Annotated in this window: 43 protein-coding genes, 6 tRNA genes and 1 pseudogene (2 of these 50 running past the window's edge); 26 read left to right on the forward strand and 24 right to left on the reverse strand. The window is 73.4% G+C overall.

Annotated elements, in window-relative coordinates:
- Positions 1–223, reverse strand: partial view of an SLATT domain-containing protein gene (locus BLR33_RS05785; protein ID WP_093783144.1) — the beginning only. Its footprint begins 521 nt before the window's first position; the window shows 223 of its 744 coding nt (coding positions 1–223); the start codon lies at positions 221–223; its stop codon lies off the left edge, out of view.
- Between the two features lie 227 nt (positions 224–450).
- On the opposite strand from BLR33_RS05785, the gene purD reads away from it, so the two are divergent.
- The 4 genes from purD (at position 451) to BLR33_RS05805 (ending at position 6,716) form a co-directional block, all read left to right on the forward strand.
- Positions 451–1,719: a phosphoribosylamine--glycine ligase gene (gene purD / locus BLR33_RS05790; RefSeq protein ID WP_093783145.1), complete on the forward strand. Its 1,269-nt coding sequence runs from the start codon at positions 451–453 to the stop codon at positions 1,717–1,719.
- Between the two features lie 522 nt (positions 1,720–2,241).
- Entirely contained in the window at positions 2,242–3,942 is a 1,701-nt protein-coding gene (locus tag BLR33_RS05795; RefSeq protein WP_093783146.1) for a M48 family metalloprotease, read from the forward strand.
- Positions 3,943–4,183: 241 nt separating this feature from the next.
- Positions 4,184–5,674 carry a N,N-dimethylformamidase beta subunit family domain-containing protein gene (locus tag BLR33_RS05800; protein ID WP_093783290.1) on the forward strand — a complete coding sequence of 497 codons (1,491 nt, stop codon included), beginning with the start codon at positions 4,184–4,186 and terminating at the stop codon, positions 5,672–5,674.
- Positions 5,675–5,813: 139 nt separating this feature from the next.
- On the forward strand, positions 5,814–6,716 hold the full coding sequence (locus tag BLR33_RS05805; protein WP_093783147.1) for a phosphoribosylaminoimidazolesuccinocarboxamide synthase: 903 nt from the start codon (positions 5,814–5,816) through the stop codon (positions 6,714–6,716).
- A 72-nt stretch (positions 6,717–6,788) separates the two neighbouring features.
- Here BLR33_RS05805 and BLR33_RS05810 read toward each other — a convergent pair.
- The 4 genes from BLR33_RS05810 to BLR33_RS05825 all read right to left on the reverse strand — a co-directional run bounded on the left by BLR33_RS05810 (position 6,789) and on the right by BLR33_RS05825 (position 7,768).
- Positions 6,789–6,864 (reverse strand) — tRNA-Gly (locus tag BLR33_RS05810).
- Between the two features lie 135 nt (positions 6,865–6,999).
- Positions 7,000–7,075 (reverse strand) — tRNA-Gly (locus BLR33_RS05815).
- 58 nt (positions 7,076–7,133) lie between these two features.
- Positions 7,134–7,205: transfer RNA gene (locus BLR33_RS05820), tRNA-Gly, on the reverse strand.
- Between the two features lie 245 nt (positions 7,206–7,450).
- Positions 7,451–7,768 carry a histone-like nucleoid-structuring protein Lsr2 gene (locus tag BLR33_RS05825; RefSeq protein WP_093783148.1) on the reverse strand — a complete coding sequence of 106 codons (318 nt, stop codon included), beginning with the start codon at positions 7,766–7,768 and terminating at the stop codon, positions 7,451–7,453.
- A gap of 626 nt (positions 7,769–8,394) precedes the next feature.
- Between BLR33_RS05825 and purS the strand changes: the two genes are divergently transcribed.
- The 8 genes from purS (at position 8,395) to purM (ending at position 16,978) form a co-directional block, all read left to right on the forward strand.
- Positions 8,395–8,640: a phosphoribosylformylglycinamidine synthase subunit PurS gene (gene purS / locus BLR33_RS05830; protein ID WP_093783149.1), complete on the forward strand. Its 246-nt coding sequence runs from the start codon at positions 8,395–8,397 to the stop codon at positions 8,638–8,640.
- A complete protein-coding gene (purQ, locus tag BLR33_RS05835) occupies positions 8,637–9,341 on the forward strand; it encodes a phosphoribosylformylglycinamidine synthase subunit PurQ (protein WP_093783150.1) in 705 nt (234 codons plus the stop codon). The genes purS and purQ overlap by 4 nt, the downstream gene beginning before the upstream one ends.
- Complete coding sequence (gene purL / locus BLR33_RS05840; RefSeq protein WP_093783151.1) at positions 9,338–11,587, forward strand: phosphoribosylformylglycinamidine synthase subunit PurL; 2,250 nt, start codon at positions 9,338–9,340, stop codon at positions 11,585–11,587. The genes purQ and purL overlap by 4 nt, the downstream gene beginning before the upstream one ends.
- 179 nt (positions 11,588–11,766) lie before the next feature.
- Positions 11,767–12,516: a class I SAM-dependent methyltransferase gene (locus BLR33_RS05845; protein ID WP_093783152.1), complete on the forward strand. Its 750-nt coding sequence runs from the start codon at positions 11,767–11,769 to the stop codon at positions 12,514–12,516.
- Positions 12,517–12,649: 133 nt separating this feature from the next.
- Positions 12,650–12,853, forward strand: a complete 204-nt coding sequence (locus tag BLR33_RS05850; RefSeq protein ID WP_093783153.1) for a DUF4177 domain-containing protein — start codon at positions 12,650–12,652, stop codon at positions 12,851–12,853.
- Positions 12,854–12,934: 81 nt separating this feature from the next.
- Positions 12,935–13,741: a maleylpyruvate isomerase family mycothiol-dependent enzyme gene (locus BLR33_RS05855; protein WP_093783154.1), complete on the forward strand. Its 807-nt coding sequence runs from the start codon at positions 12,935–12,937 to the stop codon at positions 13,739–13,741.
- 514 nt (positions 13,742–14,255) lie between these two features.
- Positions 14,256–15,773 carry an amidophosphoribosyltransferase gene (gene purF, locus BLR33_RS05860; protein WP_093783155.1) on the forward strand — a complete coding sequence of 506 codons (1,518 nt, stop codon included), beginning with the start codon at positions 14,256–14,258 and terminating at the stop codon, positions 15,771–15,773.
- A gap of 131 nt (positions 15,774–15,904) precedes the next feature.
- Entirely contained in the window at positions 15,905–16,978 is a 1,074-nt protein-coding gene (gene purM, locus BLR33_RS05865) for a phosphoribosylformylglycinamidine cyclo-ligase (RefSeq protein WP_093783156.1), read from the forward strand.
- A 120-nt stretch (positions 16,979–17,098) separates the two neighbouring features.
- Here the strand turns inward: purM and BLR33_RS05870 are convergent, their stop codons facing one another.
- Positions 17,099–17,356, reverse strand: a complete 258-nt coding sequence (locus BLR33_RS05870) for a DUF3073 domain-containing protein (protein ID WP_093783157.1) — start codon at positions 17,354–17,356, stop codon at positions 17,099–17,101.
- A gap of 358 nt (positions 17,357–17,714) precedes the next feature.
- Positions 17,715–18,881 carry a Leu/Phe/Val dehydrogenase gene (locus BLR33_RS05875; RefSeq protein ID WP_093783291.1) on the reverse strand — a complete coding sequence of 389 codons (1,167 nt, stop codon included), beginning with the start codon at positions 18,879–18,881 and terminating at the stop codon, positions 17,715–17,717.
- 212 nt (positions 18,882–19,093) lie between these two features.
- Between BLR33_RS05875 and BLR33_RS05880 the strand changes: the two genes are divergently transcribed.
- Positions 19,094–19,936 carry a hypothetical protein gene (locus BLR33_RS05880; RefSeq protein ID WP_093783158.1) on the forward strand — a complete coding sequence of 281 codons (843 nt, stop codon included), beginning with the start codon at positions 19,094–19,096 and terminating at the stop codon, positions 19,934–19,936.
- Positions 19,937–20,536: 600 nt separating this feature from the next.
- On the forward strand, positions 20,537–20,743 hold the full coding sequence (bldC, locus tag BLR33_RS05885; RefSeq protein WP_003949541.1) for a developmental transcriptional regulator BldC: 207 nt from the start codon (positions 20,537–20,539) through the stop codon (positions 20,741–20,743).
- A 583-nt stretch (positions 20,744–21,326) separates the two neighbouring features.
- On the opposite strand, the gene BLR33_RS05890 is transcribed toward bldC, so the two are convergent.
- The 4 genes from BLR33_RS05890 to BLR33_RS05905 form a co-directional block, all read right to left on the reverse strand.
- A tRNA-Asp gene (locus BLR33_RS05890) sits at positions 21,327–21,401 on the reverse strand.
- 46 nt (positions 21,402–21,447) lie between these two features.
- The gene (gene hrpA / locus BLR33_RS05895; protein ID WP_093783159.1) at positions 21,448–25,413 is read right to left on the reverse strand and encodes an ATP-dependent RNA helicase HrpA; all 3,966 of its coding nucleotides are present in this window, start codon (positions 25,411–25,413) and stop codon (positions 21,448–21,450) included.
- Between the two features lie 279 nt (positions 25,414–25,692).
- Positions 25,693–25,766 (reverse strand) — tRNA-Phe (locus tag BLR33_RS05900).
- Positions 25,767–25,770: 4 nt separating this feature from the next.
- Positions 25,771–25,845, reverse strand: a tRNA-Asp gene (locus BLR33_RS05905).
- Between the two features lie 435 nt (positions 25,846–26,280).
- On the opposite strand from BLR33_RS05905, the gene BLR33_RS05910 reads away from it, so the two are divergent.
- Positions 26,281–27,120: a PhzF family phenazine biosynthesis protein gene (locus tag BLR33_RS05910; protein ID WP_093783160.1), complete on the forward strand. Its 840-nt coding sequence runs from the start codon at positions 26,281–26,283 to the stop codon at positions 27,118–27,120.
- Positions 27,121–27,256: 136 nt separating this feature from the next.
- On the opposite strand, the gene BLR33_RS05915 is transcribed toward BLR33_RS05910, so the two are convergent.
- Together BLR33_RS05915 and BLR33_RS05920 are read right to left on the reverse strand one after the other, a co-directional pair.
- Positions 27,257–28,987 carry a TIGR03767 family metallophosphoesterase gene (locus BLR33_RS05915; protein WP_093783161.1) on the reverse strand — a complete coding sequence of 577 codons (1,731 nt, stop codon included), beginning with the start codon at positions 28,985–28,987 and terminating at the stop codon, positions 27,257–27,259.
- 262 nt (positions 28,988–29,249) lie between these two features.
- Positions 29,250–29,750, reverse strand: a complete 501-nt coding sequence (locus BLR33_RS05920) for a MarR family winged helix-turn-helix transcriptional regulator (protein ID WP_245771179.1) — start codon at positions 29,748–29,750, stop codon at positions 29,250–29,252.
- Positions 29,751–29,844: 94 nt separating this feature from the next.
- Between BLR33_RS05920 and BLR33_RS05925 the strand changes: the two genes are divergently transcribed.
- Positions 29,845–32,103: an FUSC family protein gene (locus BLR33_RS05925; protein WP_143031637.1), complete on the forward strand. Its 2,259-nt coding sequence runs from the start codon at positions 29,845–29,847 to the stop codon at positions 32,101–32,103.
- A gap of 24 nt (positions 32,104–32,127) precedes the next feature.
- Here the strand turns inward: BLR33_RS05925 and BLR33_RS05930 are convergent, their stop codons facing one another.
- Entirely contained in the window at positions 32,128–33,387 is a 1,260-nt protein-coding gene (locus BLR33_RS05930; RefSeq protein WP_093783163.1) for an amidohydrolase, read from the reverse strand.
- Positions 33,388–33,432: 45 nt separating this feature from the next.
- Positions 33,433–34,239, reverse strand: coding sequence for an alpha/beta fold hydrolase (locus BLR33_RS05935; RefSeq protein ID WP_176930140.1), 807 nt, complete (start codon positions 34,237–34,239; stop codon positions 33,433–33,435).
- A 265-nt stretch (positions 34,240–34,504) separates the two neighbouring features.
- Here BLR33_RS05935 and BLR33_RS05940 point away from each other — a divergent pair, with 265 nt between their 5' ends.
- The 7 genes and pseudogenes from BLR33_RS05940 to BLR33_RS34675 all read left to right on the forward strand — a co-directional run bounded on the left by BLR33_RS05940 (position 34,505) and on the right by BLR33_RS34675 (position 42,237).
- Entirely contained in the window at positions 34,505–35,686 is a 1,182-nt protein-coding gene (locus BLR33_RS05940) for a histidine kinase (RefSeq protein ID WP_093783165.1), read from the forward strand.
- 5 nt (positions 35,687–35,691) lie between these two features.
- Positions 35,692–36,459: pseudogene (locus BLR33_RS05945) on the forward strand (LytR/AlgR family response regulator transcription factor); the annotation flags it as partial.
- 179 nt (positions 36,460–36,638) lie between these two features.
- The gene (locus BLR33_RS35050) at positions 36,639–37,109 is read left to right on the forward strand and encodes a hypothetical protein (protein WP_176930141.1); all 471 of its coding nucleotides are present in this window, start codon (positions 36,639–36,641) and stop codon (positions 37,107–37,109) included.
- Positions 37,106–38,908, forward strand: a complete 1,803-nt coding sequence (locus BLR33_RS05955) for a sodium/solute symporter (RefSeq protein ID WP_093783167.1) — start codon at positions 37,106–37,108, stop codon at positions 38,906–38,908. Before BLR33_RS35050 ends, BLR33_RS05955 begins: the two co-directional genes overlap by 4 nt.
- Positions 38,909–39,333: 425 nt before the next feature.
- Positions 39,334–39,966, forward strand: a complete 633-nt coding sequence (locus BLR33_RS05960; RefSeq protein WP_093783168.1) for an acetate uptake transporter — start codon at positions 39,334–39,336, stop codon at positions 39,964–39,966.
- Positions 39,963–41,951, forward strand: a complete 1,989-nt coding sequence (gene acs / locus BLR33_RS05965) for an acetate--CoA ligase (RefSeq protein ID WP_093783169.1) — start codon at positions 39,963–39,965, stop codon at positions 41,949–41,951. Before BLR33_RS05960 ends, acs begins: the two co-directional genes overlap by 4 nt.
- Before the next feature lie 94 nt (positions 41,952–42,045).
- Positions 42,046–42,237: a hypothetical protein gene (locus BLR33_RS34675; RefSeq protein WP_143031638.1), complete on the forward strand. Its 192-nt coding sequence runs from the start codon at positions 42,046–42,048 to the stop codon at positions 42,235–42,237.
- 160 nt (positions 42,238–42,397) lie between these two features.
- Here BLR33_RS34675 and BLR33_RS05970 read toward each other — a convergent pair whose 3' ends face one another.
- Positions 42,398–45,427, reverse strand: coding sequence for an AfsR/SARP family transcriptional regulator (locus BLR33_RS05970; protein ID WP_176930142.1), 3,030 nt, complete (start codon positions 45,425–45,427; stop codon positions 42,398–42,400).
- 393 nt (positions 45,428–45,820) lie between these two features.
- Here BLR33_RS05970 and BLR33_RS35875 point away from each other — a divergent pair, with 393 nt between their 5' ends.
- Together BLR33_RS35875 and BLR33_RS35060 are read left to right on the forward strand one after the other, a co-directional pair.
- Entirely contained in the window at positions 45,821–47,941 is a 2,121-nt protein-coding gene (locus BLR33_RS35875; RefSeq protein ID WP_245771180.1) for a tetratricopeptide repeat protein, read from the forward strand.
- Between the two features lie 388 nt (positions 47,942–48,329).
- Entirely contained in the window at positions 48,330–48,611 is a 282-nt protein-coding gene (locus BLR33_RS35060; protein ID WP_176930143.1) for a hypothetical protein, read from the forward strand.
- Positions 48,612–48,910: 299 nt separating this feature from the next.
- Here the strand turns inward: BLR33_RS35060 and BLR33_RS05980 are convergent, their stop codons facing one another.
- From BLR33_RS05980 to BLR33_RS05995, 4 genes are all read right to left on the reverse strand, one after another.
- Positions 48,911–50,152 carry a hypothetical protein gene (locus BLR33_RS05980; protein ID WP_245771181.1) on the reverse strand — a complete coding sequence of 414 codons (1,242 nt, stop codon included), beginning with the start codon at positions 50,150–50,152 and terminating at the stop codon, positions 48,911–48,913.
- A 207-nt stretch (positions 50,153–50,359) separates the two neighbouring features.
- Positions 50,360–51,601 (reverse strand): sialidase family protein, encoded by a 1,242-nt coding sequence (locus BLR33_RS05985; RefSeq protein WP_245771182.1) that lies wholly within the window; start codon positions 51,599–51,601, stop codon positions 50,360–50,362.
- A gap of 139 nt (positions 51,602–51,740) precedes the next feature.
- Positions 51,741–52,658: a dihydrodipicolinate synthase family protein gene (locus BLR33_RS05990; protein WP_093783171.1), complete on the reverse strand. Its 918-nt coding sequence runs from the start codon at positions 52,656–52,658 to the stop codon at positions 51,741–51,743.
- Positions 52,658–54,097, reverse strand: coding sequence for a sialate:H+ symport family MFS transporter (locus BLR33_RS05995; RefSeq protein WP_093783172.1), 1,440 nt, complete (start codon positions 54,095–54,097; stop codon positions 52,658–52,660). Before BLR33_RS05995 ends, BLR33_RS05990 begins: the two co-directional genes overlap by 1 nt.
- A gap of 94 nt (positions 54,098–54,191) precedes the next feature.
- On the opposite strand from BLR33_RS05995, the gene BLR33_RS06000 reads away from it, so the two are divergent.
- Entirely contained in the window at positions 54,192–54,974 is a 783-nt protein-coding gene (locus BLR33_RS06000) for a FadR/GntR family transcriptional regulator (RefSeq protein ID WP_245771183.1), read from the forward strand.
- A gap of 190 nt (positions 54,975–55,164) precedes the next feature.
- On the opposite strand, the gene BLR33_RS06005 is transcribed toward BLR33_RS06000, so the two are convergent.
- The 4 genes from BLR33_RS06005 to darG all read right to left on the reverse strand — a co-directional run.
- Complete coding sequence (locus BLR33_RS06005; RefSeq protein ID WP_093783173.1) at positions 55,165–55,785, reverse strand: SMI1/KNR4 family protein; 621 nt, start codon at positions 55,783–55,785, stop codon at positions 55,165–55,167.
- A 264-nt stretch (positions 55,786–56,049) separates the two neighbouring features.
- On the reverse strand, positions 56,050–56,700 hold the full coding sequence (locus tag BLR33_RS06010) for a TOPRIM nucleotidyl transferase/hydrolase domain-containing protein (RefSeq protein ID WP_093783174.1): 651 nt from the start codon (positions 56,698–56,700) through the stop codon (positions 56,050–56,052).
- Positions 56,701–56,768: 68 nt separating this feature from the next.
- Positions 56,769–56,978, reverse strand: a complete 210-nt coding sequence (locus BLR33_RS35585; RefSeq protein WP_218136613.1) for a hypothetical protein — start codon at positions 56,976–56,978, stop codon at positions 56,769–56,771.
- 548 nt (positions 56,979–57,526) lie between these two features.
- Positions 57,527–57,671: the end of a type II toxin-antitoxin system antitoxin DNA ADP-ribosyl glycohydrolase DarG gene (gene darG, locus BLR33_RS06020; protein WP_093783176.1), read on the reverse strand. Its footprint extends 923 nt past the window's final position; the window shows 145 of its 1,068 coding nt (coding positions 924–1,068); its start codon lies off the right edge, out of view — the gene reads right to left on this strand; the stop codon is at positions 57,527–57,529.

A 57,671-nucleotide genomic window follows, 5' to 3' on the forward strand; every position in this document is an offset into this window, starting at 1 on the left:
GGCGCTTCCACAGCCGGTCGCGCAGATACCACTCGGCGGTGCGCAGCCCGTGCTCCTCCGACCACCGGTACAGCTCCTCCAGCCGCTCCGCGGGCTCGCCCCAGTCGCCCATGGGGAAGGGTGGCGGCCGCAGGTCCTCGGGCCGGTGGTGCCGGTGGCGCAGCGCCCGCCGCGGGGGCTCCTGCGGGGCGCCCTCCTCGGGAAACATCTCCGGCTGGCTCACTGCGCGCTCCTCGACGACACCGACGACCCGTGGCGGCCCGGGCGGGCATGCCCCCGCGGCACACCGCCCGGATGAAGCCCCCTTCTTACCGCCGAACGGCTGAGCCGAGCGCCCGGAAGTTCGCCATTACCCTCAGATAAGCAGTGTGATCAGGTATAGGACGCTTGTCGGTATCCCCCGAAAGAGTGAGGACGGAGGGCGCCGGGACGGCCACTACCCTGGTCCCCGTGAAGGTCCTCGTCATCGGCGGCGGCGCCCGCGAACACGCCCTGTGCCGCTCCCTGTCCCTCGACCCCGACGTCACCTCCCTGCACTGCGCGCCGGGCAACGCCGGCATCGCCGAGCTGGCCGAGCTGCACGCGGTCGACGCCACCGATGGCGCCGCCGTCGCCGACCTCGCCGCCGCCCTGGGCGCGGACCTCGTGGTCGTCGGCCCCGAGGCGCCCCTGGTCGCAGGGGTCGCCGACGCGGTGCGCGAGCGCGGGATCGACTGCTTCGGCCCCTCGCGGGAGGCCGCCGCCCTGGAGGGCTCCAAGGCGTTCGCCAAGGACGTCATGGCAGCCGCCGGGGTGCCCACCGCGCGCGCCTACGTGTGCGGCAGCGCCGAGGAGGTCGACGCCGCGCTCGACGCCTTCGGCGCGCCCTATGTCGTCAAGGACGACGGACTCGCGGCCGGCAAGGGCGTCGTCGTCACCGGTGACCTGGACGCGGCCCGCGCGCACGCCCTGGCCTGCCTGGAGGGCGGCGCGGACGGCGCCCCCGGACGCGTGGTGATCGAGGAGTACCTCGACGGCCCCGAGGTCTCGCTCTTCGCGCTGACCGACGGCGAGACGGTGGTGCCGCTCCAGCCCGCACAGGACTTCAAGCGCGCCCTGGACGGCGACGAGGGGCCCAACACCGGCGGCATGGGCGCGTACTCGCCGCTGCCGTGGGCCGACCCCAAGCTCGTCGACGAGGTCGAGCGGACGGTCCTGCAGCCCACCGTGGACGAAATGCGGCGCCGCGGCACGCCTTTCGCCGGCCTGCTGTACGCCGGGCTTGCCCTCACCTCGCGCGGAGTGCGGGTCATCGAGTTCAACGCGCGCTTCGGCGATCCCGAGACGCAGGTCGTCCTCGCGCGGCTGCGCACCCCTCTGGCGGGGCTGCTGCGGGCCGCCGCGACCGGGCAGCTCGCCGCCTTCCCCGCGCTGCGGTGGAGCGAGGGGGCGGCGGTCACCGTCGTCATCGCGTCGTACAACTACCCCGACACCCCGCGTACCGGCGATCCCATCGGCGGCCTCGCGGACGTGCCCGCGGCGGAGGAGCACGCGTACGTCCTCCACGCGGGGACGCGGCTGCTCGACGACGGGCGCGTCGTGTCGGCCGGGGGCCGCGTCCTGTCCGTCACCGCGACGGGCTCCACGGTCGCCAAGGCCCGCACCCGCGCGTACCGCGCCCTCGCCCACATCACTCTCGAGGGCTCCCACCACCGCGGGGACATCGCGTCCGGCGTGTAGGGGTGCGGCTACTCACCGCTGGGGTTCGCCGCCGTGGCCGTCTGCAGGGCTCCTCTGGCTGGTCGCGCCGTTCCCCGCGCCCCTTTCGGGGTCCCATCTGCCCCACGGGGGTAGTCCACCGTCCAGAGGACGGTGGACTCTTCTCGCGCCGTTCCTCCCTCAGAGCTTCGCCTGGGAGGTACCCCCAGCGCCCCTGAACACCTTGCCCTTCGCGTGTAGGGCGAGGCCGTACGACATCAGGGGGCGCTGTCGGCCTGCCCCGGGCGGCGGTCGGGGGCGGTGGCGTACCCCTGTGGCGGGACGCCACCGTATAGGGGGGAACTCCACTCCAAGGAGTGACGCGTGGGCCATACGGCTGACTCGGTGGCGGAGCCCAACTATGGTGCCCCGAAAGCGCACCGCAGGTCTCTGCGGCCAAACAGCCGTACGGCATTGCGATGTCCGCGGGCGGTGCGAGAGTGGGGAGAGGCCGTCGCAGGGACGGTCGCCGCTGGCGCAGCGAGACCGCAGGGGGTGACGCCGATGGCCGGAGAAGCAGGTGAGGCCGCCGCGCGGGCCCGTGCGACGTCGGTGCTGCGGCTGCGGGCGATCGCCACGGGAGCGGCGGTGCTCCCGGCCGCTGCGGCGGTCGTGCTGCACGTGGCGTGGGCGGAGGGCCGGATCGGCGGCGCCGGATGGGACGCGGCCCGCTGGAGCGTGACGGCCGTGGCGCTGGCCGTGTTGGCGGTCGCGGCCGCGGTGGGCGCCGTCGTGGCGCGGGCGCGGCCCGCGGTGAGCCCCGCCGTCCCGGTCGCGGAGTCCGCGGCCCCCGACCTCTACCTGATGGTCCGCGACCTCGCCGACCGGCTCCAGGTGCCGCCCCCCTCGGCGATAGAGCTCACCCCTGACTGCGACAGCTGGCTGGAGCACCGCAGGCCGCCCGCGGGGGCGCCCACCACGTCGGCCGTGCCCACCGCACCCGTCCTCGTCATCGGCTCGCCCTTCCTGTGGTGGATGCGCGTCGCCGAACTGCGCGCGCTGCTCGCCCCGGTCGTCGCCGGCACCGCGGCCGCCGCGGACCCCGACACGGCCGCGGCCCGCCGCTTCATACGCGGCCTGGACGCCGCCGCGGGCGTCGCCGCCCAGGGCCGCGCGGGCCCACGGCTGCTGCGCCCCGCCTTCGCCGTCCTCGGCTGGACGACCCGCCTGCTGCTGCGCGGCTGCGGTACGCAGGCGGCCGAGATGGAGCGGGCGGTGGCCGCGGCCGCCTCCGAGCGGGCGCAGGCGGTGGACTACGGGCTGCGGATCGTCGCCCAGGAGCAGGTGGGGCTCGCGTACGCGGGGTGGGACCGGCTGCTCACCCGGGTGGCCCTGCCCGCGTGGCGGCTGGGGCGCTGGCCCGCGCGGCTGGACGCCGGCGTGGTCGCCGCGCTCACCGAGCTGTCCCGCCGTGATCGCCTCGCCGAAGGCTTCGAGTCGCGCCTGGGCGAGCGCCCGGCCTGCGACCTGCTGGAGGAGCCCGGCGCCATGGACGAGGCCGTCTCGCTGCTGGCCGCCCGCATCTTCCACGGCGGCCCGGCCCGCAGCGGCCCCGGCTGGCAGCCGGTCGGCTGGGCGGGTTACCCGCAGGAGGTCGTGGACCGCCTCTGGCGCGAGGAAGCCGCGCGGCTGATACGGCTCCTCGACGAGCCCGGCGCCCCTGCGCATCGCCTCGCCGGCGAGGGCGCCCGCCCGCACGGGCAGGGCGGCCGGCAAGGAGGCCAAGGCGGTCAGGGCGGCTGGAGCGGTGTCCCCTCCGGCGGGCGGCTCCTGCTCGGCGGCTCGCGGGTCCGCGAGGGGACTGCGGGGGCGACGCTCGGGCGCGTCATCGAACGGCTCGCCGCCGGCGGCACGGACGACCTCGCCGACCGGATCGCGGCCGCGGTCGCCCACGACGAGGCTGCGCGGCTGGCCTCGGCGGAGCCGGTGTCCGGCGGGATCGCCCCGCTGCTGCCGCAGCGTACGGGGCGCGAACTGCTCGCCGACCACGTGGTCGCCGCGGTGGCCTGTGCGGCGGTGGACACCGCCGGGGCAACGGCGGGGCTGGACTGGCTCGACGGTCCCGTCCTGCTCTTCGCCGGCGCCCGCTGCACCGAACTCGGCCCGCTCGTCCTCCGCCTCACCGAGGAGGGCGAGGCGGCGCCGCTGCGCACGTGGCTGAGCGGCATGTCGATCTCCCCGGACCACCCACTGCGCTCCGCTTGAGACGGGGCGGCTTCTCGCCGTCGGGGTTCCCGTCGCGTCGCCGCCTGCCGCGACCAGCCATCTGCCGGGCGGCAGGCGGCAACGGCGGGGAACCCCCACGGCGAGGTGGAAGACCCCGCTTCCCCCGGAGGGAAACCGGACGAAACGTGATGGGAAGGGTGCGTTGTGTGATGTGCTGGGTGAGTGCGGCCGCACCCTTGCTCCGGGACGGGCGCGGCGGCCGGGCGACGCTGGGAGGGCGATCGGTGTGGGGGAAGTACGGCGGTGGGAGTCGGGGGCGCTGGCGCACGGGGTGTCGGACCCGTTCGGGCAGGGGCCGCTGCCCTGGCTGCGGGGCGAGCCGCTGAGCGGTGACGTGCCCTGGTACGTGGACCTCGCGGCCAGCCGCGGCAAGGCCCCCCGCAAGCCGCAACTGCCGGGCCCGCGCACCGCGGACGACGTCCGCCGCCAGATCAAGGGCTTCGCCGCGACCGCCGACGCGGTACCCGGCGGCGCCGTGGACTTCCGCATCACCGTGGACCCGCCGCAGGAGTACACCGTGGACGTGTACCGCATCGGCCACTACGGCGGCGACGGCGCCACCCAGGTGACGGCGAGCCCGCGGCTGTCCGGCATCTCCCAGCCCGACCCCCTGGCCGCCGGCCGCACCGTCTCGTGCCACCACTGGTGGCAGTCCTGGCGGCTGCAGATCCCGCCGTACTGGAAGCCCGGCGCCTACGTCGCGGTGCTCACCACCGCCGACGGCTTCCGCAGCCACGTCCCCTTCACCGTGCGGGACCTGGAGGCGCGCGCCGACCTGCTGCTCCTGCTGCCGGACGTCACCTGGCAGGCGTACAACCTCTACCCGGAGGACGGCCGCACCGGAGCCAGCCTCTACCACGCGTGGGACGAGGAGGGGCGGCTGCTCGGCGAGGAGGAGGCCGCCACCACCGTCTCCTTCGACCGCCCCTACGCCGGCGCGGGCCTGCCCCTGCACATCGGCCACGCCTACGACTTCGTCCGCTTCGCCGAACGCTACGGCTACGACCTCGCCTACGCCGACGCCCGCGACCTGCACGCCGGGCGGGTCGACCCCACCCGCTACCGCGGCATGATCTTCCCCGGCCACGACGAGTACTGGTCGGTGCCGATGCGCCGCGCCGCAGAGCAGGCCAGGGACTACGGCACCTCGCTGGTCTTCCTGTCGGCCAACACCATGTACTGGCAGGTGGACCTGGGCCCCTCGCCGACCGGGGACCCGGACCGGCTGCTGACCTGCCGCAAGCGCCGCGGCGAGCACGGCCGGGGCGAGGCGCCCAAGGGCCGTACCGCGCTGTGGCGGGACCAGGGCGAGCCGGAGCAGCTGCTGCTGGGCGTGCAGTACGCCGGGCGGGTGCCGCAGCCCTCCCCGCTGGTGGTGCGCAACGCCGACCACTGGCTGTGGGAGGCCACCGGCGCGCACGAGGGAGACGCGATCCCCGGCCTGGTCGCGGGCGAGGCGGACCACTACTTCCCGCGCACCCCGCTGCCGGAGTCCACCGAGCGCATCCTGCTCGCCCACTCCCCCTACGAGGCCACCGACGGCCGCACGCGCTACCAGGAGACCTCCCTGTACCGGGCGCCCAGCGGCGCGTACGTCTTCGCGGCCGGCACCTTCGCCTGGTCGCCCGCCCTGGACCGGCCGGGCCATGTGGACCTGCGCATCCAGCGGGCGACGGCGAACCTGCTGGACCGCATCTGCAAGCACATCTGACCCGCCGCCATGGTGCCCGGGCGGGCGCGACGCCATGGTGCACCGGCAGATCCGCCGCCATGGCGGCGGATCCCTGGCGCGTCCCGCGCCCCGCCGTAGGCGAGAATCGGTGGCTGAACCACCGAGTGGGAGGACACCCATGTCCGGATTCGTCGAGAAGCCCGAGCCCGTCCAGGTGCCCGGCCTCGTCCACCTGCACACCGGCAAGGTGCGCGAGCTGTACCGGAACGAGGCGGGGGAGCTGGTGATGGTCGCCACCGACCGCATCTCCGCCCACGACTGGGTGCTGCCCACCGAGATCCCCGACAAGGGGCGGGTGCTCACGCAGCTGTCCCTGTGGTGGTTCGAGCAGCTCGCCGACCTGGTGCCCGGCCATGTGATCTCCACCGAGCTGCCGAAGGGCGCCCCCGCCGACTGGGCCGGCCGCACCACGGTGTGCACCCCGCTGCAGATGGTCCCGGTGGAGGCCGTCGCCCGCGGCTACCTGACCGGCTCGGGCCTGACGGAGTACGAGCAGAGCCGCACCGTCTGCGGCCTCGCGCTGCCCGACGGCCTGGTGGACGGCTCCGAGCTGCCCGCGCCGATCTTCACCCCCGCCACCAAGGCCGAGGTCGGCGAGCACGACGAGAACGTGTCGTACGAGGAGGTGGCCCGGCAGGTCGGCGCCGAGACGGCCGCGTTGCTGCGGCAGACCACGCTCGCGGTGTACTCCCGGGCCCGGGACATCGCCCGGGACCGCGGCATCATCCTCGCCGACACCAAGTTCGAGTTCGGCTACGACGAGAAGGGCACCCTGGTGCTCGGCGACGAGGTGCTGACCCCGGACTCCTCGCGCTTCTGGCCCGCCGACGAGTGGCGGCCGGGCCGCCGCCAGCCCTCGTACGACAAGCAGACCATCCGGGACTGGCTCACCTCGGACGCCTCCGGCTGGGACCGGCACGGCGAGCAGCCGCCGCCGGAGCTGCCGCAGGAGATCGTCGAGCGCACCCGGGCCCGCTACATCGAGGTCTACGAGCGGCTGACCGGCACGCCCTGGCAGTAGCGCCCCCGGCCGCACCCACGGCCCCACCACGACGAAGGCCCCGGTTCTGGTGAACCGGGGCCTTCGACCTACTGGAGCGGACGACGAGATTCGAACTCGCGACCCTCACCTTGGCAAGGTGATGCTCTACCAACTGAGCCACGTCCGCAGGGCGTGCCCACACTCTACCCGACCCGTCCGGCGGTGTGAAAACCGGTTCTGTGCCCGGCTGGCGCGGCACAGTACGGCGCGGCCCCACGACGACGAAGGCCCCGGTTCTGGTGAACCGGGGCCCTCGTCCTGCTGGAGCGGACGACGAGATTCGAACTCGCGACCCTCACCTTGGCAAGGTGATGCTCTACCAACTGAGCCACGTCCGCATGTGCTGCTGACCACTGTACCCGATCCACCGAAGAGGTGAACCGGGGGTGACCGGAGAGCGGGTGACAGGAATCGCACACTGCGCCTCCCCCCTGGAAGGGGGGCGCTCTACTACTGAGCTACACCCGCATGTACTCCGCTGACCTGGGGTTTTTCGCCCCCTGCCCTCGGCGTGCCCCCACACTATCGGACGCACGGGGGTGCCTGTCCAATCGACACGCGACCCCTCTTGCCGGGGCCCTGCCGGGGCCTCGCCGGAGCTCTGCCGGGCCCGTGGGAGGCCCGCCCGGTGGCGCCTCGGCACGAGAAGAGGGCCGGGGTGCGGACCCGCTCACCCCGGCCCCGAGGAGCGGGCCACCGCACCCGACGAGCGGTCAGCTCGCCTTGTTGAATGCCTCGTAGACCTTCTTGGGGATGCGGCCGCGGGCCGGGACCTCGAAACCGTTGGACTGGGCCCAGGCACGCACGGTGGCGGGGGTGGGGGCGATGGGGGTGCGCTTGTAGGCGCGGCCGGAAAGGGTGCGGCGCCGGCCCGCCTCCACGTACGGCGCGAGATCCTTGCGCAGCTTGTCCGCGTTCTCCGAGGAGAGGTCGATCTCGTACCACTGGCCGTCGACGCCGAATGCGATGGTTTCCTCGGCCTGCCCTCCGTCGAGATCGTCGGCCAGGGTGACCAGCACGCGTTGCGCCATAGGGAATCGGTCCTTTCTTATGCCATCTGCCTGCGGTGGCGACGGGGCGGGGCGCCGGCCGCTCCCTGCGCGGGGGAGCCGGTGGCCGGGCGTCCGCCGGGGGTCGGGAATGGACGGGGAGCGGAGTTACCCGATGGTGCTGTTAATTCCCGCCGAACGCACTTGCCAAGCCTCTTCGCAAGCCGGACCCTATGTTTTCCGCCGCCGCTTTCCCATGTATTTCGTCAGCCGATATCCAAACGTGATGAGCCGCTGGTGCGGGTGGGACGCCAGCGCCGTACCGGACGGGAAGGATCAGCGGGGTATCAGCAAGGCGCCAGTGCCCGATCAGCCGCGGTTCGGTCCCCGGCCGGTTCCGGAACGACCCGGTCGGCAGAGATCGGCGGTGATCAGCGGCGATCGGCCGTCGGCGGTCGTGAGCGGCCGCGGAACGCGGAAAGTGTCCGGGAAGTGTCCGGGAAGCGGCGCACCGGAACGGCGTGGAAGCGACGGTGGCAGAAGGGAGTTGGCGCCGGGTTCTGCCACGGGCGCGCGCCGGGCGCGGACCGGTGGCTCGGTCTACCCGGGTAGATTTCCCCACCCGGTACTCTGGGAGAACCTCACGCACCACACCACCGGGAGTGCCAGTGGCACGCGTCGTAGTCGACGTCATGCTCAAGCCGGAGATCCTCGACCCCCAGGGCCAGGCCGTTCAGCGCGCGCTGCCCCGGCTGGGCTTCGACGGGATCTCCGACGTCCGCCAGGGAAAGCGCTTTGAACTGGAGGTCGACGGACCCGTCGACGACGCCGCGCTCGCCCGCATTCGGCAGATGGCGGAAACCTTTCTCGCCAACACCGTCATCGAGGACTTCAGCGTAAAGGTGGAGTCGTGACTGCACGCATTGGTGTCGTCACATTCCCGGGAACTCTCGACGACCGCGACAGTCAGCGCGCGGTGCGGGTGGCCGGCGCGGAAGCCGTCCCGCTCTGGCACCGGGACAAGGACCTCAAGCAGGTCGACGCGGTCGTTCTGCCCGGCGGGTTCAGTTACGGCGACTATCTGCGGGCCGGCGCCATCTCGCGTTTCTCCCCCGTGATGGAGTCCGTCATCGAGCAGGCCCGGGCCGGAATGCCGGTGCTGGGGATCTGCAACGGTTTCCAGGTGCTCACCGAGGCCCATCTGCTGCCCGGCGCGATGCTCCGCAACACCGCCCTCCACTTCGTCTGCCGCGACCAGCGGCTGCGGGTGGAGTCGACGGCCACCGACTGGACCGCGGACTTCACCCCCGGCCAGGAGATCTCCGTCCCGCTGAAGAACATCGACGGCCGCTACACCGCCGACGAGCGCACCCTGGACGAACTGGAGGCCGAGGGCCGCGTCGCCTTCCGCTACGCCTCCGGCGGCCCGGCCCGCGACGGCTACGGCAACCCCAACGGCTCGCAGCGCGACATCGCCGGGATCACCAACGCGGCGGGCAACGTGGTGGGCCTGATGCCGCACCCCGAGCACGCGGTGGAGCCGCTGATCGGCACCGGCCGCACCGACGGGCTCGGCCTCTTCACCTCGGTACTCAAGAAGCTGGTGAGCGCGTGACCCTGGACACGGTGAAGCACGCCGAGCAGACGCCCGAGGTCGAGCAGCCCTGGAAGGAACTCGGCCTGAAGGAGGACGAGTACGCGCGGGTCCGGGAGATCCTGGGCCGCCGCCCCACGGGCGCGGAGCTGGCGATGTACTCGGTGATGTGGTCCGAGCACTGCTCGTACAAGTCGAGCAAGGTGCACCTGCGGCAGTTCGGCGAGAAGGCCCCGCGCTCCGACGCGATGCTGGTCGGCATCGGGGAGAACGCGGGCGTGGTCGATGTGGGCGAGGGCTACGCGGTCACCTTCAAGGTGGAGTCGCACAACCACCCCTCGTACGTCGAGCCCTACCAGGGCGCGGCCACCGGTGTCGGCGGCATCGTCCGGGACATCATCGCGATGGGCGCGCGGCCGGTGGCCGTGGTGGACCCGCTGCGGATGGGCGCGGCCGACCACCCCGACACCAAGCGGGTGCTGCCCGGCGTGGTCGCCGGCATCGGCGGCTACGGCAACAGCCTCGGCCTGCCCAACATCGGCGGCGAGCTGGTCTTCGACGCCTGCTACCAGGGCAACCCGCTGGTGAACGCCGGCGCGGTCGGCGTGATGCGGCACGAGGACATCCACCTGGCCAAGGCGTCCGGCGCCGGCAACAAGGTGATCCTGTACGGCGCGCGGACCGGCGGCGACGGCATCGGCGGCGCCTCCATCCTCGCCTCGGAGACCTTCGACGCCACCAAGCCCTCCAAGCGGCCCGCGGTGCAGGTCGGCGACCCGTTCCAGGAGAAGCTGCTCATCGAGTGCACCCTGGAGGCGTTCGCCGAGAAGCTGGTGGTCGGCATCCAGGACCTGGGCGCGGCCGGCCTGTCCTGCGCGACCAGCGAGCTGGCGTCCAACGGCTCGGGCGGCATGCGCGTCGAGCTGGACGACGTGCCGCTGCGCGACTCCACGCTCTCGCCCGAGGAGATCCTCATGAGCGAGTCGCAGGAGCGCATGTGCGCGGTGGTGGAGCCGGACAAGGTCGAGCGCTTCCTGGCGATCTGCGAGAAGTGGGACGTCATCGCGACCGTCATCGGCGAGGTCACTGACGGCGACCGGCTGGAGATCTTCTGGCACGGCGAGATGATCGTGGACGTCGACCCGCGCACGGTGGCGCACGAGGGCCCGGTCTACGAGCGCCCCTACGCCCGCCCGTCCTGGCAGGACACCCTGCAGGCCGACGACGCCGGCCGGTTGCCCCGCCCCGAGGGCGGCGACGAGCTGCGCGAGCAGGTCATCGAGGTGCTCGGCTCGCCGAACCTGGCGTCCAAGGCGTGGGTCACCGACCAGTACGACCGCTTCGTGCAGGGCAACACCGTGCTCGCCCAGCCCGAGGACTCCGGCATGATCCGGGTCAGCGAGGAGAGCGGCCTCGGCGTGGCCATCGCCACCGACGGCAACGGCCGTTACGCCAAGCTCGACCCGTACACCGGGGCCCAGCTGGCGCTCGCCGAGGCGTACCGGAACGTGGCGGCCGGCGGGGCCCGGCCGCTGGCGGTCTCCGACTGCCTCAACTTCGGCTCGCCGGAGGACCCGGACGTGATGTGGCAGTTCGTCGAGGCCGTGCGCGGCCTGGCCGACGGCTGCCAGGTCCTGGGCACCCCGGTGACCGGCGGCAACGTCTCGCTCTACAACCAGACCGGCGAGGCGGCGATCCACCCGACGCCCGTGGTCGCGGTGCTCGGCGTCATCGACGACGTGGCCCGGCGCACGCCGATCGCCTTCGCGGACGAGGGGCACCTGCTCTACCTGCTGGGCGAGACCCGCGAGGAGTTCGGCGGGTCGGCGTGGTCGCAGGTCGTCCACGACCACCTCGGCGGGCTGCCGCCGGCGGTGGACCTGGAGCGCGAGCGGCTGCTCGGCGAGATCCTGATCTCCGCCTCGCGCGACGGCATGGTGGACGCTGCCCACGACCTGTCCGACGGCGGGCTGATCGCGGCCGTCACCGAGTCCTGCCTGCGCGGTGGGCACGGGGCGCGGCTGGTCGTCCCCGACGGCCTGTCGGCCTTCACCTTCCTGCTGTCGGAGTCGGCGGGCCGGGCGATCGTCGCCGTGCCGCGCTCGGAGGAGCTGCGCTTCACCGACATGTGCGGGGCCCGCGGCCTGCCGGCCACCCGGATCGGCGTGGTCGACGGCGAGGCGCTGGAGGTCCAGGGCGAGTTCACGATCCCGCTGGACGAACTGCGCGACATCCACGAGTCGGCGATCCCGGGCCTGCTCGGCTGACCCCGCCACCGCCGCAAAACGGCCAGTAAGGGGCGCCCTCCTCCGGGAGGGCGCCCCTTACCCGTACGTCCGGAAACGCGGGCCGCGACGGCAGCGCAGATCTTCTGGCACAGGCTGAGCAGAGGCGTCGAAGGGGATATTCGGTCGCCATCGGCGAGGGGGCGGGCTAGACACGAGGGATGGTCGATCGGCTGTTCTCGGAGCGTTCGCTGGCGCGGTTGTACGACGCCTTCTGCGCGGGACGGGAGGACTTCGGGTTCTATCTGCCGCTGGTGGCCGGGGCCCGGGCGGTGCTCGATGTCGGGTGCGGGACCGGGGAACTGCTGCGGCGGGCACGGGCGGGCGGACACCGGGGGCGGCTGTGCGGACTGGACCCCGCGGCGGCGATGCTGGAGGTGGCGCGGCAGCGGGCGGACGTGGAGTGGGTGCTGGGGGATCTGGACTCCGCGGGCGAACGGGGCGTGCTGGATGGGGAGTTCGACCTCGTCGTGATGACCGGCCACGCCTTCCAGGTGCTCACCGACGACGCGCGGATCGTGCGGGCCCTTTCTGCTGTGCGGCAACTGCTTGTACCCGGTGGGCGGTTCGCCTTCGAGACGCGGAATCCGGCGGTGCGGGCATGGGAGGGCTGGACCCGCGAGGAGGTCGCCGTTGTGGACGACCCCGACCTCGGGCCCGTCCGGTACTGGCGCGAGGTCGTCACTCCGTTCGACGGCGAACTCCTCACCTTCACCCATACGTTCACCGGGCCCCGCTGGGGCGCCCCCCAACACGCCCGCAGCACCCTGCGGTTCCTCACCGCCGAGCGGCTGGACGCCTTCCTCACGGCGGCGGGTTTCGAAGTCGCCGAGCGGTACGGAGGGTTCGGCGGGGAGGCGTACGCGGCGGAGACGGCGGAGATCGTGACCGTGGCGGTGGCCGCGGGGTGAGGCAGCGGCCGCGGCGGGCCGCAACTGCCCGCGGTGGTCGCTGGGATGGCGCGGACATCCGTGATTGGCTGTCCCCGCCGGCCCGCAGGGCGCGGCACCGTTCGGAGAACCGCACCCATCGAAAGGCCCGGGCATGTACGAGTACAAGGTCGTCACCTTCCGCGAAGCGCTGATCGGCGACGCCCTGGACAGCGACAAGCTGGAGAAGGTGCTCAACAAGCACGCCGAGGACGGCTGGCAGCTGAAGGACATCACCACCGGCGACGTGAAGGGCCGCATAGGCCCCGGCGCCGTCGACGGCCTGCTGATCACGTTCGAGCGCCCCGTCCAGGGCTGACCCGCGACCGGAGGGCCACGGCGGCCTGCTCCCCGCCCGCCACCCAGGCGGGATCCGTCGGACACGCTCTAGGCTCGGCTCATGCCGAGTGAGAGCCGCCGCCGTGCCCGTACGTACGACCCGGACCGCACCTGGGGGGCGCTGACCGCGCAGGTCGGGCATGTGCGCACCGCCGTGCGGGGGCTGACCGGCGAGCAGTGGAAGTGGCCGGCGGGGCTGCCGGGCTGGGACGTGCGGCTGCTCGTCGTGCACGTCCTGCGGCAGGTGCAGGCGATCCGCCTCGTCCTCGACAAGCCCGCCCCCGCGCCCGGCGCGCCCGTGCTCGGGCCCGACCGGTGGGCGCTGTCCACCGGCGGCATCGCCGACCGGCTCGACGCCGGGACCCGCGAGCAGGAGGCCCGCACCGAGGACCCGCTCGCGGCGCTGGAGCAGGAGGCCGACGCGCTCCCCGCGCTCCGCGAAGAGGCGGTCCGCACCGACCGGCTCGTGCCGAGCCCCTTCGGGGCGATGCGGGCGCTGGACTTCACGGTGACCCGGCTGGTGGAACTGGTCGTCCACAGCGACGACCTCGCGCGGGCGGCCGGCGTCGAGGTCGGGCTCGACCGGCAGGCCGTGGCCGCGGCGGTCCGCGTCCTCGCCGACGCGCTCGCCGTCAAGGCGCCGGGCAACTCCGTCGAGGTCCGCGTGCCGCCGTACGCGGCCGTGCAGTGCGTGGCGGGCCCGCGGCACACCCGCGGCACCCCGCCGAACGTCGTGGAGACCACCCCGGCCACCTGGCTGCGCCTTGCCACCGGCCGCACCACATGGTCCGAGGAGCTGGCCGCCGCCCACCTGTCCGCCTCGGGCGAGCGCGCCGACCTCGCCCCCCACCTCCCCGTCCTCGGCTGAGGCGTCAGAAGCAAGCGCTGGGGCACCTCCCCGGCCGCAGGCTCAGGGGGCTGCGGCCGGGGACCGAAATCGCGGCGGGGCATCCCTGCCAGGGTCCGCTCACCGGACGGATGTGCCGGACAGGACCTGGGGGCCGCGCTGCCGCTCGTCGTACGCAGAGCGGCCAGGCGGCCGCGGACGGTGCCGGCGCCGCAGGCGAACGCCGCGGAGCGCGCCGCCGCCACGGAGTTGAGCACGGCCAGAACCAGGACGTACCCGGCGACGAACCCGGTGATGAGCAACCCGTCGCGCCCGGCGCTCGCCGCCTGCGTTGCAGAAGCCGGACCTGAAGGATCGGCTGGAACTCGCCCGCCACGCCATCCGCGTGGGCCTCGTCGAACCGTGGGAAGCGACCCCCGCGGGAGGCAGCGGCGAACGTCACACCCCTGTCCCCGCAAGGAGTGACGCGCGTAGAAGAACACAAACCCGAGGTCCCTCGTTCGGCCGTCACCCGATCCTGCCCTAGACTCAAAACGTGCCTCGTGGTGACGGACGACTCAGCCACGACCTCCTTCCCGGCGAGAAGGGCCCCCAGGACGCCTGCGGCGTCTTCGGTGTCTGGGCCCCCGGTGAAGAGGTCGCCAAACTCACCTACTTCGGGCTGTACGCCCTGCAGCACCGCGGACAGGAGTCCGCGGGCATCGCAGTGAGCAACGGCTCCCAGATCCTCGTCTTCAAGGACATGGGCCTGGTCTCCCAGGTCTTCGACGAGACCTCCCTCGGCTCGCTGACCGGCCACATCGCCGTCGGCCACGCCCGCTACTCGACCACCGGCGCCTCGGTGTGGGAGAACGCCCAGCCCACCTTCCGCGCCACCGGCCACGGCTCGATCGCCCTGGGCCACAACGGCAACCTGGTGAACACCGCCGAGCTCGCCGAGCTGGTCGCCGACCTGCCGCAGACCCCCGGCCGGGCCACCAAGGTCGCCGCGACCAACGACACGGACCTGATCACCGCCCTGCTGGCCGGCCAGACCGCCGCCGACGGCAGCCCGCTGTCGGTCGAGGAGGCCGCACCCCTGGTGCTGCCGAAGATCAAGGGCGCTTTCAGCCTCGTCTACATGGACGAGCACACCCTCTACGCCGCCCGCGACCCGCAGGGCATCCGCCCGCTGGTGCTCGGCCGCCTGGAGCGCGGCTGGGTGGTCGCCTCGGAGTCCGCCGCCCTCGACATCTGCGGCGCCAGCTTCGTCCGGGAGATCGAGCCCGGCGAGCTGGTCGCGATCGACGAGCAGGGCCTGCGCAGCTCGCGCTTCGCCGAGGCCCGCCCCAAGGGCTGCGTCTTCGAGTACGTCTACCTCGCCCGCCCCGACACCGACATCGCCGGGCGCAACGTCTACCTCTCCCGGGTGGAGATGGGCCGCCGCCTCGCGCGGGAGGCCCCGGTCGAGGCCGACCTGGTGATACCGACCCCGGAGTCGGGCACCCCGGCCGCGGTCGGCTACGCCGAGGCCAGCGGTATCCCCTACGGCTCGGGCCTGGTGAAGAACTCCTACGTCGGCCGGACCTTCATCCAGCCCTCGCAGACCATCCGCCAGCTCGGCATCCGGCTCAAGCTGAACCCGCTGAAGGAGGTCATCCGCGGCAAGCGGCTGGTCGTCGTGGACGACTCGATCGTCCGCGGCAACACCCAGCGCGCCCTGGTGCGGATGCTGCGGGAGGCCGGCGCCGCCGAGGTGCACGTGCGGATCTCCTCGCCGCCGGTGAAGTGGCCGTGCTTCTTCGGCATCGACTTCGCCACCCGCGCCGAGCTGATCGCCAACGGCATGAGCGTGCAGGAGATCGGCCAGTCGCTGGGCGCGGATTCGCTCGCGTACATCTCGATCGACGCGATGGTCGAGGCGACCACGATCGCCAAGCCGAACCTGTGCCGGGCCTGCTTCGACGGGGAGTACCCGATGGAGCTGCCCGACCCCGAGCTGCTCGGCAAGCAGCTGCTGGAGGTCGAGCTCGCCGGGGGCGCCGACGCCGCCGACGCGCTGCGCCGCCCGTAAGCGCCCCGAAAGCAGCTCGCAAGCACCCCGCAGCCCCGGGCCGACAGCCCCCGAGAGCCCCCGAGAGCCGCGCACGGTCCGCCCGCGGCCGGTCCCGCCGCCCCCGTACGAACGACACGAAGGTTTCCGCCATGGCCGAATCAACCGGTGCCAGCTACGCAGCCGCCGGCGTCGACATCGAGGCGGGCGACCGCGCCGTCACCCTGATGAAGGAGTGGGTGCGCAAGGCGCGCCGCCCCGAGGTCGTCGGCGGCCTCGGCGGCTTCGCCGGGCTCTTCGACGCCTCCGCGCTGCGCCGCTACGAGCGCCCGCTGCTCGCCTCGGCGACCGACGGGGTCGGCACGAAGGTCGACATCGCCCGGCGGATGGGCGTGTACGACACGATCGGCCACGACCTGGTCGGCATGGTGGTGGACGACCTGGTGGTGTGCGGCGCCGAGCCGCTGTTCATGACCGACTACGTGTGCGTCGGCAAGGTCCACCCCGAGCGGGTGGCAGCCATCGTCAAGGGCATCGCCGAGGGCTGCGTGCTGGCCGGCTGCGCGCTGGTCGGCGGCGAGACGGCCGAGCACCCGGGGCTGCTGGGCCCGGACGACTTCGACGTGGCGGGCGCCGGCACCGGTGTGGTGGAGGCCGACGCGCTGCTGGGCGCCGAACTCATCCGGACGGGTGACGCGGTGATCGCCATCGGCTCCTCCGGACTTCACTCCAACGGGTACAGCCTGGTGCGCCACGTCCTGTTCGAGCGGGCCGGCTGGTCGCTGGAGCGTGAGGTGCCCGAGCTCGGCCGGACCCTGGGCGAGGAGCTGCTGGAGCCGACCCGGATCTACTCGCTGGACTGCCTGGCGCTGACCCGCACCGCGCAGGTGCACGCCTTCGCCCACGTCACCGGCGGCGGCCTGGCCAACAACCTGGCCCGGGTGGTGCCGGACGGGCTGCAGGCGGTGGTGGACCGCTCGACGTGGACCCCCGCGCCGGTCTTCGGCCTGGTCGGCCGGCTGGGCGAGGTGGCCCGCCCGGAGCTGGAGAAGACCCTCAACATGGGCGTCGGCATGGTCGCCGTGGTGCCGCAGGAGTCGGTGGACGTGGCCCTGGCCGTGCTCGCCGACCGTGACGTCGAGGCGTGGGTGGCCGGCGAGGTGCGGGCGCGCGAGAGCGGCGCGCCCGCCGTGGAACTCCTCGGCGAGTACGCGGACGGCGCCTGATCCCCACCGGCGGCCCGCACAGCCCGACGGCTGCTGGACGACTACCTGCGGTGACGATGCGAGGTGACGACGAAACCCGGTCCGGGGCGCACCCCGGACCGGGTCAAGGTGTCGGCGGCGTCAAGCGCGACGGCGCTGAGACGAGGAAGAGGCCGACTGGTCGTCGTCGTCTTCCTCGTCGTCGTTGTAAAGATCCGCGTACTGTGCGTACGGGTCCTCGTCCAACTCGTCATCATCGTCGACTGGCTCCGGATTAACCGGCCTCGACGACGATGCGCCCAGCTCTTCGGCCAGACGTGAGAGATCAGTGCCGCCGCTGTTGTACTTCAGCTGGCGGGCGACCTTCGTCTGCTTGGCCTTGGCCCGGCCGCGCCCCATGGCTCGACCCCCTCAACGGCGGGGCTCGACGGCCCCGAGTCTTGACACGCGTTCATGAATTCGGAGCGGTCTCCGCGGGGAGAACCGGCCCGTAGGGCCTCAACGGTACCTGCTTCCGACGCCACACGGTACGCCGCCCGCACGACGCGCGTCGGAACAGGGGACATTTGCGGCCCTGTCCTGCCTGGTCAGGCGCGATTTTACCTTCTTCTAGCGCGAACTTGCTATCGGGTCGTGCCATCGGTCACGCCGATGGCACGACCCGGGTCGCGTGCCGCCCGGAGGTCCGGTGGAAACCCCCCACTGGAGAGGCGCCGGAAGGGGCGCCCGAGAGGCCGGTGGACGGGCTCGGCAGGGCTCAGACCAGGCCCGTGCCCAGCGGGGCCTCGGGGGTGGCCGGGGCGCCGTCCAGGGTGGGCCGCAGCCACTGGGCGGCCGGGGTGCGCTCGGCCATCCGCTGCTCGGCGAGCCGGTCGGCGGCGACCGCGGGCGGCACTCCGTCGGCCGCCGCGCGCTCGAAGATGGCCAGCGTGGTGTCGAAGATCTTCGCCGCCTTGGCCTTCGCCCGGTCGAAGTCGAAGCCGTGCAGCTCGTCGGCGACCTGGATGACGCCGCCGGCGTTGACCACGTAGTCCGGCGCGTAGAGCACCCCGCGGTCGGCGAGGTCCTTCTCGACGCCCGGGTGGGCGAGCTGGTTGTTGGCCGCGCCGCACACCACGGTCGCGGTCAGGGCGGCCACCGTGGTGTCGTCCAAGGCGCCGCCGAGGGCGCAGGGGGCGTAGACGTCCAGCGGGGTGCGCACCAGGGCCGCGGTGTCGGCGACGGCGGTGACCCCGGGGTGGCGGGCGGTGACCCGGGCGACGGCGTCGGGGCGCACGTCGGTGACGACGACCTCGGCTCCGTCCTGGACCAGGTGCTCCACCAGGTGGTGGCCGACCTTGCCGACGCCGGCGATGCCGACCCGGCGGCCGCGCAGCGTCGGGGCGCCCCAGCGGGTCTGCGCGGCCGCGCGCATCCCCTGGAAGACGCCGAAGGCGGTGAGCACCGAGGAGTCGCCGGCGCCGCCCTGCTCGGGGGAGCGGCCGGTGGTCCAGCGGTTCTCGCGGGCGACGACGTCCATGTCCGCCACGTACGTGCCGACGTCGCACGCGGTGACGTAGCGGCCGCCGAGCGAGGCGACGAACCGGCCGTAGGCGAGCAGCAGCTCCTCGGTCTTCAGCACGTCGGGGTCGCCGATGATCACGGCCTTGCCGCCGCCGTGGTCGAGGCCGGCCAGCGCGTTCTTGTAGGACATGCCGCGGGCGAGGTTGAGCGCGTCGTCCACGGCCTCCTCGTCGGAGGCGTAGGCGTGGAAGCGGGTGCCGCCCAGGGCCGGGCCCAGCGCGGTGGAGTGGATCGCGATCACCGCCCGCAGTCCGGTGGGGCGGTCCTGGCAGAGGACGACCTGCTCGTGCCCGCCCTGCTCCGATCGGAACAGCTTGGCGACGACGGCGCCGTTGCCGTCGGTCTGACGTACGTCGGTCACGGTGGTGACTCCCATAGTCCGTTGGTCGGGTACCGCGCCCCCCGTACGGGTGGCGGAGGGTCGATGGGCTTCGATGGGCTCAGCGTAGGCCCTGCGGGCAGTGGCCGGGATCACCTCCCCGCGGGCGGTCGTCATGGGACGATCGGAGCGTCGGGGCGCCGGCCCGGGGCGGGACGGCGGGACCCGGCGGACGTCTGGCCGAGGGAGCGGGTGTGGGCGGTTCACCGGTAGTGGTCCCGTACACGGCGTATCTGCGGGTGTACGAGCCTCTGGCGGCCTTTCCCGAGCCCGAACGCACGCACTGGTACCGGTACGCGGCCGCGGGCCGCGAGCGCGGCGCACAGGACGAGCTGCGGCAGTCGCTGGCCGACCTGGTGCCGGTGCCGCCGATCGCGGTACCCGTGCACGAGAGCCGGGAGGCGTTCATCGCCGTGATCGGCGGGGTGACCCATGTCTGCCCGTGGCGGACCCGGTTGCGCGGCTGGATGGCGCTGGAGCGGCTGGAGGGCAAGCTGCCGGGCCCGGTGCTGGACGCGATGCTGCCCCCGGTGGTGCGCCGCCAGGCCGCAGCCGACCACGAGGCGTGGCGGGCCCGCAACCCCGACGCGCGCCCGTGGATCCGCTCGGCCACCTGGCACGTGCCGGTGCGCTGGTTCGTCCTGGTCGGCGACGACGAGCGGGAGTACGAGCCGGCCGCCGGCGAGTCGAAGCAGCCCCTGATGCGCTACCGCACCCCCATGGTGCAGGCCAGGCGCCGGGTGGCCCGCGGCCTGCGGGTGCTCAGGGAGACCCTGGAGGAGAGCCCGCTGATCGACGGGCTGATCGACGTGGGGCGCTGGCTGGAGGAGTTCCACCCGCGCTCGATGGTCGAGCTGGACTACGGCGGGCTGGTGCAGGTGATGGGCCACGACCGGCTGGCCGCCGACCATTCGGCGGCCGACGTGGCCGAGGGCCTGGCGGCCCTGCGCGAGGGCGAGTCGGAGGTTGCGGGCACGGCGTACGAGCGGCTGACCGACCGCTGGCGGGCGGTGCGGGAGCTGCAGTTCGCCAACTGACCGGGCCGACCGGGCCGACTGGGCCGACCGGGCCGGCTGCTCGCCGATCCGTTCGCCGGCTTGTTCGCCGATCGGACCGCCGGGGCGCGGCGGCGGGTTACCCGGTACGGTGCCGCCGAGACCTGACGGGCTGTTGTCTCCTGCTGTGCCGGGTGTTGTCTCCTGTCCGGCTTCGGTCGGCTTCCGCCCCTGCTGCTGGTGCCATTGGCTCATGCATGGCCCAAGCGTGACGCAGAGCACGTAACTGAACTCTTGCCTGCATCACCATCTGTCATGCCAAAATGGGACATCGGGTCCGCCTCGGGCTCGCATCGAAGGTGGGGATGTTGCGGATGATCGCGCTGTGACTGATCGTCACGTTGGTGTGACTGTCCGCTATGAGCCGGTCCATCGGCTTCCGTCGAGCTTGAACACCTGAGAGGGCAAATCCATCGGTTTGGCCGACGCGGCTGGACGGATGGTGTAGTTGTAGTGCCGAGGACAAGCCGTTCGTCCTATTACCGACTCGGCCCGCGTCCGCCATATCGGGCAACGCGGGTCAAGGTGCAGAATTTAAGAGGAAAGAACCGCGTTGGTTCGGTTCTCTCGAGGAGGCCGCTCATGACCGCTCGCACCCCTGATGCCGAGCCGTTGCTTACCCCCGCCGAGGTCGCCACCATGTTCCGCGTCGACCCGAAGACGGTCACGCGCTGGGCCAAGGCCGGCAAGCTCACGTCGATCCGCACGCTGGGCGGGCACCGCCGCTACCGCGAGGCGGAGGTCCGCGCGCTGCTGGCGGGCATTCCGCAGCAGCGCAGCGAGGCCTGACAGCCCTTTCGGGCGGCTTGCGGGGCCCCTACCCCGCACCCGCCGCCCCCTGACGGCCTGACCGCCCCCATCGGCGGGCCTGAGGGACGAACCGCATCGCTTCACCACAGCTTCACCGGGATCGCATCGGACTCCGCCGGGTCCGGTGCGATCCCTCTTTTGTGCCTCAAAGCCGCCCAGCCCGATGCCTGTTCGCGCCGATTGTGTGTCCCCGGTCACGCCCCTGCGGGCACGTACCATTGCACATATTCTATCGAGGGCTCTGCGGAGGGGTCCTGGTTCCGGCCTGCGGGCACAAGTTGCCGTGACTCCCGTCACATGCTGCGTACTTGAGGATCCTGCCCGCCATGCGGTAGTGGGGACGGGCTTACTGAGTGGTCATCGGCTACCCCGGGCCGGCGGCCTCATGCCCCCGGTGGGCGCGCCCTTGTCGGCGCGGGGTGCGGGCGCGGGAAGTTGGCGGGGGCGTTGCCGTGGGGTGCTGCCGTGGGTTGCCGTGGGCAGCGGAAAGGCCCGCTCCCGGTTGCCGGGTACGGGCCTCGCAGTCGATCAGTGGGGATCGATGGGGATCGTCGAACGTGAGCGGTCCTGACGGGATTTGAACCCGCGGCCTCCACCTTGACAGGGTGGCGAGCACTCCAAACTGCTCCACAGGACCTCGCTGCGGGACTGACTGTACCGCAGGTCAGGGGGTGCGGTCGAACTCAGTGCCGCAGGCCCGACCAGGCCTCGTCGAGCGCCTTGAAGATCCGCTTGTCGGAGACCGGGAAGGCCGTGCCCAGGGCGTGCGCGAAGTAGCTGACCCGCAGCTCCTCGATCATCCAGCGGATCTCCCGCACCGCGGCCGGCACCGGCCGCCCGGCGGGCTGCTCGGCGAGCAGCTGGGCGTACTCGCCCTGGATCTCGCGGACCTTCTCCATCCGCGTGGTGTCGCGCTGCACGCCCGTCGGCATCTGCTGCAGCCGCCGGTCGGCGGCCGTCAGGTAGCGCATCAGGTGCGGCAGCCGCTTCAGGCCCACCTCGGTGACGAAGCCGGCGTGCACCAGCCCGTCCAGCTGCTCCCGGACGTCCGCCACGTTCGCCAGCAGCACCGGGCTCGCGGTGTCCTTCAGCCGGCGCTCGCAGGAGTGCCAGGCGGCCAGTACCTGCTGCACCTGCTGGACGCTGCGGACGGTCAGCTCCACCAGGTCGGCCCGCACCGCGTCGAAGAGCTTGCGGTAGCCCTCCTCGTCCCAGGCGGGGCCGCCGTGCTCGGCGATCAGCCGGTCGGCCGCCGCGGTCGCGCAGTCCTCGAAGAGGGCCTGCACGCCCCCGTGCGGGTTGCGGGACAGGGCGAGCTTCTGCTGGTTCGACAGGCGGTCGGCGGCGAACTTCGCCGGGTTGACCGGCACGCCCAGCAGGATCAGCCGCCGGGTGCCCCGCCACATCGCCTCGGCCTGCTCCGCCTCGGTGTCGAACAGCCGCACCGCCACCGAGGCGCCCTCGTCCACCAGCGCCGGGTACGCCTTGACCGGCTGGCCGGCCCGCCGGGCCTGGAAGGTGCGCGGCAGGGTGCCCACCGTCCAGTCGGTCAGGCCCGTGCGCTGCTCCACGCCCGCCAGCGCCGGGTCCGAGGACCGCTCGAAGGCCCGGGTGATCGCCTCGCGCGTCTTGGGCCGCAGCCGCTCCTTGAGCGCCTCCAGGTCCTTGTCCTCGGCGATCTTCCTCCGCCGCTCGTCCACCACCCGGAAGGTGATCCGCAGGTGGTCCGGCAGCTTGTCCGGGTCGAAGTCCTCGGCGGTCACCGGCACGCCCACCATCTGCTGCAGCTCGCGGGCGAGCACACCGGTGAGCCGGTCCGGCCCCGCGGCCACCCGGTCCAGGAACGCCTTCGCGTAGTTGGGCGCGGGCACGTAGTGGCGGCGGATCGGCTTGGGCAGCGAGCGGATCAGCTCGGTGACGACCTGCTCGCGCAGGCCCGGGATCTGCCAGTCGAAGCCGTCGGGCACCACCTGGTTGAGCACCTGGAGCGGGATGTGGACGGTCACGCCGTCGGCGTCCGCGCCGGGCTCGAACTGGTAGGTCACGCGGAACTTCAGGGCTCCCTGCCGCCAGGAGTCCGGGTAGTCGGCCTTGGTGACGGCTTCCGCGTTCTCGTTGATCAGCATGGAGTGCTCGAAGGTGAGCAGCTCCGGGGACTCGCGCCGCTTGTGCTTCCACCAGGAGTCGAAGTGGGCGCCGGAGACGATGTGTTCGGGCAGGCGCGCGTCGTAGAAGTCGAAGAGCGTCTCGTCGTCCACCAGGATGTCGCGGCGGCGGGCGCGGTGCTCCAGCTCCTCGACCTCGCCGAGCAGCTTGCGGTTGTCGTGGAAGAACTGGTGGTGGGTGCGCCAGTCGCCCTCGACCAGGGCGTTGCGGATGAACAGGTCGCGGGAGACCTCGGGGTCGATCCGCCCGTAGTTCACCTTGCGGTCGGTGACCAGCGGCACCCCGTACAGGGTCACCTTCTCGTACGCCATCACCGCCGCCTGGTCCTTCTCCCAGTGCGGCTCGCTGTAGCTGCGCTTGACCAGGTGCTGGGCGAGCGGCTCGACCCATTCGGGCTCGATGCGGGCGTTGACCCGGGCCCACAGCCGCGAGGTCTCCACCAGCTCGGCCGACATGATCCACCGCGGCGGCTTCTTGAACAGCGCCGAGCCGGGGAAGATCGCGAACTTCGCGCTGCGGGCGCCCAGGTACTCGTTCTTCTCGGTGTCCTTCAGGCCCAGGTGCGACAGCAACCCGGCCAGCAGCGAGACATGGACGCGCTGCGGGTCGGCGGCGTCCTCGGCCGTGGCGGCCTCCGGCGGCGTCTCGATGCCCAACTGCCGGGCGACCGTACGCAGCTGGCTGTAAATGTCCTGCCACTCGCGGACCCGCAGGTAGTTCAGGAACTCGCTGCGGCACATCCGGCGGAAGGCGGAGGAGGACAGATCGCGCTGGCGGGTGCGCAGGTAGCGCCACAGGTTGAGGTAGGACAGGAAGTCCGAGGTGGGGTCGCGGAAGCGGGCGTGCTGCTGGTCGGCCTGGGCCTGCTTGTCCGCCGGGCGCTCGCGCGGGTCCTGGATCGACAGCGCGGCCGCGATCACCATCACCTCGCCGACCACCCCGTTGCGGTCGGCCTCCAGCACCATGCGGGCCAGCCGCGGGTCCACCGGCAGCTGGGCGAGCTTGCGGCCGGTGTCGGTCAGCCGCTTGCGCGGGTCGCCGGCCTTCGGGTCGAGCGCGCCGAGCTCTTCGAGGAGCTGCACGCCGTCCTTGATGTTGCGGCTGTCCGGCGGGTCGATGAAGGGGAACTTCGCGATGTCGCCCAGGCCCGCCGCCGTCATCTGCAGGATCACCGAGGCGAGGTTGGTGCGCAGGATCTCGGCGTCGGTGAACTCCGGCCGGGTGAGGAAGTCGTCCTCGGAGTACAGCCGGATGCAGATGCCGTCCGCGGTACGGCCGCAGCGGCCCTTGCGCTGGTTGGCGCTGGCCTGGCTGATCGGCTCGATCGGCAGCCGCTGCACCTTGGTGCGGTGGCTGTAGCGGGAGATCCTGGCCGTGCCGGGGTCGATCACGTAGCGGATGCCGGGGACGGTGAGCGAGGTCTCCGCCACGTTCGTGGCCAGCACCACCCGGCGGCCGGAGTGCTGCTGGAAGACCCGGTGCTGCTCGGCCGACGACAGCCGCGCGTACAGCGGCAGCACCTCGGTGCCGCGCAGCTGCCGCTTGCCCAGCGCGTCGGCGGTGTCGCGGATCTCCCGCTCGCCGGAGAGGAAGACCAGGATGTCGCCGGGGCCCTCGGCCTGCAGCTCGTCCACCGCGTCGCAGATCGCGGTCACCTGGTCGCGGTCCGGGTCCTCGGAGTCCTCCTCCAGCAGCGGCCGGTAGCGCACCTCGACCGGGTACGTACGGCCGCTGACCTCCACGATCGGGGCGTCGCCGAAGTGCCGCGAGAAGCGCTCCGGGTCGATCGTCGCCGAGGTGATGACGACCTTCAGGTCGGGGCGGCGGGGCAGCAGCTGGGCCAGGTAGCCGAGGATGAAGTCGATGTTGAGGCTGCGCTCGTGCGCCTCGTCCACGATGATCGTGTCGTACGCCCGCAGCTCGCGGTCGGTCTGGATCTCGGCGAGCAGGATGCCGTCGGTCATCAGCTTGACCAGGGTGGAGTCGCCCACCTGGTCGGTGAAGCGGACCTTCCAGCCGACCGCCTCGCCCAGTGGCGTGTCCAGCTCCTCCGCCACGCGCTCGGCGACCGTGCGGGCAGCGATCCGGCGGGGCTGGGTGTGCCCGATCCGGCCGCGCACCCCGCGGCCGAGCTCCAGGCAGATCTTCGGGATCTGGGTGGTCTTGCCCGAGCCGGTCTCGCCGGCGACGATCACCACCTGGTGGTCGCGGATGGCCGCCGCGATGTCGTCCTTCTTGCGGCTGACCGGCAGCGCCTGCGGGTAGGTGATCTCCGGCACCGCGGCCGCCCGGGCCGCGATCCTGGCCTCGGCCTTGTCGATCTCGGCGGCGATCTCGGCGAGCACCGCCGCCCGGGCCTCGGGCTTGCGGATCCGCCGGGCACCGTCGAGCCGCCGCCCGAGCCGCTGCTCGTCGCGCAGCGCGAGCGCGGGCAGGCGCGCGGCAAGAGCGCCGAAGTCCAGGGGGGAGGGTTGCGTAGACATACGTCACCCATCGTCTCACCTGGGGGTGAGTGGGGGCGAGTGAATTCTCCCGGGGTGGGACCGTCCGCGGGGACTGCGGCGTACGGGGCGGCGGGGGTTGCGCGCGTCCTGGCGGCCGTGCCCGCGGGGGTGTCCGGGGGCCCGGTGTACTGGCTGCAGTGCGGGGCCGCGGTACGGGGTGCGGGCTCTCGCGGTGCAGGTTGTCGTGGTGCGGGCTGCCGGAGGGCGGGAGAACGACGAGGGCCCGCCTCCCTGGGGAGACGGGCCCTCGTCGTGCGGTGGCTGGGGCCGGGGTCGAACCGGCGACCTACCGCTTTTCAGGCGGTCGCTCGTACCAACTGAGCTACCCAGCCGCAGCGGTCCTGACGGGATTTGAACCCGCGGCCTCCACCTTGACAGGGTGGCGAGCACTCCAAACTGCTCCACAGGACCTTGCGTGACGCGGGACAAGTCTGACACATGACGGCCACTGGTCCCGCATCGGTTTTCCGCGACCTCCGCGCCGAGCCGCCGCCGCTTCCTGGAACACCCTGGGGATTCCCGGTCGCCGGTCGGACATTTCGGCGGGCCGATGTCGCTGGATCAGCGTATCAGAACCGGGGCGGCCCCCCGTACGAGCGAAGCCGCGCCCGGCGCCGGCGGGAGGGGCGCGCGGGGTCCGTCGGGGCGCCCGTCAGGGCTGCCGTCCGTGCCGCGTCCGGGTGGGGCTTCCGCGGGCTGCGGCTGAACGGTGGCGGCCGGGGGCGCCGGGTGGGGCGGTCCCGCGCGGGCCGGGGGGCCGGGGGGTGCCGGACGGGCCGGGGGTCGCGCCTCGGGGACTGCCTCGGGGCTCGTCGCGGTGCCGGGGCTGCCGATACGGTGAGGGGCGTGGACGTGACGCGCTATGTGGCCTTCGCCACCGATCCGGGCGGCGGGAACCCGGCCGGTGTGGTGCTCGACGCGACCGGGGCCGGGGACGCCGAGATGCTCGCCGTCGCCGCCGAAGTGGGCTACTCCGAGACCGCGTTCGTGATGCCGCGGCCCGACGGGGAGCTGGACGTGCGGTACTTCAGCCCGCTGGCCGAGGTGCCGTTCTGCGGCCACGCGACCATCGCGACCGCCGTCGCGTACGCCGAGCGGCACGGCACGGGCGAGCTGCGGCTGCACACCCCGGCCGGCCTGGTCCGCGTGGCGACCGTGAAGGACCAGGACGGCACGCTGCGGGCCGAGTTGGTGAGCGTGCCGCCGCACACCGAACCGTTGGCCGCGGACGACCTCGCCGAACTGCTCGCCGCGCTGCGCTGGTCGCCGGACGACCTCGACCCCGCGCTGCCGCCACGGGTCGCCTACGCCGGGGCCCGCCACCCGGTGCTCGCCGCCCGCACCCGCGCCCGGCTGGCCGCGCTCTCCTACGACATGGCCGCGCTCGGCGCCCTGATGGCGCGGCGCGACTGGACGACGGTGGACCTGGTGTGGCGGGAGTCGCCGGCCGTTTTCCACGCCCGCAACCCGTTCCCGCCCGGCGGTGTGGTGGAGGACCCGGCGACGGGGGCGGCCGCGGCCGCGTTCGGCGGATATCTGCGGGAGCTGGGCCTGGTGGAGCTGCCGGCGGTGCTCACCGTGCACCAGGGAGACGACATGGGCCGGCCGAGCGTGATCCGCGTGGCGGTGCCGCGGGAGCCGGGCAGCGGGATCGCGGTCGGCGGCACGGCGGTGCCGATCCCGTAGCCGGGACCGGCACCGTACGCAGGGTGCGCGGGGGGATGGCGGCGCATCCGGGAGGAGCGCGGAAACCGTCAGAGGGGCGTTCGGGCGTGTGAGGGGTGACCCGCAGCGACCCGCGGCCTGAACGGCCCGGGACGGTTCAGAACGGCTTGGCCAGCAGCAGTTCGGTGTTGTGGTCTCCGCTGCCGCCGATCTTGGCCGCCGGGGTGGCGTAGGGGTCGTTGAAGGACAACTCCCGATAGAGCGCTGCCAGGTTGGGCTCGGTGGTGGAGCCGAAGTCGGTGGCGTAGGGGGCCGCGGACTCCAGCAGGGTGGTGAACAGCGAGAGCGTCCCGTCGCCGTTGTCGGCGATCTCCACCGCGCGCGCGTGCTGCGGGAAGTCCACGTGGGAGGCGGTGTTGATCTCCCAGAAGGAGCGCTCGGGCACCGCGTGGCCGTGCGGGGTGATGAGGTTGGCGTGCGTGTGGCCGTTCACCCAGGCGACGACGTTGGGGTAGCGCTGCGCCAGCGCGACGAGTTCGGTGCCGGTGTGCCGCCCGTCGAGGAGGTGGTACGGGTCGGGCAGCGTGTTGCCCATGGTGGTGCTGGTGTGGTGGCTGAACAGGACGATCAACTGGTCCTGGGAGCCGCGGCGTACGACGTTGCCGTCGGTGTCGTACCAGTGCGTGCTGTAGGTCTGCAGCACCGACTCCAGCCACTTCAGTTGCGCGGAGCCGATCGAACCGTCCGCCCAGCCCGCCCGGTTGGTGGTGTCCAGGCTGACGCCGAGCACGCCGGGGGCCACCGGGAAGGTGTAGTAGAGCTTGCCGCTGGAGGCGGCGGCCGAGGTGAAGCCGTGTCCGACCGGCCCGGCGCCGGTGCGGGCCGGGTCCAGGTGGGCCCGTGCGAACTGCTCGGGTGTGAAGGGGGCGCGGCGGGCGTCGGGCGTCACCTGGCGGACGGGGCCGCCGCCTTCGAGGAGGGTGAGCAGCAGGGTGACCGCGGCGGCCGGGTCGTGCTGGATCGCGTCGGCGAGCTTGGCCGCGGTGGCGTCGTCCACGCCTTCGATCTTGCCGCCGCCGGTGTAGAGGGAGTTGAGCAGGCCGAGGTCGGGCAGGGTGCCCTCGATGCTGTCGTCGTGGTTGCCGACGGTGGTGTACCAGGGGGTGCGCAGACCGGTCGCGGTGAACGGCCGGCCGGCCGCGGACAGGAAGCCGGGCACCTGGGGGAAGCCCGCCGCCTTGTAGTCGTCCTGGAAGGACGACTCGGGGTTCCAGTACAGCGCGGAGCCGGAGTTCTGCACGCCTTCGTAGCGGGAGGGGTCGCCGGTACCGGGGGTGATCGCGCCGCCGCTCATCACCGTGAGGTACCAGTCGAGTTCGACCAGCTCGTGGTTGTCGGTGTTGTCACCGGTGGCCATCACCAGGGAGAACGGCAGCCCCGTGTAAGGGCCGCCGGAAAGGGAGTTGACCCGGTCCACGAGGGAGGCGGCGCCGCGCACGGTCAGCGCCTCGTGCGGGCGGTGCGCGGAGTCGATGTACTTCGCCAGGTACTCGAAGCGGACCGGGGACTCGGTGTCGGCCAGGTGCAGGTCGGTGAACTGCACGAAGGAGGCGAGTCCGGTGCGGCGGTCGTCGCGCCCGGCGCCGGCGGGGGCCAGTTCGGAGCGTACGACGAGGGGCCAACCGGGGCCCGCGGCAAGCCTCTTGTACGCGCCCGTGCCGGTGGCTTGCGCCGCCTGCTCCAGGGTGGTGCCGGCCGGCTGGACCGCGCGGGCGGCCGAGGCGGCGACCGCGCGGTCCCGCTCCGCGGCGGTGGCGTAGGGGGTCTCCGCCAGGGTCGCGGCGGCGGCCGCCGCCGCGGCGCCGGTGAGGAAGGTACGTCTGCGCATGGGACGGTCTCCTGACGTGGGGTCGGTTGCGGCTCTGCCCGGGCGTTTCGGCGAGGCCGTATTACCAGCCGGTAATGGGCCTCCGCCAGGGTGCCGTGCCTTCTCGTCGGTGACGGGTCCTGCGCGTGAATGTTCGGGGGGGCTTCCCGCCGTTGCCGGCCGCAGGCCGGCGGGTCGCCGGGCGCGCCCGCGTCCCCGGTGCGGATCGCCGTCCGCGTGCCGGGCGGGGCCGTACCGCCTGGCGGAGCGGCGGCGGGTACGGCTAGAGCGCCGGCACCGGCAGGTCGGCCGGGGGGGTGAGGAAGTGCTCGGCCACCGCCCGGTTGTACTTGGTGAACATCGCGCCGAGCAGCCGCAGCTCCTCCTCGTCCCAGCCGTCGAGCAGCCCGGCCAGCCGCTCGGAGCGGGCCGCGCGCACGGCCTCCATCAGGCGCAGCCCTTCACTCGTCGGGGTGACGATGCAGCGCCGGCGGTCGGTGGCCGCAGGGGTGCGCTCCACCAGCTCCTGGCGGGTGAGCGCGGAGACCTGCCGGCCGGCAGTGGAGGGGTCGAGGCCGAGCAGGGCGGCCAGCGAGTTGATGTCCTGCGGCCCGTGCTCGGCAAGCACCCTGAGCAGCAGGTATTCCGCCCGGTCGAGCTGCTCGTGCGCGTCGCTGCGGCGGTGCAGCAGCTCGAAGTTGCGCACCAGCACCGCAGTCTGGCGCTCGATGACGTCGAGCGCCGGGGCGCCGCCTTCCGCGCCGTGCGCGCCGTCCACTGCCACGGTTGCCACTCCTGATACCGGTATGGTGCATGTTAATATCGGCATCATACCGATGATCAGGGTCGGGTGTCGGCGAGAGGGGCCACGGGAACGCATGGCGAGGGGCTGGATATCCGAGACGTGGGACCGTGTCGTGGGCTCCGACCCCGGACTCCAGCGGCTGCGCAGCGCCTTGGCGGCGGCCGTCGCGATGAGCACCGCGATGGCCCTGGAGTACGGCTACGGCCGGATCGACGACCGCGGCCCGCAGGGCACCCTCATCGCGATGATGCTCGGCACCGTCATGGCCATGATGGGCTCGATGGCCCTGGGTGACGGCAGCAGCGCCCGGGCCAAGGCGCGCACCGCCGCCTTCTTCCCGGTGGCGATCGGCGGCGGCATGGTCGTCGGCGTCCTGGTCGCCGGGCACACCACGGCCATGCTGGCCACGTTCGTGGCCGTGATGTTCGCCGCCGTCTACATCCGCCGGTTCGGGATGCCGTTCTTCTTCTACGGCTTCATGCTCTGGATGGGCTACTTCTTCGCCGCCTTCCTGGACGCGACGATGGCCCAACTGCCCTCCCTGCTCTTCGCGGTGGTGCTCGCCACCGTGTGGGTGACGCTGCTGATGACCACCGTGCTGCGCACCCACCCGCAGCGCACCCTGGCCCGGGTCCGGCGGGCCTACGGCGCCAGGGCCCGTGCGGTGGCCCGCAGTTGCGCCGATCTGCTTGCCGCCGACCCCCGCGACCCGCGCCGCCTGGCCCGGCTGCGGCGCCGGCTGCACTCGCGCCAACTGCGCCTGGCCGAGGCCGCGCTGGTGATCGAGGGCTGGTCCGGCACCCCGGCCGCGCTGCCCGCCGGCTGGTCCGGGGCCGCGGTGCGGCGCCGCGCCCTCGACGTGCACCTGGCGATCGACGCGATGGCCGCGGCCGCCGACGGCATGGCCGGCACCGACGCCCGCGACCTGACCGCGGCGGCCCGTATCGCCACCTTCCTCGCGCAGCGCGACTACGTCGCCGCCGAGCGCGAGGCCCGCGCCCTGCTCGCAGCCGAGGACCCCGGTCCGGCCCGCGACATCGACTCCCTGGCCCGCCATCTGGCGACCGCCGCCTGGGAGTTCGTCACGGTCACCCGTCAGGCGGGCGTGCCGGACGCCGGGGTCGAGGGCGAGGAGGCGTTCCAGCCCGCGGTCGCCCTCGCGATGGGCGCGCTGCCCGGCTCGGCCGCGGTGGTCGCCGGCGGGGTCGCGGCCCGCAGCCGCTGGAACCCCGTGGCGCGGCTCTCGCTGCCCACCCGGCAGGCCGTCCAGGTCGCCGTCGCCGGCACGCTGGCGATCCTCGCCGGCCGCGAGCTCAACGAGGTGCGCTACTACTGGGCGGTGCTGGCCGCGTTCATCGCCTTCGCCGGTACCGCGACCCGTACCGAGACGTCGATCAAGGCGGTCAACCGCGTCGTCGGCACGCTGGTCGGCCTGGGCGCGGGCATCGGGCTCGCGCACCTGACCGCCGGGCACACGTACTGGATCATCGCGGTGATCATCCTCAGCATGACCTGCGGGTTCTACGTGGTCACGCTCTCCTACGCGGCGATGATCTTCTTCGTCACGATCATGGTGTCCCAGCTCTACAGCGAACTCCACGAATTCTCGGCGTCGTTGCTGATGCTGCGGCTGGAGGAGACCGCGATCGGGGCGGCGATCGGGATCGGGGTGGCACTGGTCGTCCTGCCGACGAGCACGCGCGACACCGTCAACAGCGCCCGCACCGGGTACTTCACCGCGCTGGGCGAGCTACTGCGGGCGAGCGCGAAGCAGCTCGAAGCCGGCGGCGCCGCCGGGAGCGCCGAACTCGACGCGCGGATCCGGGTGGTGGACCACCGGCTGCAGCAACTCGCGCTCGTCGCCCGGCCGCTGACCCGCCCGCTCGTCTGGGGCAACGACCCGCGGCTGGTCCGGCACCGCCTCACCCTCTACGCGGCCGTCACCCGGCAGATCCGGGCCCTCGCGCTCGGCCCGCGCCGCGCCGCCGACCCGGCCCCCGCCCCCCACCTCGCCGCCGCCGCCTGCGCGCTGGCCGACGCCGCCACCGCGCTCGCGCTCGCCCCCACCCCCAAGAGCCGCCCCGAGCCCGCGGTCGAACGCGCCCTGCGCTGCGCCGAAGCGGCCCTCCGCACCGACCGCCCTGCCCCGGGCACCGTTCTCCCTCCGGTCACCCGCCCCCTGCACCGCCTCCGCCACCTCCTCCACGACCTCTCCGTCCAGTCCCCGACCCAGGGCTCCGGAGGCCGGCCGTCCTCCGACAGCCGTGTGGTCGCCGCCCACCGCCCGGCCCCGGCCGCCGCCCGCTCCGCCGACGCGGACACCCCCTCGTAGGGAACCTCCCGGGACGCCGGGCCGTCAGGCGGCCGGCGGCGCCAGCCACGCCAGCGCGGCGACGACGAGCGCGCGGACGCCTGTGTCCAGCGTCGGCTGGAGCACGGGGGCGAAGCGGGGGCTGTGGTTGACGGGGACGTCCGCGGCGAGGGTGCCGGCCCGCTCGGCCGCCGCGTAGGCGGCGGGGTCGGTGCCGCCGATCACCCAGAACGTGGAGGGAGCGCCGAGGGCACGGGGAATCTCGGTGAAGTCGTCGCTGGGCGTGAGGCGTTCGGCTCGGACCGCGTCCGCGAAGTGGCGGCCGAACGCGGCCGCCACCCGAGCGGTCGCCTCCGGGTCGTTGCGCGTGGCCGGGAAGGACGAGAGGTGCTCGATCTCCGGTTCGCGCGGCGCCCGCGAGGCCGCGCACTCCGCGCGCACCATCCGCCCGACCGCCTCGATCACCCGGGCGCGCACGTCCTCGTCGAACGCCCGCACGTTGACCAGGAGTTCGGCGGACTCGGGGATGACGTTCGCGCCCTCGCCCGCGCGGATGCTCCCCACGGTGACCACCGCCTGCTCGGCGGCGGCGAGTTCGCGCGCCACGATCGTCTGCAGCCGCAGGACGACCATCGCGGCGAGCACCACGGGGTCGACCGACGCCTCCGGCTTCGAACCGTGGGCACCGCGGCCGTGCAGGACGACCCGCAGGGTGTCCGCGGCAGCGAGGAACGAGCCGGCCCGGGTGCCGACGTAGCCGGCCGGGGCGTGGAAGACGTGCTGGGCCAAGGCGATGTCCGGCGCCGGTATGCGCTCGGCGAGCCCATCGGCGATCATGGCGCGAGCCCCGGCACCGCTCTCCTCGGCGGGCTGGAAGAGCACGACGAGGGTGCCCTGCCACGCGCCTGGCGCGGCCGCCATCAGATGGGCGGCCCCCAGCAGGCAGGCCATGTGGACGTCGTGGCCGCAGGCGTGCATCACGGCCCGTCCCTCTGCCCCGTCCCCGCCTGCCCGGGAGGCGTAGGGCAGCCCGGTCCGCTCGCGGAGCGGGAGCGCGTCGAGTTCGGCTCGCAGCAGCACCACGGGGCCGGTGCCGTGGACAAGGACGCCCACCACCCCCGTACCGCCGATCCCGGTGGTGACCTCGTAGCCGCAGGCGCGCAGCTTGCCGGCGACCTCGGCCGCGGTGCGGTGCTCGGCGAAGCCGAGTTCGGGGTGGGCGTGCAGGTCGCGGTACCAGTCCTCCACATCGCCCCGAAGGGCGTCGAGGCCTGCCAGCACGGCGGAGGCCGCTTCGTCGGACACGGCTGCTCTCCCCTTCTCTGTTCGCCCGGGTGGGGCTGCGATCGGCTACGGCAGGTCGCGGACGAAGGCGTCCAGCAGGTCGGCGAGGGGTCCGGGGCGGTCGAGCTGGACGGCGTGGCCGGCGCCGGGGACGACCTGCACGGCCCCGCGCCACAGGGTGGGAGCGGTCAGCGCCTCCAGATAGGCCAGGCTCACCAACTGCTCCTCGGCGCCGTGCAGCAGGGCCAGCGGGCGGTCGAGCCCCGCGACGAGGGCCGCCTCGTCCGCGAACCGCCCCTCGGCGATGCTGCGGGCCACGCCGCCGCGCACGCGCGGGTCGGTGGCGAGGATGTCGGCCACCAGGGGGCCGAGAGGGACGGCGGAGTCCGGAGCGAGCAGCCCGGCGGCGTAGGCGCGGGCCTCCTCGGGAGTGATCGTCTCCTGGAAGCCGATGCCGAGCGGCCCGTCCGGCAGGTACGCCTGGGCGAAGGAGGCGCCGTCCCGCACCGGCGGCGTCCCGAACACGGCGAAGCCCGCCACGCGTTCACCGAGTGCCCCGGCGGCCTCCAGCACGGCGTGACCGCCCAGGCTCCATCCGACGAGGACGACATCCCGCAGGTCCGCCGCCCGGACGAAGGACGCGACCGCCGCGGCGAAACCGGGCACCGAGTAGTCGTCCGGATCGGCCGCCGGCGCGGCCTCGCCGTGCCCCGGCAGGTCCAGGGCGAGGCACCGGTACCGCGCGCCGAACGGACCGTCCAGCAGGGTCTGCCAGACGCGCGAGGAGGAGGAGTTGCCGTGGACCAGGACGACGGGCCGCCCCGTCCCGCTGCTGGCGCGGGCCGCACCCGGCACCCCAGGCACCTCGGACACGTGCATCAACTCCCGCTTCCCGCATCGGATTCACCGCTCGGCCGACCCTAACGGAGCGCCTGTAAAGGGCGCGTTGAGAGGCGGGCGGGGGAGGCCGGCGGGCACCGGCCGGCGCGGGATCGGTGCCCGCCGCCGGGTGGGGCCGAGCCGAGCGGGCCCGACCGCGTACCGGCGCGAAGGGCGCGCGGCGGGGCGCGGCCGGGCCGCACGGCGGCATCGCGCACCCCCTGCCCGAAGCGGGGAGCGGGGGTCATAATGCCGAAGCATGGCCCCCCTGATCACCACCCTCTCCGCCGCCCTGGTGATCGCCGCCGCCGCTGCCGCCCTGTTCTGGCTGGTGCGCGGGCGCCGCGGATTCGGCACCCCCGCCGACCGCGCCGCCTTCGCCACACTGCACTCCGCCTCGCTCGCCGCCCCGCCGCTGCGCGAGGGGCTGAACCCCGACTCCGCGCGGACCGCGGCCAAACACCTGCGCGCGCTGCTGGGCACGCCCGCCCTCGCCGTGATCGGCGACGGCACGCTGCTCGCGTGGGAGGGCCCCGGCCGCCGGCACGCCGCGCAGGCGGTGGAGCACGCGAAGGACGCCATGGAGGCGGGCCGGCCGTGGGTGGTGCCCGCGGAGGCGATCGACTGCGGGGACCTGGACTGCCCGGTGCGCAGCGCCGTCGTGGTGCCGCTGGTGGTCGACGGCCTCGTCGTCGGCGCGCTGTCGGTGTACGCGCGGCAGATCTCCGCGGGCCTGGTCCGCGCGGCCGGCGAGGTCGCGCACTGGGTGATCTCCCAGCTCGAACTCGCCGAACTCGACCGCTCCCGCACCCTGCTCATCGAGGCCGAACTGCGCGCCCTGCGCGCCCAGATCTCCCCGCACTTCGTCTACAACTCGCTGACCGCCATCGCCTCCTTCGTCCGCACCGACCCCGACCAGGCCCGCGAGCTGCTGCTGGAGTTCGCCGAGCTGACCCGCTACAGCCTGCGCCGGCACGGCGAGTTCAGCACGCTGGCCGAGGAACTGCACTCCGTGGACCGCTACCTGCGTCTGGAGCGCGCCCGGTTCGGCGCCCGGCTGCGGGTGGACCTGCTCATCGCGCCCGAAGTCCTGCCGGTGGCCGTGCCGTTCCTGTGCCTGCAGCCGCTGGTGGAGAACGCCGTACGGCACGGGCTCGGCCCGAAGCCCACCTCGGGCCGGATCACGATCCGCGCCGAGGACGCCGGCTCCGACTGCCGGATCAGCGTGGAGGACGACGGCGTCGGCATGGACCCCGAACAGGTGCGCGCCCAACTCGCCGGAAAGGGCGGTGGGGAGTCGCTGGGCCTGGGCAATGTGGACGAGCGGCTGCGGGCGGTCTTCGGCGACGACTCCGGCCTCGTCGTGGAGACCGCCAAGGGCGCGGGCACGAAGATCACCATCCGCGTCCCGAAGTACCGGAGCGGGGTGCACGCCCAGTGAACCCGCTGCGTGTGCTCGCGGTGGACGACGAGCCGCCCGCCCTTGAGGAGTTGACGTACCTGCTGCGCGGCGACCGCCGGGTCGGCGAGGTGCGCGCGGCCGGCAGCAGCGACGCGGCGCTGCGGCTGCTGGAGGACGGCACCACCGACGCGGTGTTCCTCGACATCCGGATGCCGGGCCTGGACGGCCTGGACCTGATGCGGGTGCTCGGCCGCTTCGCCCAGCCGCCCGCGGTCGTCTTCGTCACCGCCTACGAGGACTTCGCGGTGGACGCCTTCGCCCTCAACGCCATCGACTACCTGCTCAAACCCGTCAGCCGCGAACGCCTCGCCGAAGCCGTGCGCCGGGTGGCCGCCCTGATCGACACCGGCCTGCCGCCGGGCGGCCCGGCGGACAGCGGGAGTTCGGCCCTCGGGCCGCCGACCGCCCCCGCCGGCACGCCGTCCGACCCGCGCGCCCCCGAGCGCATCCCCATCGACGTCGGCGGCGTCACCCGCTTCCTGCGCCGCGACGAGGTGGCGTACGTGGAGGCGCAGGGCGACTACGTACGCCTGCACGCCGCCGGCCGCGCCCCGCTCGTCCGCGTCCCGCTCGCGGTGCTGGAGGAGCGCTGGGCACCGTACGGCTTCCTGCGCATCCACCGCCGCTACCTGGTGTCGCTGCGGCACGTGGAGGAGCTGCGCTCGGACGCCGGGCACTGGACCGTACGGGTCGACGGCGGCGAACTCCCGGTCAGCCGGCGGCACTCGCGCGAGCTGCGCGACCTGCTGCTCAGCTGGTCCGCGCAGCCCGAGCAGCCCGGCCGGGCCGACCGGCCGGGACCACCCGGGCAGCTCGGCCCGATCGACCGGTCAGGACCACCCGACCGGACACTGCCGCCCGGCCGGCCCGGGCCCTCCGACCTCCCCGGACCGCCCGGCCGCTCCGGCCCCGCAGGGCCCGGCGGTGCCCCGTGACCGGCGGCGGGCAGCCCGCGCCCCCGCGCCGGGTCGCCGTCACCGCGCCCCGCCGCAAGCGGGCCGGCGGCTGGTCGGCCCGCGCGGCGGCCGCCGACCTGCACGCGCAGCCCCGGCTCGCCCAGGTCTACGCCCGCGCCATCATCCGCGACCAACTCCGGCTCGCCCTGGGCGTCCTGGCCGCACTCGTCGTCGTCCTCGGCGGCGTGCCCGCCGCCTTCGCCCTCGTCCCGGCGCTGCGCACGGCCGAACTGCTCGGCTTCCGGCTGCCCTGGATCATCCTCGGCTTCGTCGCCTACCCGGTGCTCGTCGCCGCCGCCGTGCTCCACGTACGCCACGCCGAGCGCGTGGAGCGGGACTTCACCGACCTGCTCAGGAGCCCCGCCGAGGACCCGACGGCGCCCGCCGAAAGGGCTGTTCACGCCGAACGGCCCGAACAGGGCGTCGACGGCGAGGAGTCCGGGTGAACCAGAGCCTCGGGATAGCCGCCCTGGTCGTCGTCCTGGCCGCCACGATCGGCGTCGGCGTCTACGGGTTGCGCCTGTCGCGCGCCACGTCCGACTTCTACGTGGCCTCCCGCGAGGTCTCCCCGCTGTGGAACGCCTCCGCGATCAGCGGCGAATACCTGTCGGCCGCCTCGTTCCTGGGCGTCGCGGGCCTGGTCATGGCCTACGGCGTGGACATGCTGGCCTATCCGGTGGGCTACGCGGCCGGCTACCTGGTGCTGCTGCTCCTGGTCGCCGCCCCGCTGCGCCGCTCGGGCGCCTACACCCTGCCGGACTTCGCCGAGGAGCGGCTGGGCTCGGCGGCGGTGCGGCGGGTCGCCAGCGTCCTGGTGGCCGTGATCGCGTGGCTCTACCTCGTGCCCCAACTCCAGGGCGCCGGGCTGACGTTGCAGACCGTGACGGGGGCGCCGCGGTGGGCCGGGGCGGTCGTCGTCGCGGGCGCGGTGGTCGGGGTGTCGGCGGCCGGCGGCATGCGCAGCGTGACCCTGGTGCAGGGCCTGCACTTCTGGCTGAAGCTCACCGCCATCGCCGTGCCCGCCGTCTTCCTCGTCCTGGCCTGGCGCTCGGCCGGCTCCCCCGCCCTCACCGGCGACGACGTCCCCCGCTTCCCCCACGCCACGGTCGTGGCGCTGGACCAGCGCACCACCTTCGACGTCACCGCCCCGCTGACGATCCGCGCCACCGGCGAACTCGACGGCCGCTCGTACGCCGCAACAGCCGTGCCGAGCAGGAGAGATGGCAGCACGGGCGTGCCCGTACGGCTGGGCCGCGGCGAGCACACCGCGGCCGCCGGGGCGCGGCTGGCCTTCCCGAAGGGCGCCGCCGTACCGCACCGGAAGGGGCTGCGGCCGGCCACCGGGGCCGCGTGGGCCCGGCCGCTGTCGGGCGCCGGCGGCCGCGCGCACCCGCTGTACGCGGTGTACTCGATCCTGCTGGCCACCTTCCTCGGCACGATGGGCCTGCCGCACGTGCTGGTGCGCTTCTACACCAACCCCGACGGCCGCGCGGCCCGCCGCACCACCGTGCTCGTCCTGGTGCTGCTCTCCGTCTTCTACCTGCTGCCGCCGGTGTACGGGGCGCTCGGGCGGGTGTTCGCGCCGCAGCTGCTGCTCACCGGGCAGACCGACACCGCCGTGCTGGTGCTGCCGCAGATCACCCAAGCAGGGGAGGCCGGGCGGCTGCTGGCCGCGCTCGCGACCGCGGGGGCGTTCGCCGCCTTCGTCTCCACGGCCTCCGGGCTCACCGTCTCGGTCGCCGCGGTCGTCTCGCAGGACCTGCTCAAGGGCTCGGCCCGCGGCTTCCGGCTGGCCTCGCTCGTCGCGGGCGTGCCGCCGCTGGTGATGGCGACCACGACGGCGGGGCTGCCCGTGGCCGACGCGATCGGGCTCGCCTTCGCCGTCGCCGCCTCCTCCTTCTGCCCGCTGCTCGTCCTCGGCATCTGGTGGCGGGGGCTGACCGACCGCGGCGCGCTCGCCGGCCTGGTGGCGGGCGGCGGCCTCGCCGCGGTGGCGGTGGTCGTCACCAGCGTGCGCGGCCCCGGACACGGCTGGTCCGCCGCCCTGCTGGAGGAGCCGGCCGCCTGGACGGTGCCGATCGCCTTCGCCGTCATGGCGATCGGATCACTGCTCACCCGGCACCGGATCTCGGACGCGGCGGTGGACCGGGTGATGGTGCGGATGCACCTGCCGGAGGAGGTCACGGCCCAGGCGTACCCGCCGGTGCCGCAGGTGGACGTGCCGCCGCAGACGACGGGCGGCTGAGCCGTCCCCCGCCGCGGTGACCTCGCGCGACGTCCTGCACGACTACGCCGGGCTTCCCGCCTTCGCCACGGGCGGCCCGAGGGGGAGCCAGTGCAGGGCGCCCAAGTGGGGCGCCGTGCAGGGGAGTCGGGGTCGAGCGGGCTCCTCCCGGCCGTCGTTGGGTGCCCAAACGAGCTGCCCCGCAGGCGCGTTCGGACCGGCGCGACACATGTTCGGCATTCTTCCGGAACCGTTCGGCGTCCCGCGGGGACCGTCCGTCGCATCGGCGGCACCGTCCGCCGCGCCGCGCGGACCGCTCGGCGACAGCGCGGTGCACACGCGTAGCTCCGTGTGACGGCTGCTCCTAGCGTGGAAGGAGGGCCGTATACAAGCCGCCGCGGCCCCCACTTCCCCCTGCTGCCTTCCTCAACGAGGAGGAGACCGCTGTGAGTTCCCCCACCGCCGCCCCCGACACGATCGCCGACCCCGGGCCGCTCGGCCTGGCCGGCTTCGCCTCGACCACCTTCGTGCTCAGCTCCTTCAACGCGCACCTGATCCACCAGAACCTGCTCACCGTGGTCCTGCCGCTCGCCCTCTTCTACGGCGGGCTGGTCCAACTGCTGGCCGGCATGTGGGAGTTCCGCAAGGGCAACACCTTCGGCGCCACCGCGTTCGCGTCCTACGGCGCCTTCTGGCTGAGCTACGCGGGCTACGTCAAGTTCGTCATCGGCGATCTCCCGCCGGACACCGCCCACCAGGCCACCGGGCTCTACCTGCTGGTGTGGGCGATCTTCACCGTCTACATGACGGTCGCCGCGCTGCGCACCAACGCGGCGCTGCTCGCGGTGTTCACGGCGCTGGCCGCGACCTTCATCCTGCTGGCCGTCGCGGAGTTCGACCAGTCCACCGCGATCACCAAGGTCGGCGGCTGGGTCGGCCTGGTCACCGCGGTGCTCGCCTGGTACGCCTCCTTCGCCGGCGTCACCAACTCCACCTGGAAGCGCACGGTCCTGCCGCTCGGCACGCTCACCTTCTCCCTCGGCCGCAGCGGCGGACCGGTGGAGGAGCAGCACGCATGAGTGGGGAGACCCTGTCCAACCTCCTGTCCGAGGCCCGCCGGTTCCCCCCGCCGGCGGACCTCGCGGCGGAGGCGAACGTCACCGCGGCCGCCTACGACGAGGCGGCCGCCGACCCCGACGCCTTCTGGGCGGCGGCGGCCGGGCGGCTCGACTGGGCCGAGCCATGGCAGCAGATACGCGACTGGAGCAACGCCCCCTTCGCCCGCTGGTTCACCGGCGGGAAGCTCAACGCGGCCCACAACTGCGTCGACCGGCACGTCGAGGCGGGCCACGGCGACCGCGTCGCCTTCCACTTCGAGGGCGAGCCCGGCGACACCCGCACCCTCACCTACGCCGACCTCAGGGACGAGGTGTGCCGGGCCGCCAACGCCCTGCTCTCGCTGGGCGTCCGGGCCGGCGACCGGGTCGCGATCTACATGCCGATGATCCCCGAGACGGTCGTCGCGATGCTCGCCTGCGCCCGGATCGGTGCCCCGCACACCGTGGTCTTCGGCGGCTTCTCCGCCGACGCGCTGCGCGGCCGTATCCTCGACTGCGACGCCCACGTCGTCATCACCGCCGACGGCGGCTACCGCAAGGGCGCGCCGTCCGCGCTCAAGCCGGCCGTCGACGAGGCGCTCACCGCATGCCCGCAGGTGCGCAGCGTCCTCGTGGTGCGCCGTACCGGCCAGGACGTCGCCTGGAGCGAGGGCCGCGACGTGTGGTGGCACGACCTCGTCGCCGCGCAGCCGGCGGAGCACACCGCCGAGGCGTTCGACAGCGAGCACCCGCTCTACATCATGTACACCTCGGGAACGACCGCCCGCCCCAAGGGAATCCTGCACACCACCGGCGGCTACCTGACCCAGGCGGCCTGGACGCACTGGGCGGTCTTCGACGTCAAGCCGGAACGGGACGTGTACTGGACGGCCGCCGACATCGGCTGGGTCACCGGCCACTCCTACATCGTCTACGGCCCGTTGGCCAACGGGGTGACCTCCGTGCTCTACGAGGGCACGCCCGACACCCCGCACCAGGGCCGGTGGTGGGAGATCGTCGCCAAGTACGGTGTCACGATCCTGTATTGCGCGCCGACCGCGATCCGCACGTTCATGAAGTGGGGCGAGCAGATCCCGGCGCGGTTCGATCTGTCCTCGCTGCGGCTGCTCGGCTCAGTCGGTGAGCCCATCAACCCCGAGGCGTGGGTGTGGTACCGGCACGCGATCGGCGGGGACCGCACGCCCGTGGTGGACACGTGGTGGCAGACCGAGACGGGTGCGCAGATGATCAGCCCGCTGCCGGGGGTGAGCACCTGCAAGCCGGGCTCCGCGCTGCGGCCGCTGCCGGGCATCTCCGCCGAGGTGGTGGACGACAACGGGCAGCCGGTACCGAACGGTTCGGGCGGCTACCTGGTCCTCACCCAGCCGTGGCCCTCGATGCTGCGCACCATCTGGGGCGATGAGCAGCGGTACATCGACACGTACTGGTCGCGCTTCCCCGGCTACTACTTCGCGGGCGACGGCGCCAAGAAGGACGAGGACGGGGACATCTGGCTGCTGGGCCGGGTGGACGACGTCATGAACGTCTCGGGCCACCGGATCTCCACCACGGAGGTCGAATCGGCCCTGGTCTCGCACCCGTTCGTGGCGGAGGCCGCGGTGGTCGGGGCGGCGGACGCGACGACGGGCCAGGGCATCGTGGCCTTCGTCATCCTGCGCGCGACGGCCGCCGAGGCGGGTCTCGACGGGGCGGCCCTCGCCCGCGAGTTGCGCGCCCACGTCACCAAGGAGATCGGCCCGATCGCCCGCCCCCGCCAGATCCTGGCCGTGGCGGAACTCCCCAAGACCCGCTCGGGCAAGATCATGCGCCGCCTCCTGCGCGACGTGGCGGAGAACCGGGCGCTGGGCGATGTCACGACCCTGACGGACTCAACGGTGATGCAAGCCATCCGCGAGGGCCTCCCCGAGGGCTCGCACGGGAGCGGGGAGGAAGCTGACGAGGAGTGAGACCCCCGCGGTGGCCGCCGCACCGAGCCGCCGAGTCTCACGGAACCCGAGCATCATCCCGCGGCCCGGCTTGACCTCTCCGGCCACGGCCGGCGTGACCTCCGCGACCCCGTCCGACGGCGCCGCGGAGGCCGCGGCAGGAACGGCCCGACCTGCCGGTACGGCGGCTGCGGACGCGGTCGCCGTACCGGCCGCGATGAGAAACGCGCAGGTCATCGCGAAGATCGCGACGATCGACAGCCTTCTGGACATGACTTCGCGCATGGAAAGCCGTTCATGTAAATGATCATACTGAAGGCCGGAGCATATCCGTAGAGTGCCCATCTCTCAAGGTCAATTCGACGGGGGTCTGAAAGCGGGTATTTATCAGAGCTGACGGCTCACTATCAGAGCCTTTCCAGGTCAGTGTTTTGTTCGGCGGCTCTTCCCGGAGAATGACACGTGGATTACGCGACGCCGTCCCTGTGGTCGTCGAGACCTTTGGCGAGATCCAGTCCGCGTTGGGCGCGAGTCGCTTCACGGGCCGCGCCGAGGGCCTCTGCCAGTCGAAACGCCTCGGTGAAGCTGGCCATCGCTTCCTCGCGGTCGGCCGTTCGCAGCCAAATCTCACCCATGGCGAGGAGATTGTCGAGCTGGTTCTTTCGGTCCCCGAGGGAAACGAATACCTCGTAGGTTTGCCCGTACAGCGACAATGCCTGTGAGGTTTCACCGAGTGATCCCAGGATCTCGGCCAAAGTAGCGCGGACCAGCGCCTGGTCGTGCCGATTTCCGGCAGTGTCGAGAACTGCGACGGCCTCTTCGAGATTTTGCCTCGCCACGTCGAAACTTCCGAGATCGGCTCTTCCTGCCGCGAGGTTGTTCAGGGCGAAACCTGCAGATCGGCGGTCACCGGCGGCGGTGAATCCTTCAAGCGCGCGCTCGAGATGGCCGACGGCCGAGGCGGTGTCGCCCATATCCGTGAGGAGCGTGCCGAGGTTGTTGTGGAGGCGGGAGATCTCGTAGACGTCGGTGCTGTCCGCGCGCAGTGCGAAGGCGCGTTCCAGGAGGGTCAGCGCTCTGTCGAGTTCACCGCGCTGCCATGCCAGAGTGGCCAGCACACGCAGGACGTCGGCGTGCAGCTCGGAAGCTCCGGACGCCTCGGCGAGCTCCAGTGCCCGCGCCCCGGAAGCCGCGGCCGACGCGTAGTCGCCCAGCTTCGTGCGGATCTCGGTGAGCGCGGCCAGCGTGCGGCACAGGGCCTCGGGCTGTTCGCCGTCCGCCCAGACGTCCGCGGCGGCCGTGAGGACATCGGCCGCGTCCGCCCAGTGACACTCGGCCTCCAGATGACCGGCGGCGGCATAGCCGAGAAGGGCCGCGAGACGGCCCTCGCCTCGGCTGCGCGCATGGGCCTCGACGCTGAGCACGTTGTCCCGCTCGGCCGCCAGCCAGGCGCGGGCCGCGGCCGCAGACGCGGGAGCCGGATCTCCCGGCGCGGGAGCGGGAGGTGGCCCGAGTTGTGGTCGGCGCGGATGGGCAAGGCGGTCGGCCTGGGTGGTCGTGCGGGTGTAGAAGGCGGTGAGGCGGGTGATCACCGCCGAGCGGGTGTGCTGCGGGTCCTCGGCTCGGGCTTGGCGTTGGGCGTAGGCGCGGACCAGGTCGTGGAAGGCGAAGCGGTCGGGGACGGGCTCGCGGATCAGGTGGAAGCCGAGGAGCTGCTCGAGGAGCCATTCGGCCGCCGGCACCGGGAGGTCGAGCATCGCTGCCGCGGCCGGCGCCGTGAAGTCGGGGCCCGGGTGCAGGCTCAGCCGGCGGAAGGCGCTGCGCTGGGGCGCGGTGAGGTCGCGGTAGGACAGCTCGAAGACCGTCTCGATCGCGCTGTCCGCGCTGCGCAACTGGTCCAACCGGTCCGCCGTGGACAGCCGTTCGCGCAGGGTGGTGAGGGTCCACACCTGGTGGGCCTGGAAGCGCGCGGCGGCCAGCTCGATCGCGAGCGGCAGATAACCGCACAATTGTACGATATGGGCCAACTCGCCGTCGTCCCCGGTGCGGTCGCGGCCGGCGAAGGTGCGGAACAGGGCGATCGCGTCCTCCGGCGGCAGCACATCGAGCTGGACGGTCCTGGCGGCCGGCAGACCCGTGAGGTGGCGGCGGCTGGTGAGCACGACCAGCGCCGGTGAACTCACCGGCAGCAGCGGCCGGATCTGCGCCGCGTCGGCGACGTCGTCCAGCACGATCACCATCCGCCGCCGGGCCAGCAGGTCCCGCCACATCGCGGCCTGCTCGTCCACACCGACCGGGATGGCGGGGGCGGGCACCCCCGCGAGCCGCAGCAGCGCGGCCACCGCGGCGCCCGTCGTCAGCGGCTCCTGCCCGGCGACATGGCCGCGCAGGTTCAAGTAGACCTGGCCGGACGGGAAGTTTCCGGACAATCGGTGGGCGGTGTGGACAGCGAGCGCCGTCTTGCCCACCCCCGGCATGCCGCTGACCGTCTCCAGGGTCACCACCCCGCCCCCGGCGGCGGGCGGGACCGCGGGCGTACCGCCGGGATCGGCCGCGGCCCCGAACTCCGCGGTCAGTCGCTCCAGTTCGGCCCGCCGTCCCACCAGCGGCGGCTGCGCGGGCAGGTTCCGCGGCACCGGCACCCGCGGCGGCACCGCGGACCCGCCGCCGCGCGGGGCGGCGGGCGGCTGCCCGGAAGCGCCCCGAACAGCCGCCGTACGAGCGGACGTCGGACCGCTCGCCCGCGGCGGCCGGAGCAACTCGCCCGCGGGCACCTGGTGGAGCATGCCCTGGCGGATCCGCTCCAGCATCGGGCCCGGCGCGGAGCCGAACTCGTTCCTCAACTCCCGCCGGGCCCGCTCGTAGACGCCGAGCGCGTCGGAATACCGCCCGCGCCCGTAGTACGCCAGCATCAGGTGGCCCAGCAGCGTCTCGTCCACCGGCCGGTCGGCGGTCAGCCGCAGCAACTCCCCGATCGGCTCGGCGAACCGGCCCAGCCGCAGGGTCGCCGCGATCCGTGAGGTCTGCGCGGCCACCCGCTGCTCGGCGAGGGAGTGCCGCACGGCCGCGGCCCAGTCGCCCCGCAGCCCGCCGAGCGCGTCGCCCTCCCACAACCGGTCGGCACGGGCGAGGAGTTCGACGGCCTGCTCGTCCGCCGCGCTCTCCGCCTCGGCCACCAGACGCCGGTAGCGGTGCCAGTCCACCGCCTCGGGGTCGGCCCGCAGCACATAGGTGTGGTCCTTCCCGGCCAACTCCACCGGTTCGGCGGCCGCGGCCAGGCGCCGGCGCAGCCGGGAGACGTAGGACCACACGCTCTGGTCGGGGTGCTCCGGCCCCCTGCCCTCGTCCCACAGGCAGCGCACCAGCGTGTCCTGGGTGACCGGGCGGCCCGCGTCCAGCGCGAGCGCGGCCAGCAGCAGGCGCTCCTTGGCGGAGCCGAGTCCGATGTTCGCCCCGCCGGCCCGTACCGCCACCGGCCCGAGTAACCGGAAGTCCACCAGCGCGCCCTCCCCGCTGGTTCGGCCGTTCCCCGTATGTGCGTTTTGACGAGCATGACACGGCACCGGCAAAGGTCACCAGACGCTGTCACGCAATGGCCGGTTAGCGCCGCAGCACCGTAAAACAGCGGGCCCGCATGATTCGTCCCGCCAATTGCGCGGGATCATCGCAGAAGCGCACCGGCAGGGGCATCCGGCCAGTTGGGGGGCAGTGCGGTGGCGGAAGCGGCGGGCGGGGAACAGCACAACACCATAGACGGCTCCGTGCAATTGCAAGGGATCACGATCCAAGCGCGGGATGTGCACGGCGGCGTGCATGTCCATTCCCGGCCGCGGCCCATTCCACGGCAGATCCCGCCCTATTCACGTGACTTCCTCAGCCGCCGGGAGGACATGGCGGCGCTGGGCCGCCTGGCCGCGGAGGACCCCGCGGGCGGACTGCCGTTGCTGGTCGTGACCGGGCCGGCGGGGATCGGCAAGACCGCCCTGGCCGCCCGCTGGCTCGGCGGCCGGGCCGCCGACTTCCCCGACGGGCAGCTCTACGCGGACCTGCGCGGTGCGACGCCCGACGATCCGGCGCCGCCCGGAGAGGTGCTGGCCGCCTTCCTGCGCGCGCTCGGCGCCGCCACCGTTCCGGCCGATCTTCCCGAACAGGCCGCCGCCTGGCGGTCGTTCTCGGCGGGCCTGCGCCTGGCGGTCCTCCTGGACAACGCCGCCTCGGCCGCCCAGGTACGGCCGCTGCTGCCGGCCGGGCCCGGCGTCGTCGTGGTCACCAGCCGCCGGCGGCTCACCGCGCTCGTTCTCGACGGCGCCCGCCACCACCGTCTTGCGGGCCTCGGCACCGCGGACGGCGTCGCGCTGCTCGCCCGGGGCATCGGGGAGGACCGCGTCGCGGCCGAACTCCCCGCGGCCCGGCGCCTGGTGCGGGCCTGCGCCGGGCTCCCGCTCGCCGTCTGCCTCGCCGCCGCCCGGCTCGCCCTGCGCCCCGGTCAGCCGGTGGCGGCCCTGGCCGACGCCCTCGCCCCCGAGGCGCAGGGTCTGGCCGCACTCGACCTCGAAGGAGAGACCACCGTGGCGAAGGCGCTGGACGCGTCCTACCAGGCCCTGACCGCTCCCGCGGCCCAGGTCTACCGGGCCCTGGGCGCCCTGCCGGTGCCCTGGTTCGACGCCGCGGCCACCGCGGCGGCCTGCGCCCGGCCGCGGACGTGGGCGGAGGACCGGCTGGACGAACTGGTCGAGGCGCATCTGCTGGAGCCCGCGGGGCCGGGCACCTACCGCTTCCACGACCTGGTCCGCACCCACGCGCGGGCCCTCGCGGACGGCTCCGCGAGCGCCGGTACGGCGGGGGGTTCCGGTCGTGACGGTTCGGGCGGGGAAGGTTCCGGTCGCCACGGCTCGGACTCTGACGGTTCCGGTCGTGACAGTTCGGGCGGGGACGGTTCCCGGCGTGACGCTTCGGGCCGGGACGGTTCGGGCCGGGACCGCCCCGGGCGCGACGGCTCCTCCGCAACCGGCCCCGCCGTCCCGCCCGACGACCCCGCCACCGTGCTGCGCCGCCTCTGCGAGTGGTACCTGCGCGTGGCCAGCGCCGCCCAACAGCGGCTCACCCCGGCCCAGTTCGTCCTGCCGCGCACTTACCTGCACCCCTGCGACCTGCCCGTGCCGTTCGACGACGACCCCGGCGCCGTCCACTGGCTCGACGAGCGGCGGCTGCACCTGAAGGCGCTCGCCGAAGCCGCCGCCGCCCGCGGCTGGTACGACACCGCCTGGCAACTGGTCGACGCCTCCTGGCCGATGCTGCTGCGGGTGCGCCACTACGACCTGTGGATCGACCTGCACCGCACAGGAGTTGCCGCCGCCCGGCAGGACGGCGACGCCCGGGCCGAGCGGCAGATGCTCAACTCCGGTGCCATCGGCCTGAACGCGGCCGGCCGCGGCGAGGAGGCCGCGGCCTGGTACGAGGAGTCCCTTGCCGCCGCCCGAGCGGCCGGTGACGCGCGCGACGAGGGCCAGGCCCTGCTCGGGCTCGGCGCCTACCACCAGGACGCGGGCCACCCCGCCCAGGCCGCGCCCTACCTGGAGCAGGCGGTCGCCGTCTGGACCGGCTGCGGCTACCCGCGCGGCGCCGCCCTGGCCCGCACGGTGCTCGGCGAGACGGCCCTCGCCACCGGTCGGCCCGATGCCGCCGTCTGCCACTTCGACCGGGCCCGGCGCGAACTCCTCGCCGTACCTGACGCGCACGACGCCGCCCGCGCGCAGGCGTTCCTCGGCCGCGCCCTCGTGCTGACCGGCGAACCGGCGGCCGGCACTGCCGAGTTGGAGCAGGCGCTGGCCGTGTTCACGGCGACGGGCGCCGTCCACTGGCAGGCCCGCGCGCTGGAGATGCTGGCGGACAGCACACCCGACCCGGCGCGGGCCCGCGCACTGCTGGAGCGGGCGCGGACCCGCTACGAGGAGACCAGCCCCGCCGACGCCGCCAGGATCAGCGAGCGGTTGGCGGACCCGGCGGGTTGAGCGCGCGGCCGGGCGGTGGCGCCGCGTCGCACGGCCCGATCCCGTCGGCCAGGGACCACAGGGAGCGCCCCCACACCAGCCAGGCGTGGGCGCAGGACGGGAAGAGCGGATGGCGTGCCGCGGCAGCACGGACCACGACGGCCCTCGCCCCGTCCGGTCCTCCGCCCGCAGCGCCCGCAGTGCCCGTACGAGCGCGTCCTGGGCCGCCGCCGGGTACCGTGCCGCCGTGTGCCGTGCTTCCGGGAGCATGCCCGGCTTCTGCAGCGGTGCGCCCTGCGCCGCAGCCCGGCAGCGCGCCGGCATTGTCGTGCCCTGCGCCCGTGCCGCTGAGTGCCGCGCCCGCGTGGCCGTTGCCAGCGCCCGTACGGCCGGGACCAACCGCGCTGCCATGCCCGGTGCCCGTACCGCCGGGACCCGCGCTCGCCGCGCCCCGGTCGGCAGCGCCCTGTCCCGCGGGTGCTTCCCGAGCCGCGAGCAGCCAGCCGCCTCCGGCCAGCGGCACGGCGGCGAGCGCGCACCCCGGCCACCGGGCGAGCAGCCCGTCCGCTTCGAGCCGGGCGGCTGCCGGGTCGCGGCGAGCCGGGCCGATCAGGACGTCCGCCCAGGCCGTACGGCGGTCCCGCGCGGATTGATCGGCGTACGCCACCACATGCTCGTCCAGCACCCGTGAGCCGGCCGACTCCGCCCGCACCTGTGTCTCGTAGCGGCCCCGTGCCGCCGTGAGCAGCCAGCGACCCTCTTCCGTCCGCGCGTGTAGCGCGAGTACGCCGCCGGTAGCCAAATCGCCGACCGACGTGAGCAGTTCCCGGGCGGCACCGACGCCCCACGCGCAGGGCGCCTCCAAGGCCCGGGTCCGCTCCGGCAGTTCGCGGGGAGTGCCGGCACCGTACGCGCAGTCCGCAGTCGTACGGTCCGCTGCCGCGGGTTGCGCGCGCCACAGATACCCCCGGACCGTCACCAGCCCCTCGCTCATGCGGGCACCTCGCCTGTGCCCCGTGCCGCGGTGTCCAGGGGCGGCGGTTTCGGCAGCGGGACCGTCGCCGGGAGGTGCGCGGGTTCGCCGAGGCGCATGACCCGGTACATCAGGCGCCGCATGCGGGAGTTGAAGCGGCCGGGCTCGGAGGTGATGCGGGCGGTGATCGCGGCCCGCTCCTCGTCGCGGCGCTCGGCAGCGGCGTATTTCAGCTGTTCGAGCAGCGGGTGGCTCGCGGTCAGGGTCGGCACGGCGAGCGCCAACGCGGCCGCCGGGGACGCCGGGTTGACCTCGTCGTCAGGGGTGGGAGTGGCCAGGAGCACCGCGGCCTGGGTGAGCAGGGAGTACAGGGTCACCGAGCCGTGGTCGCCCAGCACCCAGTCCGCCGCGACGAGCACGCTGCGCCAGTCCGCCTCGGGCGGCACCAGCGAGATGCCCGCCTGCCGGCAGCGCGCCAGCCAGGCGTTGATCTGCCAAGGGCCGTGCGCGGCCCAGGCGTTGGGGTGCAGCAGGACCGCGGTGCGGAAGCCGCGGGCGGGGAGTTCGGACATCAGCCGCGGCAGCAGCGCCTCGAAGCGGGCGAAGGAGGAGCGCGGGCCCCAGGTGGAGACGGCCACCAGCAGCTTCTGGCCCGCGCGCAGGCCGAGTGCCGCGCGGTAGGCGCCACGGCGGGCCCGGCTCGCCACGATCCGGTCGTGCACCGGGTCGCCGACGACGTGGGCGAACGGCACCGCGGGCGGGCAGTGGCGGCGCAGTTCGTCCAGCTCGTCGCGGTGTGGCAGGACCACGGCGGCCGGTGCGCGGCCGCCGGGGAACAGGTCGCGGCGGCGCATGCCCGCGACTCCGTCGTCGGCGGTGCCGGTGATGCGCTTCAGGTAGCCGGCGCCGTGCGGCATGGTGATCAGCGGCGCCCGCACCTGTTCGATGCCACCGGGCCCGGCGGTCAGGGCCAGGTCGTAGTCGGTCCTGACCGCCTGGTCCCACGGCACCGTCGCGCAGCCGCGCCGGGCGAGGAACGCCTTGACGCCCGCGCCGAACACGTGCGGCGGCACCGTGAACACCACCTGCACCCGGAAGTCGCCCTCCAGGACATCGAGTACGTCGAGCAGCCGTTTCGCGTAGGTGACGGTGTGCGCGACGGCGAGAACTTTCCTGCTGCCCAGGACCGTCAGCCATTCGCGTGCTTCCGGTCGGGGTGTGGTCGGTAATACGGTGGCGGCGGCTGTCCACGCCGGCATGGCGTCCCCCCAAGTCCAGGTCCTCCGACGGGCGTTCGGGCCCGTGTCGTCGGGGGTCCCATGCCCGGGGCGGTGGGCGGAAGCCTGGACGGCGGCTTGCAGAAACCTTGCAGGGGGCGGGATCCGACCGGGCGCGGGCTGGGCCCGGCGTTCAGCGGCTTCAGCGGGCCCCAGCGGGCCAGCGGCCCCAGCGGGCCTCGGTGCGCATCAGGGGGTGAGCGCGGACACCGGGATGCGGGTGAAGGTGATGGTGTCCGTGGAGGTGGTCGTGCCCGTCTCGTAGAGCAGGCCGACGTGGGAGCCGGTGAGCTGGACCATGTCGCTGTAGGCGGCGGGGAGCGGGGAGAGGGTGAGGACGGGGGTCCAGGTGCGGCCGGCGTCCAGGCTGGCGCGGATCGTCATCGCGGCGCGGCGGGTGGGGTCGGCGGGGCCGGAGAAGAGCAGCGGTCCGTGCTCGGCCTGCAGGACGGCGCCCTGGACGACGGTGCCGGCCAACTCGGTCTGCGGGACGTAGGGGTGGACGAGCGTGGCGCCGCCGTCGGTGCTGTAGGCGTCCACCCGGACACCGGGGGCGGTGCCGCTCTGGTTGCGGGCGTTGAAGTAGATCCGGCCGTCGGTGAGTTGGGCTGCGGTGGTCTCGTTGGCGTTGACGGCGCCGTCGGGGGCGTCGTCCAGGAAGCCGATCTGCCAGGAGGTGCCGCCGTCGTCGCTGAACAGGCAATGCCCGCCGTAGTACTTGGCCTCGGTGCCGGTGTCGGGGGAGCCCGCGGGCGGCGGAGTGGAGTGGTTCGCGGGGACGACCAGGCGGCCGCGGTGCGCCCCCGCCGTCAGGGCGATGGCGTGGCCCGGGCCGGTGGCGTACCAGCGCCAGTCCGGGTGCTTCACCTCGGCGGTGATCTCGCGCGGGCGGCTGAAGGTGGCGCCGTCGTCGTCGCTGTGCTGCAGCCACACCCGGCGTCCGTCCGCCGGGTCCACGGTGCCCGCCATGATCGCCGTCTCGCTGGCGTCGGCGCCGTTCGTGCAGGTCAGCAGGATGATACGGCCGGTGCGGGGGTCCACCACCGGGCACGGGTTGCCCTGGGTGTCGGTGCCGTCGCCGGCGACCGGCTGCAAGGGGCCCCAGGTGCGGCCCTCGTCGTGCGAGCGCTTCGCCACCACGACGATCCGGCCGGTGTCCGAGGTGCTCGCCCGCGCCTCGGCGAAGGCGATCAGGGTGCCGCGGCGGGTCCGGACGACCGCGGGGATGCGGTAGGTGTCGTAGCCCTCGGTGCCGGAGGTGTAGGGGACCGAACTCTCTAGTTCCGAGGTGGAGTTGGCGGTCTCCTCCGCAACTCCCGTCTGCTGCGGGCCACTTCCCCCGGGCGCGGCCGCCCTGGCGAGGGGGCTCGCCCACGCCAGCATGCCGGCGGTGAAGGGGAGTACGACGAGATTGCGGCGGTTGAGCGCCATGGTCCCTCCGAAATATTGCGGGTTCCGCGGGCCGGCGGCCGGCGGCGTACGGCTGCCGCCCGCCGGCGGCATACATCTGCCCCCGCGGACGGGCGGCCACCCGTCCGCGGAGCCGGCCCCCTGCGCGGGGGCAGGCCGTTCACGGGACGCGGCCGAGCCCCGCCGCCTCCAGCCGCGCGGCCACCTCGCGCGACTCGGCGGCCGTGAGCGGCAGCAGCGGCGGGACCGTGCCGGGCGAGGCGATTACCCCGCGTGCGGCGAGCGCGGTCTTGAAGGCGCCGAGCGCGGCGGAGATCCGGCCGACCCGGCTCCCGTCGGCGACCTCGATGATCGTGAACAGCTCGGTCAGCCGCCGCTGTTCGGCCCGGGCGGCGGTGAAGTCGCCCGCGCGCGCGGCCTCGTACAGGCGCACGTAGCCGTGCGGGTCGACGTTGCCGAGGCCGGGGACGATGCCGTCGGCGCCGCGGGCGAGCGCGAGGTCGGCCAGCGTCTCGGAGCCGGTGAGGCAGCCGGCGCCGCTGCCCGCGGCGGCGTCCAGCACCCGCTGGAAGGACTCCAGGTCGCCCGAGGAGTCCTTGACGCCCGCGATCACCTTCGCCTGGGCGAGTTCGCCGAGCAGCGCGGGCGGCAGCTTCCAGTGCACGTTGGACGGGATGTCGTAGGCGACGACGGGCAGTTCGAGCGCCGCGTGCAGCCGCTCGTAGTGCGCCCGGACCTCGGCCTCGCCGACGCCGACGTAGAAGGGCGCGGTGACCACCACCGCGTCCGCGCCCAACGCCTGGGCCCGGCGGGCGTGTTCGAGCACGCGCAGGGTCCCGGTGTCGATCGCGCCGGCCAGCACCGGCACCTGGCCCGCCGCGGTGGCGACCACCGTGCGCAGCGCGGTGTCCCGTGCCGTGTCGGTCAGTTGGGCGACCTCGCCGGTGGAGCCGCCGACGAACAGGCCGTGCACACCGGCGTCCAGCTGGAAGGCGGTCAGCCGCTCCAGCGACGCGGTGTCCACCTCCCCGTCGGCGGTCAGCGGGGTGCACAGGGGAGGAACGACTCCGTGGAACATCAGACCTTCTCACTGGTAGGGGGAACCGTCGCGAGCGCCTCCTGCTGCCGTGCGCCGGCCATCCGCTGCACCCGGGCGGGCACGTCGAAGCCGACCAGCAGGACGACGATCACGGTGATGCCGAGCGAGAGCACCATGATCGAGGTGCCCAGACTCAGCGGCTCGGCGAGTTTGGCGCCGAGCACCGGCGCCGCGGCGCCGCCGAGGGCGCCGACGTTGTAGCTGAAACCGAGGGCGGCCGCGCGAATCTCGATCGGGTAGTGGTCGCTGACGTACTTCGGCAGGATGCCCGAGGCGCCCGAACTCGTGCCCACCAGCAGGAAGAGCAGCACCCACAGCCACACCGTGTGGCCCTCGCCGAGGGCGAAGACGGGGTAGGCGAAGGCGAGCGAGACGATCAGCATCCCGACGTACGCGCGCCGGGTGCCGAACCGGTCGCCAAGGTAGCCGACGAGCACCGAGCCGGCCGCGTAGCCGAAGCCCGCGTACAGCAGCGCGTCGGAGACCTGGGCCGGGTCGTAGTGCAGGTCGGTCTTCAGGTACGTCGGCAGCAGCGACTGCAGCGGCCAGGAGTACATGAACGCGCAGAACACGGTGACCATCAGCGCCACCACCACCGGCCACAGCCGCCGCGCGAACTGCACGGACATCGCCACGAAGCAGGCGGTGATCAGGGCGACCAGCAGCAGCGTCACCGTCGGCGACTCGCCGCGCAGGACCACCAGCAGTGCGACCGCGGCGATCGCGCACACCGGCAGGTTCCACGCCTTGCAGTGGCCGGCGAAGAGCCGCGCTGTCGCGCTGACCTGCGGTGTCCCGGCCTCGCGGGCGGCCTTCCAGTCGGTGGCCTCCGGCAGTCTGCGGCGCAGGTAGATCGCCAGGATCACCGGCACGATGCCGATCCAGAACAGCACCCGCCAGCTGGTGTGCGGCACCACCCAGGCGTACGTCTTGGCGGCCAGCACGCTGCCCAGCGGGTAGCCGCTCAGCAGCATGCCGCTGGCCGTGTTGCGTATCCGCCGCGGCCAGCTCTCGATGATGTACGTGGCGCTGGCGCTGTACTCGCCGGCCATGCCGAGACCGACCACCATGCGGAAGGCGAAGAGCGACCAGTAGCCCCAGGCGAAGCCGCACAGCACGGAGCCGACCGCGTACAGCGCGATGCTGAGCACCATCGCGGGGCGGCGGCCGAGCCGGTCGCCGAGGGCGCCGAGGGCCAGGCCGCCGAACCAGCGCGACACGAAGGCGGCGGAGACGAGGGTGGCGGCCCGCACCGTGGAAAGGTGGAAATCCTTGCCGATCTCGGTGAGGACCAGGGTGATCAGGACGAAGTCGAAGCCGTCCATGCCGTAGCCGAGCCAGGCCGCGGTGAACGCCTTCCAGTCCTGGCGGGCGAGTTCGGCGCGCCAACGGAGTGGGGGCGCCGGTGAGTTGTCCATGGGGCTCGCATCCTCGGGAGCGTCGGTCGGCAGGTGAGCGGGTAGGTAGGACGTAGGATGTCCGACGTCCTACCGTGGCGGTAACCTAGGCTCCATGCCAGCGCAGCGCAAGCCCCCCGCCCCGGTGTCGCGGACTGCGGACCGGGCCCGGCGCCCGACCGTGCAGGACCAGATCGTCGACCTGGTCGTCGACATGGACCTCGACCCGGGCGACGCGCTGCCCGCCGAACCGGAGCTGATGCGCACGCTCGGTGTCAGCAGGAATTCGGTGCGTGAGGCGCTCAAGGGTCTGCAGGCGCTCGGCATCGTCGATATCCGGCACGGTTACGGCACGTACGTCGGCACCGCGGCGCTGCGCTCGATGGCGCCCGGGCTGCTCTTCCACTCCCGGCTCGCGGTCCGCCGCTCCAACCCGCGGGCGCTGCGCGACATCGTGGAGGTGCGCGCGCTGATGGAGAGCGGGCTGATCCGGCGGGCCGCGCGCGAGTTGAGCGCGGAGGATCTGGCACGCCTGCGTGCCGAACTGGACGCGTTGGAGGCCGACGGGGACGCCGGCCGGGCCGGCCACGACCGCCGCTTCCACGAGCTGCTCTACGAGCCGCTGGGCAACGGCCTCGCCCTCCAGTTGATCGCTCTCTTCTGGGACGTGTACCGCCAGTTGGAGGCGGACATGGCCAAGCCGCGTACCGACCACGCCCAGGTGGTCCGCCAGCACCGTCAGGTGCTTCAGGCCCTGGAGTCCCGTGACCCGGACGCGGCGGCGGCCACGATCGGGGAGCACTTCGCCGACGTGACGGCCCGGATCGACCTGTGGGCGGGGGAGTCGGGGGCGGGGTCGGGGCCCGCGCGCCCGGAGGAGAGCGCTCCGCGGGGCTGAGGCGGGTGCCTGCGGGTCCTTTGAGTTGGCTGGGCCTTGCCGACCCTTTTTGCGGGCGGGCTGTTGGCGGCTCCGGGCGTCTCGGAATGGCGGCTACGAGCAGGGTGCCTTGGGCGGTTGCGGGCCCTTGAGATTGCTGGGCCCTTTGGGGGCGGGGCTGTTGGCGGCTCCGGGCGTCTTCGAACGGCGGCTACCAGTCGAGCCGGGCGTGGCCCGAAGGGTGGTGGAACATCGTCGGCGTGTGGCGGCCGAAGGACGTACCGCTGGTGAGGCAGTCGGCCAGCGTGTCGAAGAACTCGGCGAGGTCGGTCGCCCACAATTCGCCCTCGACGTCCCCGGCCCCGACGCCCATCGTGTGGACATGCCCGTACCCCGGACCGGGATGGTGGTCCACGAACACCGTGCCGGCATCGTTGGAATGGGCGAACGGCACCCACTGGTGGGCGTGCGCGATGAGGGGCTCCGCGCCGTCCTCGAAGGGCCCGTCCTCCTCCGCCACGTCCTCGAACGTCCGGGCGAACATGCGGTGGTCCTCCAGGGCCCGGTCCAGGCCGTGCGGTATGTGCGAGCCCGGCAGGAGGAACCCGGCCATGAAGCCGCCGAGTTCCGCGGGCCACTCCTCCCGTACGCCGTCGTGCAGTTCGAACAGCGCGCGCAGGTGGGGGTGGAGCGCGAACCCCAACTCGCGTTCGACGTGGGCGATGTCGTACGGGCTCGCGCCGGCCCGCAACAGGGCGTGGTCCTCGGGCGAGTTGGCGGCGAGCCAGCTGTCGAAGCGGGACCAGGAGCGGTGGAAGCGGGTGTCGGTCATGGGGGAAGGCTAGGTGGGGGGTAGGACAGGGCCCCGGCGGTACGGACCTGGTGTGGGCCCGCGGGACGCGGGTGCCCTTTTGTAACGGCGGATCTCCTTCGGGGCCGGCCGGCACGTGCAGCGGCGGGGCGGGCGTTCGGGCGAGGCCGCGGCCGTCGCGGTACGGGGAAGTCCTGGCGCGCTGCCGTGTTGGTACGGTGCCGTCTTGGCACATGGGGGCGTGTTGGTACGGCGCCGTCGTGGTGGTACGGGCTTGGGCCCGTGTCAGAGCTGGGCGAGCAGGTGGTGCAGCGGGGTGGGGGTGTGGGCGAGGTCGAGGGCGGCGACCAGGGAGCGGCCGTACTGCTCCTTACGGCCGCTGTGGGTGCCGAGGAAGCGGTGGAGCTGCTGCTCGACGGTGCGGGTTCGCTGCGCGGGCTGCTTCTGGAAGGTGCGGAACTTGCGCAGCTCGCCCTCGGCCTCGACGATCTCCTGGACGGCGCCGGCGCCCAGCGCGCGGATCAGCTCGTCCTCGAGGTCGGCGACGCACACGTGGAAGCCGAGGCGGGCCAGGTCGGGGCGGGTGAGCGCGGTGCCGTAGCGGGCCCGCTCCAGGGCGCGGGCGAACCAGCGCTCCTCGGCGGCGTCGCACAGGCCGGCGAGCCGCAGCTCCCCGCCGCCGAGCGCGCCGACGTACCGCCCCACCCCCATCGCGCCGCCGATCGGCAGCACGCACACCCCCTCACCGGCGAGGTCCCGCCCGAGCCGCACCCCCAGCTCCCGGACGGCGGCGGCGTCACTGACCCCCTCCACGAGCACCACCACCCGCACCCCGTCGCGCCGGGCGGCCTCCTCCACTTCCCCCGCGAGCCCGCCGATCCCCCCGCGCCCGGCCGCCACCCACCCGCGCACCGCCTCAGCAAAAGTCCCCACCATCCCCCGACCTTCCCCCGCCCCACCCCGCCACCACCACTCCTTTTTCCGCGCTTCTTCCCGTGGTGCCCTCACTCGGTGAGCGGCAACGCCCAAGCCGCGTAGGCGCGCTGCACCTCGGCCATGTACTGCTCGATTGGGAAGCGCACTTCCTCGATGGGCTCATGGCCGGGCCCCGGGTACATCAGATCGCTCCAGACGACCGACGCGCCGCGAAGCCGCAGCCTGAGGCGGAGGTCGCCGAGGTCGGCCTCGGAGCCCTCGCGACGTGCCACGCTCACCGTGCGAGGCGCCTCACTCGGGTACAGGGGACCACCGGGCCGGAGCAACTGCCTCGGGTGCAGTCCGACCATCCGGCTGTCGCTGCGGGCTATCACGTCGAGGCCGTCGACGAAGAGGAACGTGTGCACCGAGTCGCACGCCGGAGGTCCAGGACAGCATCCGACGAGCAGCGTGCTCGCCCTGCCACCGCTCCGCTCGCCGCCCCGCCCGCGCCGAAGCTCCCGCGGAGCCCTACGAGCCATTGCCCTCTGCGAACGCCATCCCCCGATCCTACGAGCCCGCCCCACCCACGTCCGAGCCCCAGTGTGTTACTCCCTCCGGCTTGCTCTCGCCATCCATGCCAATTCATGGGCCCGGCGGGGCCGCCATCTGCGAAGTGCCGCGGGCCGATGAAACCGCCCATGCTCGCCGCGAGACGACGGACACGGTCGTTCTCGGCAGAGGCTACGGAGAGCTTGGTCATCAGTCGCAGATGCGGATCTGATCTTGGGCTAGTGCGCCCATCAGTATTCACTCTCGGAGAGAGACCGGATGGTTCAGTTAAAAATTAGACTGCAGAAAGCCCAACTTCTTCCAGGCGATTCCACGCGGTGGCAATGTGCGTGCTGGTGAAGAGCCGACGTTTGCGATCGTTCCATCCCTGGATGTACTCGACTACCTTCTCGAGGGTGACGGTCGTTCCGTCCAGCTCC

Origin of the sequence: Actinacidiphila guanduensis (genome assembly GCF_900103985.1) — a bacterium.
In the GTDB taxonomy this organism is placed as follows: Bacteria; Actinomycetota; Actinomycetes; order Streptomycetales; family Streptomycetaceae; genus Actinacidiphila; species Actinacidiphila guanduensis.

Bases quoted from the DNA above. Each gene is read 5' to 3' on its own strand.
- BLR33_RS05795 (WP_093783146.1), top strand. From the start codon at position 2,242: ATGGCCGGAGAAGCAGGTGAGGCCGCCGCGCGGGCCCGTGCGACGTCG.
- BLR33_RS05805 (WP_093783147.1), top strand. From the start codon at position 5,814: ATGTCCGGATTCGTCGAGAAGCCCGAGCCCGTCCAGGTGCCCGGCCTC.
- BLR33_RS05825 (WP_093783148.1), bottom strand. From the start codon at position 7,768: ATGGCGCAACGCGTGCTGGTCACCCTGGCCGACGATCTCGACGGAGGG.
- BLR33_RS05845 (WP_093783152.1), top strand. From the start codon at position 11,767: ATGGTCGATCGGCTGTTCTCGGAGCGTTCGCTGGCGCGGTTGTACGAC.
- BLR33_RS05850 (WP_093783153.1), top strand. From the start codon at position 12,650: ATGTACGAGTACAAGGTCGTCACCTTCCGCGAAGCGCTGATCGGCGAC.
- BLR33_RS05855 (WP_093783154.1), top strand. From the start codon at position 12,935: ATGCCGAGTGAGAGCCGCCGCCGTGCCCGTACGTACGACCCGGACCGC.
- purM (WP_093783156.1), top strand. From the start codon at position 15,905: ATGGCCGAATCAACCGGTGCCAGCTACGCAGCCGCCGGCGTCGACATC.
- BLR33_RS05870 (WP_093783157.1), bottom strand. From the start codon at position 17,356: ATGGGGCGCGGCCGGGCCAAGGCCAAGCAGACGAAGGTCGCCCGCCAG.
- bldC (WP_003949541.1), top strand. From the start codon at position 20,537: ATGACCGCTCGCACCCCTGATGCCGAGCCGTTGCTTACCCCCGCCGAG.
- hrpA (WP_093783159.1), bottom strand. From the start codon at position 25,413: ATGTCTACGCAACCCTCCCCCCTGGACTTCGGCGCTCTTGCCGCGCGC.
- BLR33_RS05915 (WP_093783161.1), bottom strand. From the start codon at position 28,987: ATGCGCAGACGTACCTTCCTCACCGGCGCCGCGGCGGCGGCCGCCGCC.
- BLR33_RS05925 (WP_143031637.1), top strand. From the start codon at position 29,845: ATGGCGAGGGGCTGGATATCCGAGACGTGGGACCGTGTCGTGGGCTCC.
- BLR33_RS05940 (WP_093783165.1), top strand. From the start codon at position 34,505: ATGGCCCCCCTGATCACCACCCTCTCCGCCGCCCTGGTGATCGCCGCC.
- acs (WP_093783169.1), top strand. From the start codon at position 39,963: ATGAGTGGGGAGACCCTGTCCAACCTCCTGTCCGAGGCCCGCCGGTTC.
- BLR33_RS35875 (WP_245771180.1), top strand. From the start codon at position 45,821: ATGGCGGCGCTGGGCCGCCTGGCCGCGGAGGACCCCGCGGGCGGACTG.
- BLR33_RS35060 (WP_176930143.1), top strand. From the start codon at position 48,330: ATGCCCGGTGCCCGTACCGCCGGGACCCGCGCTCGCCGCGCCCCGGTC.
- BLR33_RS05980 (WP_245771181.1), bottom strand. From the start codon at position 50,152: ATGCCGGCGTGGACAGCCGCCGCCACCGTATTACCGACCACACCCCGA.
- BLR33_RS05985 (WP_245771182.1), bottom strand. From the start codon at position 51,601: ATGGCGCTCAACCGCCGCAATCTCGTCGTACTCCCCTTCACCGCCGGC.
- BLR33_RS05990 (WP_093783171.1), bottom strand. From the start codon at position 52,658: ATGTTCCACGGAGTCGTTCCTCCCCTGTGCACCCCGCTGACCGCCGAC.
- BLR33_RS05995 (WP_093783172.1), bottom strand. From the start codon at position 54,097: ATGGACAACTCACCGGCGCCCCCACTCCGTTGGCGCGCCGAACTCGCC.
- BLR33_RS06000 (WP_245771183.1), top strand. From the start codon at position 54,192: ATGCCAGCGCAGCGCAAGCCCCCCGCCCCGGTGTCGCGGACTGCGGAC.
- BLR33_RS06005 (WP_093783173.1), bottom strand. From the start codon at position 55,785: ATGACCGACACCCGCTTCCACCGCTCCTGGTCCCGCTTCGACAGCTGG.
- BLR33_RS06010 (WP_093783174.1), bottom strand. From the start codon at position 56,700: ATGGTGGGGACTTTTGCTGAGGCGGTGCGCGGGTGGGTGGCGGCCGGG.